Consider the following 57671-nt stretch of genomic DNA (forward strand, 5'->3'; position numbering starts at 1 on the left):
CGCCCAGGTGGCGGAATTGGTAGACGCGCTAGCTTCAGGTGCTAGTGACCGTATGGTCGTGGAGGTTCAAGTCCTCTCCTGGGCACCATCGATAGTGGTCCAGTCCGCATCAAGTACTCAAAATCTTTGTTATTGCCTTCCCGTCAGATTTTTTACTTTACTTGTACACTCAGGTACTGCCCTCTCTTCTGGGCCATACGCTGTTAGGCACCTATCAACACCACCTCCTGCATGCACTGGACGCATACCCTCATTCCCATTCTGCGTTTTATATAACGGCTGAAAAGACGTTACGTTGAATCGTCATGCCATGACGTTTATGCATGACGATAACGACAAAGGGAGAACGGTATGCAGACAAAATCACTTCGGCCACTGGTATTCTGGCCAACCTTTTTGGTTTTACTCGCTGCAGTTATTGCCAGCTATATCAACTTAGAAGCTTTTCTAGCCGTTACCAGCGCATTGAATGACGCAATCCTGACTAATTTTTCATGGCTTTTCAGCCTGGGCAGCCTCTACCTCTTGGTGATGGCCGTCATCGTTTATTTCTCTCCGCTGGGCCAGCTTCGCATTGGAGGGCCGCATGCCAAGCCAATACTGTCACCGATCCGCTGGTTTTCGATCACCTTGTGCACCACCCTCGCAGTGGGCGTTCTGTTCTGGACCACAGCGGAACCGCTTTACCATTTTATGGGCCCTCCCAGCTCAAGTGGTCTAGAGGCTGGCTCAAGTGATGCGATGCTGTTTTCAATGTCGACCATGTTTTTACACTGGACATTCACACCTTATGCCATCTATGCCGTCCCCGCCTTAATCTTCGCCCTGGCTTTTTACAACCTGCGCCTGCGCTTTTCTATTTCCAGCATGCTGGAACCCCTGTTCGGCTCAAGAATCAAACGCTTTTCCGGGCTCATCGATGCTATTTCACTATACGCGCTGGTAGCGGGCATGGCGTCTTCGCTCGGCACTGGCGCACTGACATTGGCGGGGGGAGTAGGCCAGTACCTGGGCGGTGAAAGCGACCCCATACGGCTCGGTATCATTGTTGCCATCATTGTGACCACCTTTGTTCTTTCCGCTGCCAGCGGCTTACAGAAAGGCATTGCACGGCTGTCATCACTCAATGCCGTTTTGCTGCTTATCCTTGGTGTATTCGCCTTTGTCGTCGGCCCAACCATCTTCAGTTTGACCCTTGGCGTGGAGTCGTTTGGGGTATTTATCGACAATTTCTTCACCAAGAGCCTCTTCACAGGCAGTGCAGGTGAAGATCAGTGGCCACAGTGGTGGTCGATATTTTACTGGGCAGTCTGGTTTGCCTGGGCGCCGGTCGCGGCACTGTTTCTCGGCAAAATATCCTGCGGCTACACCGTGCGTCAGTTTCTCCGCGTTAACCTGATTTATCCCGCGCTATTTGCCAGTACCTGGATCACAATATTTTCGGGTGCGGCGCTCTACTATCAAGCACATACCGATGTCGGCCTGCATGCCATCCTTAGTGAACGGGGTGTGGAAAATGTGCTTTACGAACTGTTCCGTCAGTTGCCTCTTTCTGAGGTATTGATCCCGGTCCTGCTTTTCATAGCCTTTATTTCTTATGTCACTGCCGCTGACTCGCAAACAGACGCCATCGGTAATCTCTGCACTCGCGGCCTGACAGCCGATTCTGATTTGAATGCCGGGATCACCATGAAAGTTGTCTGGGGCGTCATCGTCGGCATTGTCGCCTGGGTCATGGTGAGTTTCGTCGGCATTGATGGCATCAAAATGCTGTCTAATCTGGGCGGCCTTCCCGCGCTGCTCATTGTGCTCATGGCTACCGGCTCTCTGTGGGTCTGGCTGAGAAATCCTCAGCAACTTAGCGATCCCCCCACCCCTACCAGCAACAAGCGTGCATCATGAATATCAAGCAGGATTTCCCACACCGCGTTCGCGAGCTAGAGAATGTTCAGATTCCCCTGTCTGACGGCACTTTGCTAGCGGTGCGCATATGGTTGCCGGTAAATGCTGAAGCGCAACCGGTGCCGGCCATTCTGGAGTACCTCCCCTACCGCAAACGGGACGGTACCGCGATCAGAGATGCGTTGACGCATCCCTACTTTGCCGGGCATGGATACGCCTGTATACGAGTCGACATGCGAGGCAATGGCGAATCGGATGGCTTGATGGAGGACGAGTACACACCTCAGGAGCAAGCCGACGCCCTGGAAGTCATCGACTGGATTGCCAACCAACCATGGTGCACGGGTCATCTAGGCATGATGGGCATATCCTGGGGTGGCTTTAATAGTCTGCAAGTGGCCGCATTACGTCCTGAGCCACTCAAAGCGATCATCACGCTGTGCTCTACGGATGATCGGTATGCGGATGATATCCATTACAAGGGCGGCAATATGCTGCTGGAAAACCTTGGGTGGGCAGCCACCATGCTAAGTTTTTCTGCGGCGGTCCCCGACCCTGCCCTGGTAGGAGAAAAATGGCGCGACATGTGGAAGCTGCGCCTTGATAACATGCCGTTGTTGGCCGAGACCTGGTTGGACCATCAATACCGGGATGCTTATTGGCAACATGGCTCTATCTGCGAGAACTATGCCGACATTGAAGCGGCGGTTTACATGATAAGCGGCTGGGCTGACTCCTACATCAATAGCATCCCCAGGATGATGAAAGAACTGCAGAGCCCTAAAAAGGCGCTGATAGGCCCTTGGATGCACAAGTATCCCCACTATGCGACACCAGACCCAGCCATCGGCTTTTTGCAGGAAGCGCTTCGTTGGTGGGATTACTGGCTCAAAGGTATTGAGACAGGCATCATGGATGAACCCGCCTGTACCTTTTACCTTCAAGACGGCCTACCGCCCGCCCCCAAATACGCCGAACGGCCTGGCAAATGGGTACAGACTCATGGCTGGCCAGCGTCTCATGCCGAAGTTGAGCCGATTTCACTCACGCTAGGTGACCAAGGCCTTTCAGTAGGCGCCTACCTGAGTCAGGACAAACTGATTGCATCCCCTCTGACCACTGGCGCCCTGCAAGGGGAATATATTCCCCTCTGGTTTGGGGCTGATTTCCCCACCGACCAGCGGCGTGATGATGGTCTATCGCAGGTATTCGATTCAGAGCCCTACGCAGATGGACTGGATATTCTGGGGCAACCAACGCTAAAGGCAACGCTCAGCAGTCATGAAGATTGTGGTCAGCTTCATGTCCGTCTCTGCGATATCGCCCCTGGCGGCGAAAGCGCCCTGATTACCTACGGTACGCTCAACCTTAACCTGCGCGACGACCCCGCCGTTATTACCCCTCCAACGCCTGGCGAACCTATGGATATTCACCTGGCCCTGGATCTCGTCGGCTATCGACTGCCTCGGGGTCATCGTCTAAGGGTCGCACTTTCCAGCGCCAGTTTCCCACTGGTCTGGTCGCCTCGCAAACGCGCTGATCTTACATTGAAGTCTGGCACACCAACCATAGAGCTGCCGTTAGCCAAAGCTGCTTATATCCCCATGCCCTTCAAGCCTCCTGAAAGCGCTACGCCCTGCCCGGTGGAAACCATCCGCAAGGGCCAACCAAAGCGAACTATCAGCGAGGACGTCGGTAGCGGGGAGGTCAGCGTCATCGTCGAGGATGACATGGGGGACATACAGTTCCTTGATCATGGCTTACGCGTTGAACAGTACGCAAAAGAAGTTTATTCAAGCCATCCTGTCGACGCGACCCGTACCCGCGCCGATATTGAATGGACGTATCGCGCCAGCCGAGCCGGAGAAAAAGATCACTTCGCTGTATCCGTATTCAGTCGTTATCACCTGCATTGTGACGAAACGACTTTTTACCTGAAGGCTGAACAGCATGCCTATGAAGGCGATACATTAGTGAGTGATAAGTCCTGGGAGAGAGAAATCCCTCGCACGGCGATCTAGAGCGTTTACCCTGACACTGCTTGGCGGCAGATACTGCCAGGCAGTGTTATTCTCAGGAATCGTCTTGCCGACTCTAGAGTTTTATTCAATGCGCGATGCCTTACCCCCGCTTACCAGCTTAAGTGCCTTTGAAGCTGCTGCACGATACTGCAGTTTCACTCAGGCAGGCAGCGAACTTAACTTGTCTCAAAGCGCCGTGAGCCGTCAAATCAAGCGTCTCGAAGCTGACCTGGGGCGGCTTCTTTTCGAGCGTCATTATGAAGGATTGCGTCTTACCCCAGCCGGCGAGCAGTACTTCCGGGTTGTACAGGGACTGTTACGCGAACTAAGGGATGAAACGGCTCGCCTTAGGCGAAGGGGAGACGACCGACAGTTGACACTGGCGTCTAGCCCCACCATTGCTTCAATCTGGCTAGCGCGTCAGCTCCCTGACTTTCAGCGCGCGTACCCTGACATTGAAATTCGGATATTGACCGTCGAAGATCCCCGTCGACTTGATCTGGCAGAGTTCGATCTTGGCATCTACTACCGCGTTCCCAATGAGGTTGACCCACCAGGGCTGTTGGCAGATGCGATTTTCGAGCATGAGATGGTATCAGCCGTTTGTAGCCCCATTTATCTGGAGCGCCATGGCAAGGTGATTGATGCGAAGCAGTTGCTCACTAGCCACAATCTCATGGTGGTGGAAGACCATTACCATGATTGGCTAACCTGGGAAACATGGTACCGAGAATTGGACCTGGACTGGCAGGCACCTCTTCATACGCTACGAGCCAACAGTTTCCAGTTGCTGATGAATGCTACGCTGGCGGGTCAGGGGGTGACACTTGGCTGGATGCGTCTTCTAAGTGCTGAGCTTGATCAGGGAAATCTTGTACAAGCACTGCCTTACACTCTGCCGAGTAAAGGCAGTTTATCCCTGCTTACACCTGAGCATCGACACCTGACAGACCCTATGCGTGCTTTTCGCCACTGGGTGCTCAGTACTTCCTAATCGGTCCTTCCTAATCAGTACTACGCAACATGAAATCAGCCTTACCTATTGATAACGCCCCGGCTTTTTCGCCACTTCTTCCAGTGCCCAGCCGCCAGTGCGGATTTCGCTTTCCAGGACACTTTCCACGTTGTCATTCAACTCGTGGAAAAAGTCCAGACCGGTACGTGCTTCGATGTCATCAATGCTGACCAGGTAGTCGTCCAGCGGCTCGTTGCCGCGCACGTCCTGGGGCATGATAAATGCAAGCGCCAGCGGTGCTTCATCGTGGGGTGCCACGATGATCTTGTAGAACGCCTCGGGCACTTCGACCAGGCCCACGCGATTGAAGACGTTATCCATAAAGCGTTCAGGAAAGATGGGGCCGGTAATGATTTGCAGGCGATCAAAACGCGGCGCGAAATGGTCCATGACGGCTTCTTCCAAACGCTGCCAGAGCTGGCGGTTCAGATTGGGCCGTTGCGGGGTCATGTTGCTCATGTAGAAGGTGTCGAGCTGTGCACTGCGCCCGTGAACGGCGGCGATGGCATAGTTGGGGGCCAGGTGGCCGCGGTCGTAGCCGCTGCCGGAATAGCTGTCAGTGCCCACCGGCCATAATGTCCGCCAGTCGGGACGAAAGTCCGGGCGCGACCCGATGCGCGTATCGTCCACGGCGGTGACCTGATAACTGACCCATAGCGGGTTGACGCGAACGTCCGACCAGCCCACCAGAAAACCGTCGTTGCGCAGCACCCGGTGGAAGGACGTAAAGCTCAGCGCTTCCCAGGTCGGCACGCCCTGCCAGGTGTACATATCTTGATGCTGGCGCTCCTGGTACTGCCAGAGCACGCTGCCCAGCACCACAAACAGCACAAGAATACCTATTCGTCTGGCCTGCCGACGCCAACCCAAGCGTAACTTACCCAATCCCACAACTCCCCTGTCCCGCTAGATCCAGCCCTTGATCAAACAGGGCGCGTTACCATCCCAGTGAAAACATGGTTTCCAGATCGTGGCGCGAGTGCACCTGCATGGCGTTGAGCGTTTCCGTGTCGCTGATGCCTTCCACTGCGTTGAGTCGTTCGGTGACCAGGTCGGCCAGGCTTTCGAAGTCGCGAGTGCGAGCGATAGCCACCAGATCGTAGCGGCCGCAGGTCGAATACACCTCGCTGATACCGTCGACATCCGCCAAGCGCTCAGCGACGGCCTTGACCTGACCTTTCTCGGTATTGATTAGGATGACTGCGTTTTGCATCGCGCCCTCATGAACTGTCGGTGTTGGATATGGTCTGATGACGGCAGGAGTATAACAGGGCCCTGGCAGCGGGCGTAGTAATGCTAAAAAGAGTAATGCTAAAAAGAGTAATGCTAAAAACAGTGAGGCTAAAAATAGCCGCTCTCTCAGCGTGACCGATTGTCGCTGCACCGTTCAGGGTATTCGCACTCCACGACGAGTTCCACTAGCATTCAACTATGCGCTGATTACATTCAGCGCTGTATAAATAATAAGCAGTATAATAAACAGCACCGTTAATAACGGACACCGGGACAATACGTCAGTCAATGACGACTAGGAGCAACCATGGCTAATCAAAGCCGACGTGCCTTCATGCGATCCAGCCTGCTCAGCCTTGCTGCCCTGCCGCTGGGTGCGGGGATCCTGTCCAAGACCGCCTTTGCGCAAACACTGCCGCGCCTGGATCCTTCGGCAAGCAATGCCCAGGCATTGAACTACGTGGAAGACGCAGCGGATGCCAGTGATCACCCGGCCTACGAAGAAGGCCAGCGGTGCGACAACTGCATGTTCTACTCCGCCGATAATGAGGGCTGCCAACTTTTCCCGGAAAACAGCGTCGAGCCAGCGGGCTGGTGCCAGTCCTGGGTCGCTCAGGGCTAGCAACCAAGATGGCAGAGACGCCATGCGCCTCTGCCATCTTGAGTTTACGTCACTCCTCGCTCTGAGCGCTTTCTTCCACCGGCCATCGGTAACGACGCGTGACGCGCCCCTCTTCCATTGAGATCAAGTGGACGGGGAAACCCCATAGCTTCTGCAAGTGCCGAATCACCGGGTATACGCTACGTGCCAGTGGGCGACGGCTGTCCTGCACATGGTGCAGCGTGAGTGAACGATCCCCCCTAATGGCCGCTTCCACAACCTGGATATTGGGCTCGCGCACCGATAGCGCGTATTGCGTCGCCAGTGCATCGCGCACCCGCCGGTAGCCCTGTTCATTGTGAATGGCGGCCACCTCCAGCGTTTCCTCCTGGTCATCGTCGACCACCAGAAACAGCTTGTGATCGCGCATGACCTTGGGCGACAAAAACTGCTGGATAAAGGATTCATCCTTGAAGTTGCGCATGGCAAATTCAAGCGTTTCCCGCCAGGGGCTGCCGGCAATATCCGGAAACCACTGGCGATCCTCGTCGGTGGGCGCTTCGCAGATGCGTTTGATATCCATGAAAATGGCAAAGCCCAGGGCATAGGGGTTGATGCCGCTGTAGTAAGGGCTATCAAACGCTGGCTGGTTGATCACCGCTGCATGGGACTGTAAAAACTCGAGCATGAGGCCTTCATCGACATTGCCATCGTCGTAAAGGCGATTCATCAGGGTATAGTGCCAGAAGCACGCCCAGCCCTCGTTCATTACCTGGGTTTGCCGTTGGGGATAAAAATACTGCGCCAGTTTACGCACGATACGCACGATTTCGCGCTGCCATGGGGCCAGTAGCGGCGCGTTCTTCTCGACAAAGTAGAGCAGGTTTTCCTGGGGCTCGGGAGGATAACGGCCGCCACTATGCAGCCCAAGCGGGTCATCTTCTTCCGGCGATAAACTGCCAGGCAACGACTCGCCGCCTTCCGGGCTGTCGGGGATCGTGCGCCAAAGCAGATTCACCTGGGTTTGCAGGTAGGCCTCGCGTTCGTCCTGGCGTTTGGCTTCTTCTTCCGCCGAAATCGGCGACGGCCGCTTGTAACGGTCCACCCCGTAGTTTTGCAGCGCATGGCAGGCATCCAACAGCTGCTCGACCGCCTGAACGCCATGGCGCTCCTCGCACTTTGCGATGTAGTGGCGAGCGAATACCAGATAATCGACGATGGACTCCGCGTCGGTCCAGGTGCGAAACAGGTAATTGCCTTTGAAGAAGGAATTATGCCCGTAACAGGCATGGGCCATGACCAGCACCTGCATCATCAGGGTGTTTTCTTCCATCAGGTAGGCGATGCAGGGGTTGGAGTTGATGACCAGCTCGTAGGCCAGTCCCATCTGGCCGCGCTTGTAGGCCTGCTCGACGGCGAGAAACTGCTTGCCGAACGACCAGTGGTGGTAGCCTACCGGCATGCCGACGCTGGCGTAGGCATCCATCATCTGCTCGGTGGTGATCACTTCAATCTGGTTGGGATAGGTATCCAGCCGGTATTCGTCGGCAAGCCGAGCCAGCTCGGCATCAAAACGCTCAAGGATGCTGAAGTTCCAATCGGAACCGGTCGCAATCGGCTTGTGGGTGGCATTCATGGCGCACTCCTCAACGGGCGGTCAGTGCTGCTGACTCAAGCGACGCTTGAACAATTCACGGAAGACGGGGTAGATATCCCCGGCGTCGATAATCTGGCGCATGGCAAACTGCTCGGGAAAGCGAGCGGCCACGGTCTCGTATTCCTGCCATAGCGACTGATGGTCATGGGGGGTGATTTCCACATAGGCATAGTACTGGAGTTGCGGCATCAGTTGCTTGATCAGCAAGTCGCGGCACACGTTTGAATCATCATCCCAGTTGTCGCCGTCGGAAGCCTGGGCAACATACAGGTTCCACTGCTCCGGCGGGTACCGCTTGTCGATGATCTTCTTGACCAGGGTGAGCGCACTGGACACGATGGTGCCGCCGGTTTCCCGCGAGTAGAAGAACTCCTCTTCGCTGACTTCCCGGGCGGCGGTGTGGTGACGGACAAAGACGAGCTCGACTTTCTCGTAATGCTTTTCCAGAAACAGATACAGCAGCAGGAAAAACCGCTTGGCGATGTCCTTGTGGTTCTGGGTCATCGAACCGGAAACATCCATGACGCAGAACATTACCGCCTGGCTTGAGGGCTGTGGCTGGGCAGCCAGCTGGTGATAACGCAGGTCGTAGGTGTCGATAAACGGCACCGCTTCAATGCGTTTTTCCAGGCGCTCGATCTCGGCCTTCAGTTCAGTGATGCGCGCCGGATTGCGCAGCACCGGGTCTTTACGCTCTTCGGTCTCAAGTGCCTGCTGAGCTTCTCGCAGGGCGCGCTTGATGGGCGCGCGCATGGCGATACGCCGGGCATAGGCTTCACGCATCGAGCGAGTAATGCTGATGCGCGCAGGCACCCCGTCCCGCGCCAGGCCGGCGCGCACCATCTTGATTTCCTGCAGCGACTTGAGCGGCTTGCGCTGAAGGTGAGGAAGCTCCAGTCCATCAAAGACAAATTCCAGAAATTCTTCGCGGCTCAAGGTGAAGGCAAATTCATCGGTGCCCTCTCCCTGATTGGAAGCGCTGCCTTCACCGGCGCCACTGCCGCCTCCCTGCCCGGGTGGGCGTTGAATTTTATCGCCCGCCAGGAACTCCTTGTTGCCGGGGGAGACAATTTCACGCGCCCCGCCCGGTCCGTGCTGAAACACCGGCTCGGAAATATCCTTGGTGGGGATCGACACCTTCTCGCCCCGCTCCATGTCGGTGATTGAGCGACGGTTCACGGCTTCTTCCACGGAACGCTTGATATGCTTGCGATAGCGTTCCAAAAAGCGCTGCCGATTCACCGCGCTCTTGTGCTTGGCATTGGGCCTGCGATCGATGAAGTAGGTCATGTGACCTCCTTTTTAAGCGCATCCGCTACTGGGACTTGCGTACGCGCAGGTACCACTCAGAAAGTAGCCGCACTTGTTTTTCGGTGTAGCCACGATCCACCATCCGCGCAACGAAATCCTCGTGCTTCTTCTGGTCCGACTTGGACGCCTTGGCATTGAAGGAAATCACCGGCAGCAGCTCTTCGGTATTGGCGAACATCTTGTGTTCGATCACGCCTTTGAGCTTTTCATAGGACTGCCAGCTGGGGTTCATGCCGTTGTTTTGCGCCCGCGCGCGCAGCACAAAATTGACCACTTCATGGCGGAAGTCCTTGGGATTGGAGATCCCCGCGGGCTTCTCGATTTTTTCCAGGTCTTCGTTGAGTGCCTGGCGATCGAGCAGCTCACCGGTTTCGGGGTCGCGGTATTCCTGGTCCTGGATCCAGAAGTCCGCGTAGGTAACATAGCGGTCAAAAATGTTCTGCCCGTACTCGCTGTAGGACTCGAGGTAAGCGGTCTGGATTTCCTTGCCGATAAACTCGACGTAGCGCGGGGCCAGAAACTCCTTGATAAAGCCAATGTAGCGTTCGAACACTTCCGACGGTAACTGCTCGCGCTCGAGTGCCTGTTCCAGCACGTAGAGCAAATGCACGGGGTTAGCCGCCGTTTCCGTGCCATCAAAGTTGAACACCTTGGAGAGAATCTTGAAGGCAAAGCGGGTTGATAGCCCCTGCATGCCCTCATCCACTCCGGCGGCGTCGCGGTATTCCTGGATCGACTTGGCACGCGGGTCGGTATCCTTGAGATTCTCGCCGTCGTAGACGCGCATCTTCGAATAGATACTCGAGTTTTCGGGCACTTTCAGCCGCGAAAGCACGGAGAATTGCGCCAGCATGCGCAACGTATCCGGTGCGCAGGGCGCGGCATTAAGCGATGAGTCCTCGAGCAGTTTCTGATAAATCTTGATTTCTTCGGTTACCCGCAGGCAGTAAGGCACCTTGACGATATACACCCGGTCGAGAAACGCCTCGTTGTTGCGGTTATTGCGAAACGCCTGCCACTCGGATTCGTTGGAGTGGGCCAGGATCACGCCGTCAAAGGGAATCGCCCCCATGCCTTCGGTGGGGTTGTAGTTGCCTTCCTGGGTAGCGGTTAACAGCGGGTGCAGCACCTTGATGGGTGCCTTGAACATCTCGACGAACTCCATCAACCCCTGGTTGGCACGGCACAACCCGCCCGAAAAGCTGTAGGCGTCCGGGTCGTCCTGGGAATAGAGCTCCAACTGACGAATATCGACCTTGCCAACCAGGGACGAAATGTCCTGGTTATTCTCATCGCCGGGCTCGGTTTTGGAAATAGCAATCTGGTTAAGCCGTGACGGGTACAAACGCACGACCCGGAACTGGGAGATATCGCCGCCATATTCCTTCAAGCGCTTGGCCGCCCAGGGCGACATGACACTTTTGAGGTAGCGTTGAGGAATCCCGTACTCTTTTTCGAGCAACTCGCCGTCTTCTTCAGGCGAGAACAGGCCAAGGGGTGACTCATAAACCGGCGAGCCTTTAATGGCATAGAAGGGAATCCGTTCCATCAACAGCTTGAGACGCTCCGCCAGCGACGATTTACCGCCACCCACCGGGCCCAGCAGGTACAGAATCTGTTTGCGCTCTTCTAGCCCCTGGGAGGCATGACGGAAGTACGACACGATCTGCTCGATGGCTTCTTCCATGCCGTGGAACTCGGCGAACGCGGGGTAGCGCCGGATGACTTTATTGGAAAAAATTCGCGAGAGACGCGAGTCCTTGGCCGTGTCGATGACCTCAGGCTCGCCAATGGCTTCCAGCATGCGCTCGGCCGCACTGGCATAGGCCTTGGGGTCACGGCGACATAGCGCCAGGTACTCCTCAAGGCTCATGTCTTCTTGCTGAACGCGGGCAAAACGGTCTTGAACGTGATCAAAGATGCTCATGGAACTCTCCTGTAGCCCATCCCCAGGCAATCACCGCCAGACAGTCAACATCGGTGCGATGCGCCAAACGAGGTGTCGCTTATCAGCATAGTCAGCATTAGCAAAATGTGATGACTCAAACTTCAACGCTAACGCTTTCATTCTATGAGCGTAGAGTAGGTAGATTAGTTGCGTTGACAGACCCAACGCAAAACGCCGCCTGGAAGGCGGCGCTAGAGACTACAAAACGGTCCGAATAACCCTCGGCGGGGGCGCTGTGAACCCATCCCTGGGCGCTACATTCGCCATCTGACCGCCATGGATGGCGGAAATGCCGGAAACGTAGGGAATAGTTTTCCGGCCATGGCGAATAACCCCCGCTACGGGTTAGTTCTGACCCAACTCAGCATAAAGCCTCTTAATGTGCATGCTATTCAAGTACTTCCTGAATATCGGCCAGCAACTGGTCGAGTAATTCAACGGTGGTGTTCCAGGCACAGACAAATCGCGCGCCGCCAGCGCCAATGAAGGTATAAAAGGTCCAGTCTCTGGCTTTCAACGCTTCGATGGCCCGGGGCGGCAATTCAACGAAGACGCTGTTGGCCTGCGTCGGAAACATCAGCGACACGCCGGGTAAGGCTTGCAGACCATCGGACAGGTAGCGCGCCATGGCGTTGGCGTGCTGGGCGTTGGTCAACCAGGCACCGCTTTCCAGCAACCCAAGCCAGGGCGCAGAGACAAAGCGCATTTTAGACGCCAACTGGCCTGCCTGCTTGCAGCGGTAGGAGAAATCTTCGGCCAGCTCCCGATTGAAAAACAGAATGGCCTCACCAAACGCCAAGCCGTTTTTGGTACCCGAGAAGCACAGCGCGTCGACGCCTACCTGCCAGGTCAACTCGGCCGGGGTGGCATCCAGGCTGGCACAGGCGTTGGCAAAGCGGGCGCCGTCCATGTGCAGGCGCAGGTCGTACTTGTCTGCCATGGCGCGAATGGCCAGCAGCTCCTCTCTGGAATAGACGGTGCCGACTTCGGTGGCCTGGGTCAACGAGATGACCTTGGGCTTGGGGTAGTGGATATCGCTGCGCTTGGTGACCAGCGCCTCAATACCTTCCGGGGTCAATTTGCCGTTGGCACCCGGCGACGTCAGCAGTTTGGCGCCGTTGGAGAAAAACTCAGGGCCACCGCACTCGTCGGTTTCAATGTGGGCCAGCTCATGGCAGATCACACTGTGGTAGCTACGCCCCATGGCGGAGAGCGCCAGTGAATTGGCAGCGGTGCCGTTGAAGACGAAAAACACGTCGCAATCGAAGTCGAACATATCGCGAAAACGATCGGCGGCACGGGCTGTCCAGCGGTCATTACCGTAAGCGAGATCATCGGCTTGGTTGGCTTGCAGCAGATATTCCATGGCTTCCGGGCAAATACCGGAGGTGTTATCACTGGCCAAAAATCGTGGGGTACACTCCGAGGTCATGGCGATAATCCTTATGGCGAGTCCTTGTGGGCAATCCTTTTCATCTAACGGTCTGGCGGCGTGGGCTGGGTGCCACCCACACCGTTTGCGACTCGTTAGACTTAATAACTAGGTTACACCCAGTCTATCGCCATTTCAGTGCTATAAGGAAGCGGCCAGACGAGTGCCCTGGTCAATGGCGCGCTTGGCATCGAGCTCAGCGGCTTCATCGGCGCCGCCAATCACATGCACGCGGCGGCCTTTCTGCTCCAGCGGCGCGATCAGGTCCCGCACCGATTCCTGACCTGCGCAGACCACGATGGAGGCCACGTCGAGCACCTGGTCCCGCCCTTCTTGGTGGATATGCAGACCGTCGTCGTCGATCTTGAGGTATTCACAGCCGGTGAGGGTTTTGACGCCGCGCTGTTTGAGCGATGCGCGATGCACCCAGCCCGTCGTCTTGCCCAGGTATTTACCCGGCTTGGAGGTTTTACGCTGCAGCATGACGATCTCCCTTGGCGAAGCGGGCGGTGCGGGCGCTTTCAAACCGCCCCGCGCCGCCATCGAAAGGTCCACGCCCCATTCCTCACACCATGCGGCCAGATCCAGCGTCGGGTGCCCCTGATGGGCCAGCAACTCAGAGACATCAAAGCCGATACCCCCCGCGCCTATCACCGCCACCGTGGACCCAACGCGCTCAGGGTGTTCAATCGCTTCAGCATAGCTCAGCACCTTGGGATGATCGGCACCGGGTAGCGTCAGTTCACGGGGCATGACGCCGGTGGCAATCACCACCTCATCGAAGTCCGCCAGGGATTCGACGGTGGCGTCAGTGTTCAGGCGAACCTCCACGGCGTGTTTATCCAGCATCACGCGGTAGTAGCGCAGTGTCTCATTGAACTCTTCTTTACCAGGGATCTTGCGGGCGTAGTTGAACTGCCCGCCGAGCTCGCCACGACGCTCAAACAGTACGACGGTATGGCCGCGGCGAGCCGCTTCCACGGCTGTCGCCAGGCCCGCCGGGCCGCCGCCAACCACCGCGACGCGCTTCACCATCCGGGCAGGCTCAAGCGTCAATTCGGTTTCATGGCAGGCGCGAGGGTTAACCAGGCAGGAGGTGAGCTTGCCCGCAAAGGTGTGATCCAGGCAGGCCTGATTGCAGGCGATACAGGTGTTGATTTCGTCGGCCAGCCCCGCTTCGGCCTTGCGCACCCATTCCGGGTCGGCGAGAAACGGCCGCGCCATCGAGACCATGTCGGCATGCCCCTCGGCGAGCACCCGTTCTGCCACATCCGGCATGTTGATGCGATTGGTGGTGATCAGCGGGATCGACAGGGCCGCCTTCATGCGCTTGGTCACTTCGCTGAACGCCGCGCGGGGGACGCTGGTGACAATGGTCGGCACCCGGGCTTCGTGCCAGCCAATACCGGTATTGATCACATCGGCACCGGCCGCTTCAATGGATTTCCCCAGAGCAACGACTTCTTCCCAGGTGCTGCCCTCCTCCACCAGATCGATCATCGACAGGCGAAAGATGACCAAGAATGAATCGCCGACAGCGGCACGGATGCGTTTGACGATTTCGATGGGAAAGCGAACCCGACGCTCGAAATCACCGCCCCATTCGTCGTCGCGCTGATTGGTCCGCTGACAGATGAACTGGTTGATCAGATAGCCCTCGGAGCCCATCACTTCAACGCCATCGTAGCCTGCCTGCTGGGCAAGATTCGCACATTGCACGTAGTCGGCAATTTGCTGCTCGACCTCATCGCTGGTCAGCTCGCGCGGTGTAAAAGGGTTGATCGGTGCCTGAATGGCCGACGGTGCCACCAGCTCAGGCGAGTAGGCATAGCGGCCAGCATGCAGAATCTGCATGCATAGATGCCCGCCCTCGGCGTGAACGGCGTCGACGACCTGGCGATGTTCTGCCAATTGCGATGCCTCGGTCAGCGCGTTGGCGCCCTGGAAGACCGCCCCCTCCGCATTGGGGGCAATACCGCCTGTTACGATCAGACCAACCCCGGCCCTTGTCCTCTCTGCATAAAACGCAGCCAGCCGCTCAAAGCCGTTGGGCGCTTCTTCCAGATTGGTGTGCATGGAGCCCATCAACACCCGATTTGGCAGCGTTAAATGCCCCAGTGTGATCGGACGGAAAAGATGCGGATAGGCAGGCGCACGAGTCATCACGGTTCTCCAGAGGGTTATTCGATGATTATTCAAACAAGCGTATGACATCCTGCCCGCCACGTACAGTCCCCCGTTCTGATGACAAGCCCTGATGACAAGTCCAAGCGACAGGTTCTTGTGAAAGGGCTTTGCTCACTCAGCACTTGCTCACTCAGGAAAAGGGCGTCACATTACCCGGCTAACGATAAGGGACTGCTTTAAGGGAATGTGCTATGCCATTGATGTATTTTTTAGCCCCGCTGACCACTGTCCTGATCTGGTCGGGGAACATGACCATCAATCAGTTGACCGTCGGGGCCATCGCACCGAGTAGCATCGCGTTCTTGCGCTGGCTGCTGGCGCTGCTGGTAATGACACCTTTTGTGCTGCCCGCTGCCATACGCCACCGCGATGAAATCCGCCGCCACTGGCCCAAACTGGCTTTGCTGGGGCTGCTGGGCATGGGCCTTTGGCAAGGCTTGGCCTATGTCGCCGCGGAAACCACCAGCGCCACCAACATGGGCATACTGGCAGCAATGGTGCCGCTGCTGACCGTGCTGTTGAGTGCGTTGATTCTACGCGAGCCGCCCACCCGTGGTGGTGTGGCGGGTGGGGTCCTGGCGTTTATCGGCGTGACCGTTCTGCTGGGTCGTGGCAACCCGCTTTCCCTGCTACAGCTGGAAGTCGCCTATGGCGACGCACTGATGGTGGTGGCGGCTACCTGCTATGCGCTTTACGGCGTCATGCTCAAGCGCTGGGCGATGAAGCTGCCGCCCTGGGTCATGCTTTACGCCCAGGTATGCTTTGCCGTGCTGCTACTGCTGCCGCCTTATCTGATGGGGCCGATGACGCCGGTGGACAGCCAGAACATAGGGCTCATTCTATATGCAGGCATTCCGGCATCAATCATTACCACCTTTTTATGGATGCGTGCCGTCCGCCAAATTGGCGCCAGCCAGGCGAGTATTTTCATCAACCTGATGCCGCTGTTCAGCGCGCTCATCGCCATGGCGTTTCTGGGCGAACAGGTGGCGGGCTTCCACTTTATCGGTGGGCTTTTGATATTGGCAGGCGTCATCATGGCGCAGACCCTGACCCAGCCCTTGGCCGCTTCGAGGAATAAGCTATCACAGGATAAAACGAGCAGTGCCAAGCAATGATACAATAGGGCAACTTATTTCGACTGCTGGGAATCCTTCAATATGTCCCTAGAAGAACTGCACCTTAACCTCCGCAACCTGACCAGCGATGACTATGAACAGTTGAAGTCGTTGATGGATGCGGTATATCACGATATCGGGGGTGCCTGGCCAAAGCATACGATCGATAAACTGATCCAGGAGTTTCCCGATGGCCAGATCGCTATCGAGGACGATGGGGTCCTGGTTGGTGTCGCGCTGACCGTTCAGGTGGATTACGACGAGTTCTCCAACCCGCACAAGTACGACGACCTGATCGGCCATCGCGAGATCATCCGTAATGATCAGGATGGCGACGCCATGTACGGCCTGGATGTGCTGATTCATCCCGACTACCGGGGTTACCGCCTGGGTCGCCGCCTTTACGAGGCGCGCAAGGAGCTGTGCCGTTCGCATAACCTGCGCGCCATTCTGGCGGGCGGGCGAATTCCCGAATACCACCAGCATTCCGATGAACTGTCTCCGGCCCAGTACATCGATAAAGTATCGCGTAAAGAGATTTACGACCCGATTCTCTCGTTCCAGTTGGCCAACGACTTCCAGGTCAAGCGCCTGCTGCGCAAGTATCTGCCCGAAGACGAGCAGTCCAGGGGCTACGCCACGCTGCTTGAGTGGAACAATATCCTCTTCGAGCCCGCGGAAAGCGTGCTGGATACCCGCCCGACCCAGGTGCGCGTGGGGGCGGTGCAATGGCAGATGCGCGAGTTTTCTTCCGTCGAAGCCGCCCTACAGCAGATCGAGTACTTTGTGGACGCCTTGTCGGATTACCAAAGTGACTTTGCCGTCTTTCCGGAGCTTTTCAACGCGCCGCTGATGGGGCTGCAGGACCGCGAAGCCCAGCAGGACCAGATGGGCGCGATTCGCTTTCTCGCGGGCTTTACCGAGCGCTTTGTCGCCGAGCTGTCGCGGATGGCGGTGTCCTACAACATCAACATTATCGGCGGCTCGATGATCGAGGCCGGCGAGGATGACCGGCTTTATAACGTCACCTACCTGCTGCACCGCGATGGCAGCATCGAGAAGCAGTCGAAGCTGCATATCACCCCCCAGGAGCGCCGCGACTGGGTCATCGAAGGCGGCGACGACCTGCAGGTGTTCGATACCGACGCGGGCCGCGTGGGCATTCTGATCTGCTACGACGTTGAGTTCCCTGAACTGGGCCGCCTGCTTGCCGACCAGGATATGGACATTCTGTTTGTGCCTTTCTGGACCGACACCAAGAACGGTTACCTGCGGGTGCGCCATTGCGCCCAGGCGCGCGCCATCGAAAACGAGTGCTACGTGGTGCTGTGCGGCAGCGTGGGTAACCTGCCGTCGATCGAGAACCTGGACATCCAGTACGCCCAGTCGGCGGTGTTCTCGCCGTCCGACTTCGCCTTCCCCCATGACGCGGTGCTGGCGGAAACCACGCCCAATACCGAGATGATCTTCTTCTCGGACCTGGACCTGACCCGCCTGACCGTGGTGCGCGCCGAAGGCTCGGTAACCAACCTGAAAGACCGCCGCAAGGATCTCTTCGACCTGCGCTGGCGCGACTGGTCCTGGAAGTCAGGCGCCAACCTCGACGACTAGCAACCGCTCCTAAAATAGCCACAAAACCGACAACGCCGCCTTTATCAGGCGGCGTTGTTATTGGCTTTCTAATAAAGCCGTGAGATGACATCTGAACCGGCATGGAACAACCCTACGCGGGGGCGCTGTGAACCCGTCCATGGGCGCTACTTTCGCCATCCATGGCGAAAAACCCCCGCTACGAGTTGTTCCATGCCTCATCACCTATACCAGCTTCTGTCAGTCAGGCCAGACAAGGTGCGCAGGGACGCGCCCCTTGGCATCAAACGCCACGCCTTCATCGCGCAGTTTTTGATGCTGGCGGGCCGCGCCGCCGTGGTCGGCAAGCTTCAACGACGCGGCAATGACCCGGTGCCAGGGCAACTGGTGACCGTCCGGCAAGTGGCGCATTGCAGAACCCACCATGCGCGGGGTCGCCCCTTCGGTCATTGCCGCAATCCGCCCGTAGGTCGTCACCCGCCCCGCCGGTATCTGATCGACAATGGTATAGATCTGTTCGAGTAGTTCGGGCCGGGGCATCGTTTTACCCTCCTTCTAAATCGCGTTTATCAACCACTGCCATACCGTTTCAGCGTCTTCACTTACGATACGACGGCTCGGCCTTACCAGCCAGAAGCGCTCATCGCTTGGCACGCTTAATGAAAACGGGGCCACGAGATCATCGCGCTGCTCGAGCAGGCGACGATGCGTTAGCGCAACACCGCCTCCCTGGCTTGCCAGCGCCAGTGTCATGACCTGATTATCGCAGGTCAACGCATGGCATTGTGCCTCCAGATGCGACACCCCCGCTGTCTGTAACCAGCCGGGCCAGCCGACCCCAAAGCCCACTGCGTGGAGCAAAGTGTGCCCGGCCAAGGCCTCCGGTGAGGTCAGCGTTTTGGCAACCTGCGGAGAGCACACCGGCAATAGCTGCTCATCACCCAGCGGCCACATCTCGACACCACTCCATTCCCCACGCCCGTAGCGAATTTCAATATCCGCCCCTTCCGGGCCAAAGTCATCGGGCCAGATAGCGCTGACCAGGCGCAGGGAGAGGTGGGCGTGCTGGCGATGCAGCTGAATAAGCCGGGGTGCCAGCCACGACTGCTGAATGACCGGCGTCGCGCGCAACGTGACCGGCTGTTCACTGGTCATGCCGAAAACCTCGGACGTCCCTTCGCTGATACGCGCAAAGGCATCGTGAATGCTGGGCAACCAGGCCTGCCCGGCGGGGCTCAGGGTAAGACTGCGGGCATGGCGAACGAAAAGCTTCTGCCCTAGACGGTCTTCCAGCAGCCGGATACGTTGACTGATCGCTGCCTGGGTCACCCCAAGCTCATTGCCTGCAGCGGTAAAGCTGAGCGTTCGAGCAGCGGCTTCAAAGGCTTGTAGCCATAATAGTGGCGGCAACTGAGTCATGAAAAAGCTACCTATAAGCTGAGCGAGGTCTAAGGGGTCAGATTAATCGTTTGTCACTGCCATTGCGACTGCGCATCCTAGATGGGCGTTATTTAGTCAATGCCGGGAGGAAGTGATGAACAGTGCCGTTTTCGCTGAAGAGCAACACCAAGCGCCCCAAATGGGCGAATTAGCCCCCTATCAGGACGGCCCATCACTGACTGAGGCGGTGCCTACCGATGAAGGCATTCACCTCACGTGGCAGGATGGCCAGCACACCACGCTACCGCTGCTGTGGCTGCGCGACCATTGCGCCTGCCCCGCCTGTCGGCACCCGCAAACCCGCGAGCGGTTGTATCTGCCGCTTGAGGATATCAGTGAAACGCCGACCATCGAACTTGCCGGAGGCCATCTTTACCTGACCTGGCAGGATGGCCACGAAAGTGCCTTTCACAGCGGCTGGCTTTACCAGCGCCGTCCGGAAGCCGAGATCCCCACGGCCGTTCCATCGCTGGCCCCCTGGCGGGATCAGTTCACCCCTGAGCGCATTCGTCATGCCGATTTCCTGACGCCCGAGGGCGAAAAAGCCTGGCTGACGGCCATGTTGCGCGATGGCTTGGCGCTGATCACCGAAGGCCCGCTGGTTGAGGAAGAAGTCAGCCGCCTGTCAGAGCGTATCGGCCCCCAGCGTGCCACCAACTTTGGTTCGCGCTTTGATGTTCGCTCAAAGCCCAACCCCAACAATGCTGCCTATACTGCCGTCGGCCTGCCGCTGCACATCGACCTGCCCAACTGGCGTCAGCCGCCGGATATTCAACTGCTCTACTGCCTGCAAAACGAGGCGAGTGGCGGCCAATCGCTGTTTGCCGACGGCGCCCGGGTGGTCGATGCATTACGCCAACAGGACCCGGAAGCCCTGAAGATTCTGAGCGAAACCGCCATCGATTTTCGCTTTCAGGATGACACGCACGATATCGCGGTACGCGAGCCGGTCATCAAGCTCGACGCTGACGGTAACCTCATCGAAATCCGCCTAAACAACTGGATTCGCGACACGCTGCACCTGCCGGCGCCCAAGATGGCCGCCTGGTACCGCGCCTACCGCGTTCTGTGGCAGCTGTTTCACAGCGAAGCGCACCAGATCGAGTTCACCTTATTACCTGGCCAGATGGTGGCGTTCGACAACCGCCGCGTCCTTCATGGACGGCGTGAATTCGACCCCAACAGCGGCGCACGTCACTTGCAGGGCACCTATCTAGACCGTGACATGCTCGCTTCCAAGCTGCGCGTCCTCGCACGTAGTTCATGAGAAGCGCATAACGAGCGCATGCATTGATAATAAACCAAGCAAGGAGATCGATCGTATGACACACCTGAAACCTCTCGCCTCGGGCATTGCCTTTGCCAGCGTAGCGTTGTTTGCCTCGGCATCCCACGCCGACGACGAAACCCTCGACTTTGGCGTACCCGCCTGGCCGGGTATTACCGTCAAGACTGCCATTGCCGAACAGTTGCTCAACCCGCTAGGCTACGAAACCACCACCCAGGAAATCGGCCTGCAGGTGATTTACCAGGGGATTGAAAGCGGCGATATCGATGTCTTCCTGGGTGCCTGGCTGCCGGCTCAGCGTGAGATGTTCAACCCGCGCAAGGAATCGGGCGTACTGGTCGATGTGGCCAACAACGTTGATGGCGCGCAAATGACGCTGGCCGTGCCCGAATACCTCTATGAAGACGGCCTGCAAAGTTTTGCCGATCTTGACGACTACCGCGACCAACTGGATGGCAGGATTCATGGCTTTGGTGCCGGTTCGGCGGCCAGCGAAATCCTCAATAACGCCATCGATAACGACATCTGGGGACTCGGCGACTGGCAACTGGTCGACACCAGCGAAGTCGCGATGCTTTCCGCCGCGAGTGACTCGATTTCTCGCGAAGAACCCATTGTGTGGGTTGGCTGGACGCCTCACTGGATGAACCTTGAGTTGCCGATGCGCTATCTCGACGACGAGAAAGACCTGTTCGGCGAGAACAATGGTGAAAGCGAAGTGCTCACCCTGATGCGTTCCGGCTACGCCGAGGCCAACCCCAATGTCGTGACGTTCTTTGAACAGTTCACCTTCAGCGCCGAAGAACAAAGCTGGATGATTCAGCAGTTCGGCCAGGAAGAGCGCGAGCTGGACGGTGTCGCCGAGCAGTGGATCAACGAAAACACCGAGCGGGTGGAAGCGATGCTTGCCGACGTGACGACTACCGATGGTGACCCCGCCTGGCCGGTTATTGAAGCTCAGCTCAACGAGTAACGCTCACCGATAGCGTTGTCGAGGGGCTATCTTTCCATCAGACTGCCATATGCCAGAATCGCCGGGAGCCTTTCCCGGCCCTGGAAAAAGCCCCTCGCTTCAACCTGCCCTCACACCCCGTCATTGAGTCGTTGTAAAAGGCGACTACGGGTCAGCTTTCCCGGTAAGTGTCGCCATGACACGCCGAGAACCACCTTGCTCACGGTGTTCACCGAGCCAGACCCCCTGCCATGTGCCAAGCACCAGGCGGCTATCACGCACCGCCAAGGTTAATTGCGTACCCAACAGGCTTGCCATGACATGGGCGGGCATGTCATCCGGGCCTTCCAGCGTATGACGGAAATAATCCAACCCCTCCGGCACCAGCCGACGCATGAAGGCGTTCATATCATGGCGAACATCCGGGTCGCTATTTTCATTGAGGGTCAGCGAAGCCGAAGTATGCAGTAACTGCAGGTGCAAAATGCCCATCTCACATTCCGCCAGCCAGGGTAGCGCTCCGACCAGCTCTTGGGTGATAAGATGGAAGCCCCGTGGCCGCTCGGTTAGGTGAATCTCATCCTGGTGCCACATAACCATCGCCTTAACATTATGAGTGTGTCATTCCATTCTATTCATTGTTATTGGCGACGCCCGAATTAGCAAACGCCCGTCACCCCAGGAGCACACAATGTTAAAACCATGGAAGGTGCTAAAACCATGGAAGGTCGTCCTCGGCAGTGCCGCCATTGCCGGTTGCACCGGCATCCCCGACGGCACTCAGCCCGTTACCGGCTTTGAGCTGGACCGCTACCTGGGCCAGTGGTACGAAATCGCCCGGTTGGATCATTCCTTCGAGGAAGGGCTGCAATGCGTGACGGCAACATACAGCCTTCGCGAGGATGGTGGCGTCAGAGTGATCAACCGCGGCTACAACCCGGAGGAGCAGGCCTGGGACGAAGCCGAAGGGCGCGCTTATTTTATCGACGATGACGATATCGGCCGACTCAAAGTCAGCTTCTTTGGCCCCTTCTACGGCGGCTATAACATTCTGGCGCTGGATGACGACTACCAGTGGGCGCTGGTATCAGGCCCCAACCGCGATTATCTCTGGATTCTCTCGCGGACTCCGGACATGGACAGCGAGCTGGAAAACCGGCTGCGCGAGCGGGCGGCCGAGCTGGACTTCCCGACCGACGAACTGATCGATGTCGCCCATGATGATACATGCCCCGAGCGCTAGCAGCCTGTCGGGCTTGACCGATCGTCGCGAGAAGCACGGATTCGCAGTAGATCAGTGTTAATCACGTTTCAAGCGGCATGGCAGGCACGCGCATTGCCATTTCTTGCTGAAGGTAATCGATAAAGGCACTGATGCGCCTGGGTATATGACGACGGTGTTCAAATAGCGCGTAGAAATCCGCACGCACGCCTTGCCAGCCGGGCAACAACGGCACCAGCGCGCCGCTGGCAAGGTGCTCGTTGATATCCCACCAGGAACGCAGCATCACCCCGTGGCCTTCGAGCGCCAGGCGGGTCACCACCTCACCGTCGTTACTGGCCAGTCGACCGCTGACTTTTACCGCTTGAACATCGGCTGGCGAGCCGCAGCGCTCGAATCTCCACAGTGGGAAATCACTGTCGTTTTCACGGATGACCAGACAGCTATGCTGCGCCAGATCGGCAGGCGTGGTTAACGCAGGCATCCGTTCGAGGTAGCTGGGTGATGCGCAAAGCACGCGACGATTGACCAGGATGCGCCGCGCCACCAGGCGGGAGTCCGGCGGTTCACCGATGCGCACCCCCACATCAAAACCGTGGTCGCTGAGGTTCAGCGGAAAATTGGTCAATTCCAGCCAGCTCTCGATTGACGGGTTCTCGACACAAAAGCTGGACAGCAACGGCGCGACATGTCGCCTGCCAAAGCCGAAGGTGGCGTTTACCCGCAAACGCCCGCCGAGTGCCTGGCTGAACGAATCCCCGAGGCCATTTTCCAGCTCGTCGAGCTCTTCAAGAATCAATCCCCCGCGGGCCAGGTAGTGTTCACCCTCAGCGGTCAGCGTCAGACGCCGCGTGGTTCGCGCCGCCAGCATGACGCCCAGCCGGGCTTCCAGCTGTTTTAGCCGCTTGCTGACCGCCGAAAGCGAGAGCCCCAGCTCCCGCGCGGTGGCGGTCAAGCTACCGGCACGCGCCAGCTGCTGAAAAAAGGCCAAATCATCCAGGGGAGTCACTGATTCTTCACCTCAGGGCAACAATAGCTTGCATCATAGACTAATTATCTTCTTTGCTATAGGGGCTACACTCACCTCACCACGACACCTTAATCAACGACACCTTAATCGCATCGTTTGCCCTATCTAACCAGGAGTCACCATGGCCCACCGTATTGCAGTGATTGCCGGCGACGGCATTGGCACCGAAGTCATGCCCGAAGGCATCCGTGCTCTGGAAGCTGCCGCCAAGCGTTTTAACATCCCGCTGGAATTCACCCCCTTTGAGTTCGGCAGCTGCGACTACTATCTGGAACACGGCAGCATGTTGCCGGATGACTGGTTCGAACAGTTGAAAAGCTTTGATGCGCTGTTTTATGGCGCGGTGGGCTGGCCCGACAAGGTGCCCGACCACATTTCCCTGTGGGGCTCGCTTCTGCAGTTCCGTCGCCGCTTTGACCAGTACATCAACCTGCGCCCGTGCAAGCTGATGCCCGGTATCAAAAGCCCGCTGGCAGGCCGTGAGCCCGGCGATATCGATTTTTATGTCGTGCGCGAAAACACCGAGGGCGAGTACTCGAGCATCGGTGGCAAGATGTATGAAGGCACCGAGCGCGAAATCGTCCTTCAGGAAACGGTGATGAGCCGCACCGGCGTTGACCGTGTCCTCAAGTACGCCTTTGACCTGGCTCAGACCCGCCCGCGTAAAAAGCTGACCTCGGCCACCAAGTCCAACGGCATCTCGATCACCATGCCCTACTGGGATGAGCGCGTGGCGGAAATGGCCAAACGCTATCCAGAGATCGCCGTGGATAAATTCCACATCGATATCCTCACCGCCAACTTTGTGCTGCACCCGGACTGGTTCGACGTGGTGGTGGGCAGCAACCTGTTCGGCGATATTCTTTCCGATCTAGGCCCCGCCTGTACCGGCACCATCGGCATTGCGCCCTCGGCCAATATCAACCCGGAAGGTAACTTCCCCAGTCTGTTTGAACCGGTCCACGGCAGCGCACCGGATATTGCCGGCAAGGGCATTGCCAACCCCATCGGCCAGATCTGGTCCGGCGCCATGATGCTCGAACACCTGGGTTATCAAGAAGCCGGGGAAGCAATGGTCACCGCCATTGAAGCCGTGTTGAGTGACGGCGATAGCCAGGTTCTCACCCGGGATGTTGGCGGACAAGGCAGCACAGAAAGCCTTGGCAAGGCCATTGCCGAACGGATTTCCAGATAACGCCCAATAGAAACATGCAATAGAAAGGCCCCATCGCCAGGGTGGCGATGGGGCCTTCATGATTTATGGCTAGCGCTAACTGTCAGTTAGCTCGCCAGCTTGGCCGCAATCCCGGCCACATGCTCGCCCTGGAAGCGGGCAATTTTCAGCTCGCGATCATCCGGCTGGCGAGAGCCGTCACCACCAGCAATGGTGGCGGCACCATAAGGCGTACCGCCGCTTACCTTGGAAATATCGAACTGTTCTTCGATACCGTAGCCAATCGGTACGATGACCATGCCGTGGTGGGCAAGAGTGGTCCAGGTAGAGGTGATGGTCATTTCATCGCCACCACCGGTGCCGGTGGAAGTGAATACGCTGGCCACCTTGCCGCGCAGCGCGCCACTGGCCCAAAGCCCACCGGTCTGGTCGAGGAAGGTGCGCATCTGACCGGCCATGTTGCCAAAGCGCGTTGGCGTGCCGAAGATGATGGCGTCGTAATCGGCAAGCTCTTGCGGCGTTGCTTCAGGGGTCGTGAAATCCTGCTTGCCACCGGCATTCTTGAAGGCGTCTTCCGGCATGGTTTCGGGCACGCGCTTGACGGTGACCTCGACACCCTCGACATTCTTGGCACCCTCGGCGACAGCCGCCGCCAGCGTGTCGATGTGGCCATACATGGAATAGTAAAGCACCAGTACTTTCGTCATTGCTCACTCCTTTGCACTGCAATTGGTGATGTCTGTTTTGATAGCTACAAAAATAACGCAATGGCACCTAGAAAAAAGCGAATGTTTTCGACCGCGGGAATCGATTTCATCGATTCTCGCTTGCGGGTGTTGGCCTTGGTGCTCTTTCACGATCCCACCGCGCTTTTTCATTCGAACGACGCCAGGGGTTGCCGGACAAGCGGAAGAGGGTAAAGGTAGGCCACGTTTATCAGCTTGTTGCACTGCCAATGACACAACACACAATGACACATCACAATGTTACCAAGCGATGTTCTCTCGCTGACGCGATTACCCATTATGGGGGCCTGACATGCTAGGCGAGTGGCTGGACTGGACCCTCGATGAGCAGCGCGATATGCCCAGGCAAGGCAGCTTTGCCAGCGGTCGCTTCGACATCAGCGCCCCTGGTGTTCTTCGCCTGACGCCATATCGTCAGTGCCCGGACGCTCGCGCCTGTATCTTTTCAGCCGCCATTCACGGCAACGAAACCGCCCCCGTCGAACTGATAGGTGCCTGGCTGAGCGAGCTGGAAGCGGGCACGCTAACGCTCGGCGCCCCGTTGCTGGTGATTCTCGGCAATATTCCCGCCCTCAAGGCCCAGCAGCGCTTCATCCAAACCAACCTCAACCGGCTGTTTGAACGCGGGCTTTCTGTCAGCGGCGACGAACCAGACCGGGCGCGCCAGCTGATGACCGCGGTTGATGACTTTTTCAGCGACAACGCTGGATTACCCAAGCTCCACTACGATCTGCACACGGCGATTCGCGCCAGTCTCTACCCGCGTTTTGTCGTGGAGCCCTATAGGGGTAGCGCCACACACAGCGAACAGTGGCAGTGGCTGGCCGCTGCCGATATGCAGGCTGTGTTGCACCAGCACCAACATAGCTGGACATTCTCTCACTACAGCAAGCATTATCACGGCGCTCAATCGTTTACCTTCGAGCTCGGCCAGGTAGCCCCTTTCGGGCAGAACGACATGGCGTCGCTCACGCCGATGCTGGCCCTGCTGGGTCGGCTCAGCGAAGGCACCAAACCGGCAGAAAGCGCCATAGAAGCGGTAACGTTTTTCCGCGTTCAGCATGAGTTGATGCGCCACGGCGACAATTTCATGCTGTGCTTCGACGATGACACCCCCAATTTCACCCGTTTTGCGCCTGGCACCTGCCTGGCCAACGACAGCCAAACCGGTGAATATCGGGTGGGCGATACCCCGCTCCACGTGGTATTTCCCAATGCCAATGTCGAAATTGGCGCACGCGCCGCGCTCCTGGTGGTTCCCTGCGCACCACCCACATGATTAAGGGATGACAACAACAATCCACTGGCGATGATCGCCCGCTTGGCGTTTACTACGACTAACGTCGAGCCATTAAAACATCAGGAGAACGTGCATCGGCCGTCTAGCCTGATAGAATCGCCCCTTTTTTGCGCCAGCCGCCATCAACATTCACTGTTGCCGCGGCAACCCAGTATTGGAGCCAAGTACATGGCCGCTACGCCTATTCCTCTTGAAGTGCGACATATAAAAAAACGCTTCGGCGATACGGAAGTTCTGAAAGGCCTTTCCCTACAGGCCCATAAAGGGGATGTCATCACCCTTATCGGGGCATCAGGGTCGGGCAAGAGTACCTTCCTGCGCTGCATGAACCTGCTTGAACAGCCTGACGAAGGCGACCTGTACGTGCACGGCGAACAAATCCGCTTCAAGAATACCCGCCGTGGCCGCGAGCCCGCCGACTGGAAGCAGGTGGTGCAGATGCGCGCCAAGCTGTCGATGGTGTTTCAAAGCTTTAATTTGTGGGCCCACATGACGCTGCTCGAAAACATCATCGAGGCGCCGATCCATGTACTCGGCAAACCCAAGAAGGAGGCCATCGAGCATGCCCATGCGCTTCTCGAAAGGGTCGGACTAACGGCCCGCGCCAATGCCTACCCGGCGCAGATGTCGGGTGGCCAACAGCAGCGTGGAGCCATTGCCCGTGCGCTGGCCATGGACCCCGAGGTCATGCTGTTCGATGAACCTACCTCGGCCCTGGACCCCGAACTGGTGGGCGATGTCCTCAATGTCATGCACGGCCTGGCCGAAGAAGGCCGTACCATGGTGGTGGTCACCCACGAGATGGGGTTTGCCCGGGACGTCTCCAGCCAGGTGATTTATCTTCATGAAGGAAGGGTGGAAGAAGCGGGGCCGCCTGAAGAGCTGATCGGCAACCCTCAGTCTCCCCGCCTGCAGCAGTTCCTGGCTCCCAAATACTGATTCGCGAGGCTCACTATGCTTGATCTTCATGGTTACGGCCCGCGCTTGCTGGAAGGCGCTGGCGTAACGTTGCAGCTTGCGCTGTTATCGCTGCTTCTCGCTGTGGTACTCGGGCTTATCACTGCCAGCGCGAAGATGTCGCGCAGCTGGCTTGCTCACCGTATCGCGACGCTTTACACCACCGTTATCCGCGGCGTTCCCGACCTGGTGCTGATGATGCTGCTGTTCTTCGGCGGACAAATCGGCGTCAACATGATCACCGACTGGCTCTATTACCAATTCGATATCGATATTTTCATTAACATCAATGAGTTTGTTGCGGGTGTGGTGACCATCGGGCTGATTTTCGGCGCCTACATGGGCGAAACCTTCCGCGGCGCCTTCATGGCAGTGGATCACGGCCAAATCGAAGCCGGCAAAGCCTATGGCATGAGCAATTCACTGGTATTCCGGCGCATTCGCTTCCCGCAAATGATGCGCCACGCCCTGCCCGGTCTGTCCAACAACTGGATGGTATTGCTAAAGACCACCGCACTGGTCTCGGTCATCGGGCTTTCCGACATGGTGCGCGTGGCGTCCGAGGCCTCCAAGGCCACCCGCGAGCCGTTCACCTTCATGATTGTGGTGGCGCTCATTTACCTGTTGATCGCCAGCGTCTCGGAGTGGATATTCGTCCGCCTGCAAAAACGCTATGACATCGGGTACGGGGAGGCAGACTAATGGAATCCCTACTCACCTGGCTGGAAACCCAGCTCGCCGATAACAGCATTTTTACCCTGCAAACGCTGTCGCACTATGGCGAAGGCCTGACGACCACCGTTCAACTCGTCTTCCTATCGCTGATTATCGGGCTGATCGCCGCTGTGCCGCTCGCCATTGGTCGCGGTTCCAGGCATGCCTGGATCAAATGGCCCATCTTTGCCTACACCTACGTGTTTCGCGGTACCCCGCTACTCATCCAGCTCTACTTGATCTACTACGGTGTGGTGTTCGTTGACGGCATTCAGGAAACCTGGCTATGGGTCATTCTGGAAGATCCTTTTGTACCGGCACTGATTGCCTTCACACTTAACACCGCCGCCTATACGACCGAAATCTTTCGCGGTGCCATCAAGTCCACCTCGAAAGGCGAAATCGAAGCCGCGCGGGCTTACGGCATGTCGCCGGGCTTGACCATGCGTCGCATCATCATTCCCAGCGCCTTCCGCCGCGCCCTGCCCGCCTATGGTAATGAAGTGATTTTCATGCTCCACGCCAGCGCGATCGCAAGCGTGGTCACCATCATGGACCTGACCGGCGCGGCGCGCTTTGTCTACGCCCGTTACTACGCGCCCTTCGAGGCCTTTTTATTCGTTGCGGCCATTTATCTGTGCCTGACCTTTGCGATTCTGTATTTCTTCCGCCACCTGGAGAAAAAACTGCTGGCCCACCTACAGCCCCAAACAGGCTAGTGTGAAACAAACGTTGGTTCATACGTCGACAAATCATTGTTGTCGGCGCTAAGCTGGCAAAGGTTGTGTTCCTCACCACTTGGTGAATTTCGTCCATCAGGAGACTCATAATGAAAAAAGTCCTAACACTTTCTCTACTTGGCTTGGCGATTGCTGCGTCCAGTGCCCAGGCACGGGATTACGAAGAAGTTCGCATCGGCGTGGACGTTCCTTACGAGCCAATGGAATACCGCACCCCTGACGGTGAGCTCACGGGTTTCGACATTGACCTGGGCAACGCCCTTTGCGAAGAAATCGGCGTTAGCTGCGAGTGGATTGTGCAAGGATGGGATGGCATCATTCCGGGCCTGCTGTCGCGTAAATACGATGCCATCATGTCATCCATGACCATCAACGATGACCGTCGCGAGCAGGTACTCTTCTCCGACCCCTACATTACACCGCCGTCCGCCTGGTTTGCCCCTGAAGGCGTCGAGTTCGACGTCGTCAACGCGGAAACGCTCACCGACATGACCATCGGCGTTCAGCGCGGCACCCTGCAGGATAACTACGTCACCGACATGTACGGCGATGTAGCGGACATCAACCGCTACGCAACCGCCGATGACATGGTGCTGGACATGGAGTCCCAGCGTCTGGACATCCTGTTCCTCGACTTCCCGGTAGGCAAGTCAACCCTGCTGGACAGCGAAGAAGGTAACTACATCGTTGTCGGCGACATGCTGACCGAACCGAAAGAATACTTCGGCGACGGCTTCGGCATTGCCTTCCGCCAGCGCGATGAAGCCCTCGCCGAGCAGTTCAACGAAGCCCTTGAAACCCTTCGTGACAACGGCACCTACGACGAAATCTACGCGCGTTACTTTGAAACAGAGTAAGCAATTCCCCCTCCCCAGCCTTATGGGGAGGGACTTCTTCTGTCTTATCGACTGCTAACCTAGTTCTATCACCGCCTTACCTATCTAGTCTCCCCGACCAAGATTCATTTAACCTTAAGTGAACCGACGCTCTATCTCTCGGTCTTTGCATTAGTCGCATTATCCATTGTTGATAAGCCCAACTTAGCGTCATTCACAGGGAGGTACCATGGCGGTTTCAGCAAAACCCTCATCACATTGGACGGGCTGGGCGCAGTGGCTCGCCCTGTTCACCATGACGGCGGATCACGTGACGCGCTATATAGTCCCCGAGGCCTGGGGCCTTGACTGGGTGGGTTCGTCTATTGGCCGGATTGCTTTCCCGCTGTTTGCCGCGATGGTCGCCTGGCACGGCCTGTTCAATACCCGTAACCCGATGCGATACGCGCGGCGCATGCTGATTATCGGGGTGATCGCACAGCTGCCTTACATGCTGATGCCGCGTGAATCTGATGCCTTCATCCTCAACATCTGCTTTACCCTGGCTGCAGGCCTGACGCTGGGTTCACTGGTACGACTGGGTTGGCAACACTATCAGCAGGAAAGCATTCACTTTGGCTGGCTGCTGGGGGGTGCCGCGGCAGGGGTTACCCTATGGTATCTGCTCGGCTTTTGGGTCGAGTATAGTCACTCCGGGTTGCTATTGATTCCCCTGCTGATGTTTGCCATGCAGGCGCTGAGCGACGCCGAGGGTGATTTTTCAGCGCGGCTTTGGGCAGGGTTGGCGGCCTTCCCGGCCTTGTGGATAGCAGGCCAGATGAATGCTTCCGATATGGCCAAATCGTTTACGGTGACCACCTGTATTGTCGTACTGATACTGGCAGCAGGCGCCGCACAGCGCATACCTACCCTTCAGTGGGCCATGCCCAGACGCTTATGGCTGGCCTGGTACCCCGGTCATTTTGCCCTGATCGCGCTGTGGCTGCTGTTCAGTGGCCAGTTCAGCTAGTCGAATCGTCAGTGGGCGCACGGAACCGGGCCTGTTTTTTGGCTTCCTCCAACATCCACGGCTGATAGCGTCGACGCTGCGCACGGCCTCCCATCTTGGCTTGGTACATGGCCAGGTCGGCTTCTTTCAATAACTCGTCATGCCGACAATCACAAGCTTGAAAACAGGTGTAACCAATACTTGGCGTCACATCTATCCAATGGTTATCTAGCCTGTAAGCGCCCGAAAGCGCATCCTGTATCTCCTGCATATAAGCTTCAGACCAGTCGTCCAGCGCCTTTGCCGTGGGGGTATTGGTCAACGCCAGCAGTACGAATTCATCACCGCTGAGTCGAGCGGCCATGTCGCCTTCGCGGAGACACCCCTCCAGGCGGCGCGCCACCTGGATCAGCAAGTCGTCACCGGCAGCGTGACCAAGCGTATCGTTGATCAGCTTGAAACGGTCCAGATCCATGAACAGCAGCAGGCCACTGGCGTACTTTTCATCGTCACGAAGCGTCTCGAGCCGTTCGATGAACATGCGTCGGTTTGGCAGGTCGGTCAATGCATCGTAGTAGGCCTGGTGGTAAATCGTCGCTTCCCGGGCAGCCATGCTGACCCGCAGTGAAAGATTGTCGTGAATGATCAGCCCCAGGCGCCGACTGGTGACAATCAGCAGTCCTAAAAACACCGTCATTATGATGCCCATCATGGTATGGGTAGGCACCGCGGACGTCACGAACATCCATTGTAGAGGCAGGGCTATCGGCAATATGAATAAGAGTACTATCCACCAAATAGCCGAAATCATGGTCACGCAACCGGCTGCTACCCCCGATAGGATAATTGCCAGCGCTGCGACATATTCAGGTCGCTCGGGCGCAAACATAAGGACACCTGCGGTTCCCCAAACGCACCCCGCCACAAAGACAGTGAACGCAAACCCGAATATCCATTTTAGTTGCGCTTGTGATGATGCGTCGGACTGCAGAAACAGGGAAGCCAGACGCAAGCGAATCAGGGAGATGGCGATAATGGCCACGAGCCAGCTGATTAAAACGGCGGGGGCGACGACCTCCCACATGATGCTGACCAATAGGACCGACCCTAGAATACCGGCGTAGACGGGCTGCCACAGATTGCTGTAGAGGATGCGCACTTTTTCGATGGTGAGGGCCCAGTCCTTACCGGGATCTTCACCCTCAAACCGGCGCCGCAGACTCGATAGGATCGTCGCACTAAAGGACTGTGGCATTTCAAAATATCCCCTGCATTGCCGACTTGGCTGGCGAGCCTGCTTTATCAATCGGCGACTCTGCTCTTTTTAGGCGATTTGCGAATGCTTGGCGACAAAACCTGGCCTCTGGATTCAACGGGCCCTTCAACTCGTCGATTCGCCAGCAGGCGTTTGGGAATTGGCCAGCCGTTGCGCTTCATCCAGCATCCACGGCTGATAACGTCGACATTGGGCGCGCCCTTCCGTCTTGGACTTGTACATGGCCAGGTCGGCCTCTTTCAGCAATTTACCATGCTCGCAGCCGCTGGACTGAAAGCAGGTGTATCCCATGCTCGGTGTCACCTCTACCGAATGACTTTCCAACCGATAAGGTGCTGACAGGGCTAACTGGACGGTCTGCATATAGTCTTCAGCCCAGTCGTCCAGCGCCTTGGGCGTGGTGGTAGTGGTCAAGGCCAAGAGCACGAACTCATCGCCGCTCAGCCGTGCCGCCATATCGCCTTCATGCAGGCAGCCTGCCAGGCGGCGTGCCACCTGGATCAGCAAGTCGTCACCGGCAGCGTGACCCAGGGTATCGTTGATCAGCTTGAAACGGTCCAGGTCCATGAACAGCAGCAGCCCGCTGGCATACTGATCATCGGTGCATAGCGTTTCCAGGCGCTCTATAAACATGCGCCGATTGGGCAGGTCGGTCAGCGCATCGTAGTAGGCCTGGCGGTAAATAATCGCCTCGTGCTGCTTGCGCTCGGTGAAGTCTTCAATCATGGCCACCCCACCGACCATTTCCTGGCGAGCACTATGCACCCCGTTGAAAAAGGCGCGCAGCGGAGTGCCTGCAGAGGCGTTGGGGAGTTGATAAGTCCCCTCGTAGTAGCCGGTTCCCTGGCGCAGGGCGTCGCTTACCGCTCGGGCAACCGCTTTATCCGCACTTGGCGCCAGCAGGCAGTAACCAATCAGCTGACCACGCTCAACGCCAAGAATCTCCAGTAGCTTGCCGTTACAGTCGGTAATGGTGCCCTGATCGTCAAAGTGCAGCACGCCAAGCGGCGACTGATCAAAAATCGACCGGTAGCGGTCTTCGCTTTCCATCAACTGCGCCTCGCGGGACGCCATGTTGACGCGCAGCGAAATATTATCGTGGATGATGCGGCTCAAACGGCGGCTGGTCACGACGATCAGCCCCAGAAACAGCGCCAGCATCGAGCCAATCAGTAACGACAGCGACGACCCAAGCAGAAAAAACTGCAGCATCAGCGGCAGCATGATAGGCAGAACAAACCCCAGCGCCACCCACCAGATAGCTGAGAGCGTCGTCACCCCACCCGCGGAGATACCGGCGACCACAATCGAAAGCGCCGCCAACTGGCCGGGGTGATCGCCGGTGAACAGCGCAAAGCTACCCAGCCCCCATACGCCACCCGCCGAGATGGCGCCTATGCTAAACCGTCGCAGCCAGCGTTGACGCCGCTGTTCCAGGGCCGGTAAGCGTTGAAAGCGATAGGCCAGGCTCAGGCGCAAGCCCGAGACCACGACTAACAGTGCCAGCCAGCCGATTAATTTCCAGTGCGCCACGACCGGCCAGAGCGCAGCCACCAGCAATATGCCAGCCAGCACGCTGGCAAGTACAGGCGACCACAAGCTGTCATATAACAGGCGTACTTTTTCGCTGCGCAGACTTTTCAGTGTGACATGGTGGTCACGCTTAAAACGACTTCGCAGGCCCGACGCGTTAGCCGTGTTAAAAGGCTGTGGCATACAAAGTCCCTTATAAATTGCCGAGCTGGCTTGTCTGCCAGTCTTATTGGCTAACCAGTCTCACCCTTTTTAGCCGATTTTTTCATGCTTTGCGACTGAAGTTATCAATTAGCCCCTTTGCACTCGATTCGGAGAAGGAGTTACCTTCCCCGTCCTGCCACCTCCAGAGCCGTTTGTTCTTTATCGATTTCACGAGTCAGCAGTTAATCCGTACCCACCGGTGTAAAGTTGCCGCAAGCGGGATCGAAGATATCGTTGGGGTCGCCAAACGGAAACGGATCGGCCTCTTCGCCGCTTTATCCGTCAGTTGTGATTTTCTAAGCACGGCTTTATTCCGCTACCACCTATTGGCCTCTGGAGAGGTAGTTGGCAACCGATAGCGACTTACCTGACCCAGCTGATCTGAGAGGAGTAATGCGCGAAAGTCGCTTGAGGACAGCGGCTGATTGAATAGGAACCCCTGGGCACCGTTGCAACCTTCTGCCTTGAGCTGGTCGAGCTGTAACTGGGTCTCGACTCCCTTGGCAATAACGCGCAAGGCCAGGTTCTGACCAAGGTTGATGAGGGCCTTCATGAAACTGGCGCTTCTTGGGTTGTCGAGCATATCGTGGACAAAACAGGCATCGATATTCAGCGTATCAATGGGAAAGCACCTTAACTGTTTAAGACTGGCGCTGCCTGCCCCAAAGTCATCAATGGCGATACGTATGCCCATTTGCCTCAACGCCTTCAGCGTCAGCTTCGATTCTTCGGAAAAATGATGCATCAGACTACTTTCCGCCACCTCTAGCTCTAGATAATGAGCTTCTATCCGCGTCTCGGCCAAAATAGCGGCAATACGGGCAGGCAGTGTGTTATCGCGCAATTCTACCGCCGAAATATTCACCGCGATGGGCACGATATCGATGCCCTCCTCTCGCCATGCCTTTAACTGACGACAAGTTTCGCTTAGCACCCATTGACCGATCGGCACGATGAGTCCGCAGGCTGTCGCAACGGGAAGAAACGCCGAGGGCGGCATAAGCCCCAGTGACGGGTTGCGCCAACGAACCAGCGCTTCGGCGCTACACAGGTATCCGGTCGCGATATCGATCTTGGGTTGGAAGTCGATGAAAAGAGCGTTGCTTGCTAGCGCCAACTGCAGTTGAGACTCTATATGGCTATATCGGACGATTACAGCGGCCATGTCGGCCCTGAACATACGGTAATGATTAGCACCGCTATTTTTGGCGTGATACATGGCCGTATCAGCATTATTGAGCAATGTAGGGCCATCTATGCCATCATCGGGATAAAGGCTGATGCCAATACTGGTGGTGATATTCAGCCAATGAATATCGATTTTGTAAGGCTGTGCTAGCGCCGCCAGGATTTTTTCGGCGATCCTGGCGGCATCCTGCGGCTTCTCTATCTCGCTCAGCAGCACTACGAACTCATCGCCCCCTTGACGGCACACCGTGTCAGTGGCGCGGGTACAGTCACTGAGACGACTCGCGACCTCCTTCAAGATACAGTCACCAATGGCATGGCCAAGCAAGTCATTAATGGGTTTGAAGGCATCCAGGTCCAAATATATCAAAGCCACCTGATGCTGGTTCCGTTTTGCCAGCCCGATAGCCCGAGAGAGGCGTTCTGAGAGCAGCACACGGTTGGCCAGCCCCGTCAGGTCATCGTGTTGCGCCTGATACGCCAGCTTAGCGCATTGGGTCGGTGAGTGGTCAGCATCATGAAATACGATCACAGCCCCCGTTACATAGCCGTTGCGGTCATGAATCGGTGCCGCTGAATCCTCTATTTCTAGCTGGCTTCCATCATAACGGACCAACACGCAGTCCATGGCGAGCCCAACGGTGCGGTTCTCTTCCATGGCCCGTTGCGCCGGGTTGGGGGCCGCTTTAAGCGTCTGCCCATCGAATAGCTTTAGCACCTCAACCAAGGGTTTACCGAGCGCTTCAAGATGTGGCCAACCGGTCAGTTTTTCAGCAACACGATTCATGTAGGTAACTCGACACTCAAGATCGGTCGTCACTACCGCGTCGCCAATTGAGTTCAATGTCGCCTGAGCCCATTCTGTCGTGGCCTGCAAGGCAGTTTCAGCGTCGCGCAACCGGGTATCTGGATGTTGCTCTTCGACAATATTTTCTAACGCCTGAATACCACCTTTTTGACTGCTGCCGCTCTGCATGATGACTCCCCAACTCATGGACCGGCTCCATATTGGTGAAACCAAGGCCCTTATTTTTAATCACCTACGGATTATTATTTTGGCGATGATCACTGCTTTTTTTGACCATAAGGGAGAAAAATGCCCTAGTTCTGTACGCAACCGAACGCACAGCGCCTTTTTTCCAATACGGCTGAATCAACAGAATCATTATGTCAGGCGCCTATGGATCATTTACTGACCAACGCTTAACGCGAGTGGAGTACCAACAATCGTGCGGAATATGTCAACGACGATATCGGAAAGGGTCGCGCTGCGTCCTGCAGCGCAAAGTGCAACATCCTGTCTAGGCAACTCCGTTGCCACACTGGTGAACATATTAAGCAATACACCCTTGGCAGACCGTGCGCTGGCGAACTTGGGGGATGAATATGTGTGAGGCCAGCGCCTGGCCCACCATTAGCTAACCGCGCCGCGGTTAATAGGCCTGATCCCATCGCCCTATGTGCGCTGGCGTACAGAGTACGCCCTTACGTCAATTATACTGAGGCTATACATGTCGATTAAACAGGACTGTGATCAAGACGCTTTTTTGACAGCTGCCTCAGGGACCGATTGGCGCCATACACTTTGCAACCGCGGGGGTTAGGAGATGTGTCCAATGTTTCAACCGCAGGATTTTAAAAAAAATGCGTTGCTTGGGTTACTGCCAGAAGAGGAGCTGACACGCCTGATGCCGCATCTGGAAAAGGTGACGCTTAAGCTTGGACAATCGCTGTGCGAATCCGGCCAGCAGATGAGCCATGTCTACTTCCCGCTTGATTCTATTGTCTCGCTGCTGTGCGTGATGGAGAACGGCTCCTCGACAGAAATCGCTGTCGTAGGGCATGAAGGTGTCGTAGGTGTTTCGCTGTTCATGGGGGGTGAAACGACCCCTAGCCGCGCGATCGTCCAAAGCGCTGGCGATGCCTATAGACTCAAAGGACAGGTGCTAAAAAATGAGTTCTATCGCGCTGGCCCCATGCAGCGGCTACTGTTGCGCTATACCCAGGCGTTACTAACACAGATGGCGCAAACAGCCGTTTGCAACCGCCATCACAGCGTCGATCAGCAGCTATGTCGCTGGCTGTTGCTGAGCCTCGATCGGCTAACAGGCGACGAACTGGTCATGACTCAAGAATTGATCGCCAACATGCTGGGTGTGCGTCGTGAAGGGGTTACCGAGTCAGCCGGCAAACTCCAAAAGGCGGGCCTCATTTCTTATCACCGTGGGCACATTACCGTTACCGACAGACCTGGTTTGGAGGCGCGTGTTTGCGAGTGCTATGCGGTGGTCAAGCGCGAGTACGACCGTCTGCTCAACCACCATCACGTGGCATGAGCATAAGCGGCTAACAAATAACCATTAATGGGTTATGTACGCTAGCGTGCCGACGCTTGATTTACCGAATGTTAATATGCCGCCATACCGTCAGGTCATCTGATGACGGGGTCTCAATCTGCAGCCGACATCGAAATGATATTTCCCCTCATTGTGCCGCTTGTCAGGTTTTATAACCGGAGAGGCGCATGACGTCTATTTTGCACGCTCCCGATGCTAATCAACTGCTAGCAGAGCTCCCGGAAGTCGAACGAAATGCCTTTATGGCCGACTGTGAGACCGTCGAACTGACGTTTGGCGATGTACTGCTGCAACCCACCGACACAATCGCCCACGTCTACTTCCCTATCGACAGTTTTATTTCGATGATTGTTGTGATCGATAACGACAGCCGACTGGAAGTGGCCATGGCTGGCCGCGAAGGCATGTTGGGGAGCTCCCTGATACTGGGCGTCGCCGAGGCGCCGTTGCTTGCCCTGGTTCAAGGCGCAGGCTCAGCGTTTCGCATCAGTGCCACCAACTTCCAACGTCGGCTACTCGACAGCCCCGTCCTACATCAGCGACTTAACCAATACCTCTACGTCGCCATGAATCAGCTGGCTCAGTCCACTGCCTGTATCCATTTTCATCAAATCGAGGCCCGTCTAGCGCGTTGGTTATTGATGACCCAGGATCGAGCAGGGTCTGATCAACTGCAGCTGACCCATGAGTTTCTCGCCATGATGCTCGGGGTCAGACGGGCAGGCGTCACAATGGCGGCGATCGCCCTGCAGGCGCGTGGCCTGATTGGTTATCACCGTGGCGCCATCACCGTGCTTGACCGGCCAGGCCTGATCGAGGCCGCCTGTGAATGCTATGTCAACGACTGCGCGCTCTATGCCAGGATAATGAGGCCCTGATATGGGGAAGATAGCGGGGCACCCGTTTTAATGGATGTCCTGTTGGGTCCCAGGCCGAGCATAACCTTCATCATATCATTGTGGTCTCGCAGAACGGCTGGACGGTCCTGCTCACTCGTCCCCTTTCACTGAGCATCATCACGCTTCCGACTCTGTTGCTGCTATCATGGCTCTAAAAAGCTCTGCGCATGCGCCAGCCATTGCCTCATCGATGCAGTTGGGTCGGGGCAGTCCCATCAGGATGGGAAATGTGCCGCCATGCGCTCGCATCACGGAAAGTGCCATGAAAGTTCTGATAGTCGAAGACAACAACAACCTGGCCTCATCTATGACGACCTTCCTAACCGAGGCAGGCTTTCAAGTAGAGGCCTGCGACGATGGCCAGGCCGCCGAACAGTGGCTTCGCCACCTCTCCTTCGACCTGGTCCTACTGGATCTCGGGTTGCCCAACTTGGATGGCATCCAGGTGCTGCGCCGACTGCGTGCCCGCCACGACAACACACCGGTGCTGATCATCTCGGCCCGGGGTGACCTTGATCAGCGGGTACTGGGCCTAGAGGAAGGCGCCGATGATTACCTGGGTAAGCCTTTCTCGCTTTTGGAGGTGGTAGCCCGGGCCAAAGCCTTGGTACGCCGCGCTAAGCAGTTCGGCGAGAGCAGCCTGCAGTGCGGCGGCCTGGTGCTGCCTCAGGACAGCCCCAGCGTGCTGGCGAATGGCGAGACGGTGGCACTGCATCGCCGCGAGCGGGAGGTGCTGGAGTACCTGCTGATCAACCAGGGGCGGCTGGTCAGCAAAAACCAAATTATCGACCGCCTCTCCGACCTGGACGATGCGATAACCCACAGCGCCGTTGAAACCTATATCTCACGGCTACGCAAGAAGATCGGCAACGCCGCCCAACTGCGCACCGTACGTGGCCTGGGCTATCTCCTAGATGCCGGTAACCACGGCCCATGACCTCGATTCGCGCCCGCCTGCTGCTGTGGATCGGCCTGCCTTTCACTCTGATAGGCATCCTGACGCTGATATTGAGCCAGGTGGTGCTCTCACGTCAGATCAACGAGACCTTCGATGCCATGTTGCTCAATGCCGCTGAGCGGATAGAGCGGCGCATCCATTCAGTTGATGGCGAGCTGCGCATCAATATGCACTACTTCAGCATCAGCACCCTGGGCAGCCGCGGCGAAGGCAAGATTTTCTACCGCATCCAAGACGATGCCGACACCATGCTGGCCGGCTTCGAGGGACTAGAAGGTCCCCCGACCAACGCCACCAGGCCGGTTTTCTATGATACCGCCTTTGCCGGAAACGAGCTGCGCGCCGTGGCGCTTAGCTTTCCAGTCGTCCGCGCCACCCATATTGGCAGCATCGAGGTGATCGTCGCCGAATCAACTGAAGCCCGCGAGAGCCTCATCAACGAGTTCCTGCTAACCCTCTCGGCGCTCACCGCTGTGGGCGGCCTCCTCGCAGTGACTATTGCCATGCTAGCGATCCATCGCGGCCTGGCACCGTTGCGATCTGTCAGCCGCGCGCTGCGTCAGCGCTCCCCTAATGACCTGGATGCCATCGAGACCCCGGTGCCGCGAGAGGTCAACACCCTGATCACCAGCATCAACGGCTTGATGGCACGGATGCGCCAGAGCATCCGCAACACGCAGCAATTCAATGCCGATGTCTCCCACCAGCTACGAACCCCTGTCTCGGAGATTCGTGCCCTGGCCGAGGTCACCGCGCGCCACTGTTCCGACCCGGCACTTCGCCGCCAGCTTGAAGAAATCGAGCGAATCGCAGAGGAGGCCGGTTATACGGTGCAACAACTGTTAACCCTGGCCAAGACCCGCCACGAGCTGGTAGATACCCAGGTCCTAACACCCGTGGTCCTCGGTGAGGTTTGTCGGGAAGCCTGTGCCGATGCAGCCGCTCGCATCTACCAGCGCGGCCAGGAGCTGGAATTCATCGAGCAAGAAACCGGCGAAGTGCTCGGTGACCCAGTGCGGTTGCGCTGGCTGATGCAGAACCTGATCGAGAATGCCAGCCAGCACGCCGGCGCCGAAGCTTCTTACCGAGGCACCATTCGAGTGCGCGTCTTCCAGCAGGATGGGGCACCGGCGCTGAGCGTCTCCGACGACGGGGTGGGGGTAGCCGTTGAGGATTTGTCACAGCTCACCGTGCGCTTCTACCGCGCCAGCCCAGACACTCCCGGTAGTGGCCTGGGTCTTGCCATCGTCGACGAAGTCGCCCAAGCCCATGGTGCCCGCCTCAACTTTGTTAGCTCTCCGGGCGAGGGGCTAACGGTCATGGTCATCTTTCCCCCGCGGCACGGCGACGACGCGCCCAAGCAATCAGCGGCGGGGTAAGCACGATCAAAAGGAGCAGCCTTAGCACATGGTGGGAGACCACATAGACGGGGTCGATATCCAAAGCGACGGCAATCACCGCCATCTCTCCCACGCCGCCAGGCAACATCGCCAAGAGCACAGCGGCAAAAGGCAGGTCGAATAGAAGTGATACCAACCAGGCAATAGGCAGCGCCATCGCCACGGCGTAGAGGCCGAACAAAGACCCGTAGCGCCCTATTTCGATCAATCGAGACCACTGGGTGCCTGCAAAACGCGAGCCGATCGAGCTGCCCAGCACCAGGAAGGTGAGGATCAGTAGCAAGTCCGGCAGCACGACGCCATAACCCAGGCTCGACATCGCCGTGCCAACGACGATAGGGCCAAGGAACTCCGGTATCGGCAAGTGCAAAAGACGCCCCAGCCACCAGCAAGCCGGCGCCAGAGCCAACAAGGAGAGCCCCGACCAACTCATCGCCTTGCCTTCACCCAGCATCACTCCCCCGACCAAATAGCTGGCCATCATTACCGCCGCTGTCACCACCATCACCAAACGAATGGCATGCGTAATGGCGATCCACCGCACATCAACGTTCATGCGATCGGCCATGATGAGCGCCCCGTTCATGCTGCCGGGAAACGAGCAGAACAGTGCACTGAGCCGGCTCATACCACTCAACGAGAAGAGCCAGCGGCCGCCCACCAGCATCAGGGCCATATACCCGAGCATGGCCAGCACACTCGGGTACCAGGCCGCAAGCTGCGAGAGCTCCGCCAGATCAATACGGTTGCCGATAAAAAGGCCGAGCATGGCGATGGAGCTACGGTGCAGGCGTTTATCGACCCCTGCCTTCATCCCTACCAGGGAGGCTACCAGCACCAGAAAAAGCGGCCCCAGCATCCAGGCCAAAGGCAAGGAAGCCTGAGAGGCGACAACACCTCCCAGGCCACCCACCAGCAGCGTTAGCATGGTGGTGCGAAGCATCACTCCGGGGTAACCGATGGTTTGGAGCGTTTATACAACCCCAGCAAGCGCTTACCGAACAGTGACACCAGCAGCAGGGCCAGAATGATCAGTGTCACAGGACGTTCCAGCATGTAGCTTAGGTCGCCGCCGCTGATCTGGTAGGAGTGCAGCAGGGATTTCTCCGCCATGGCTCCCAGCAGCATGCCGATCACCGCCGCCGGCACCGAATAGCCGTAGTGACGGAACAGCCAGCCGACCACTGCGAACACCAGGACCGTCACCGGCCCCGTCATGTTGCCGGTAAGGCCGAAGGAACCCATCACTGCCAGCACCAGCACCGAGGGTATCAGGTAGCGCATCGGCACCTTGATGATATTCGCCAGCAGTGGGATAAACAGCAAGCCGATGATCAACAGCAGGAACACCTGGGCGAAGTTGGCGAAGATAATGGCATAGACCACATCGGTCTGCTGGCGAATAAACTGTGGGCCGCCGGTGATGTTATGCATGGCGAAGGCCGCCAGCATTACCGCCGTGGCACCGCCGCCAGGAATACCCAGGGCCAGCAGGGTGGCCATGGAGCCCGCCTCTGAGGTGCTGTTGGCCGACTCCGAGGCCACCACGCCCTTGGGGTTACCCTTGCCGAAGGAGTCTGGATCCTTGTCGCGGCGCTGGGTCTCCACGTAAGAGAGCAGGTTGGAAACCGAGGAGCCCACTCCGGGTACTGCCCCCACGAAAACCCCGATCAGGCCGCCGCGAATCATCACCCAGGGATAGCTGAGGGCCAGCTTGAAGCCCTGGAATATCTCTGAAAGCTTGACCTTGCGGGAGGCTTTCGACTCGACGATAAACTCCTTGTTGGCCAGCTTGAACAGTTCCGAGGCCGCGAACATGCCCATCATGGCAGGAATCACCGGCACCCCGTCGAGCAGATAGGTCTGCCCCATGGTGCCCCGCGCCATGCCCAGCTCATTGAAACCGATGGTGCCAATCAACAGCCCCACGAAGCCAGCCATCAGGCCCTTGAGTACCTGCTCGCCCTTTAGGCTGGCGATCAGCGTCATACCCCACAGGATCACCGCGAACATCTCCGCGGGGCCCAGCTTCAGCACCATTAAGGAAAGCGGCTGGATCATCACCAAGAGAATGACGTAGCCCATCAGCGTGCCGATCACCGACGACACCAGTGCCACACCCAGGGCCTGGTTGTGCCGGCCCTGGCGCGCCATGGGATAGCCGTCGAAGGCAGTGGCGATGGCCGAGGAGGTCCCAGGGATATTCATCAATATCGCTGGAATGCCGCTCCCGAAGGAGCCCCCGGTGAAAATGGCGGTCAGGAAGAGCATCGCCTGGACGAAATCCATGTACAGGGTCATCGGTAAAAAGATCGCCATGGCCATGGAGATCTGCAATCCCGGCGTGGCACCGAAGATCAGCCCGATGACGATACCGGGCACCACCACCAACCAGGGGGAAAAATTCGTGAAGAGCAGAGCCAACCCCTGCTCGACGGCGACGAAATCGATCATGGTGTTACCCCCTTAGCCCGGTAGGATCAGCATATGCATGGGATAGGGCAGCATCTGCGCGAAGAAGAAGGCCACGCCGAACCCGAAGGCCAGGCTGTAGCCCCCCAGCAGCGGCCAGTGGCGCTCGCCCTTCATCACCAGAAAGGCAGCGATAAAGAGCACCGTGGCCACGTCGAAGCCCAGGGTCTCCAGGGAGAGCACATAGGCGGCGAACAGACCTACCACCGGCAGGGTGCGATGAAGCGCCTCACCTTCGCTCTCCTCTCGGATCAGCAGGGTGCCCCGCTTGAGGCGCAGCCCAACCTCCAAGGCCGCGATAACCAGCACCACAATGGAAAGCGGCAGTATCAACAGCAGATTCTGAACGGACGAGGAGACGCGGATAGCATCCAGCAGATACCACAGTGTAAAGCCGACCAGAGCCATGAGGACCAGCAGGTCCCCATAGTCGCGTTTATTGACGGACATATGACAACTCCAAGCACCCCGGCAGGCTTGCCAGGGTGCATTCACGCAGGAAGGATCAGTTGAGCAGGTCGGCGTACTTATCGAAGACCTCGAAGTTGGTGCGCATCAGTTCGTTGGAGCGCTCGGGCCCAACCCAAACCCCACCAATGTCACTGGACTCCAGCTCATCCTGGACCTCCTTGCGTGCCAGGGCGTTCTGGATCGCCCCAGAGAGGACCTCGTAACGCTCCGGGTATTGGCGCTCAGTCTCACTGGTAACCGCGAAGCCGCGCATGGAGCCCTGCAATACCGGAACCTCCAGGTTCATCGGCTCCAGGGCTTCATTAATGCTGGGGGCATCCCACTGATCAATGCGCTCCTCATTAACGATGGCCAACGGTGTCAGGAACTCGCGGATCCCCTCGCTGCCCTCGGCACTGATGGAGGTAAAATGTACCTGACCGCCAGCTACCGCAGAACGTGCCTCGCCACCGCTGTTATAGGTCACCAAGTTGAGATTATCCTGAGGGATGCCTGCCTCATCCAGTAGCATACGCACCATCAGGTGGCCCGCAGAACCCTGCACCACCGAGCCACGGACTTCGCCGGGATTATCGCGAATTTCGTCCAGTAACGAAGGCAAGTCTTCGAAGCCACTGTCTTTATTAGCGGCAATCAGGTCCAGATCAAACCACTGGAAGTTGATAAAGGAGAAGTCCTCGATGCCGTATTGAGCGCCCCCGGTAAGGATAGTGTTGGACAGATATGGCGCAAAGGTAGAAGCGTAGACGGTATAGCCGTCGTCTGGACGTGACAGAATGTAGTTCGCCGAGACCTGAGTGCCAGCCCCAGGGCGATTAGTGACGCGCACAGGCACCCCGAGTTCTTCAGCAAGGTGACTGGACATGGCGCGAGTCATGCGATCGGCACTCCCCCCTGTCCCAAAGCCCACCACCAGATCAATGGGACGATCCGGATAGTCATCCGCCACCACCGGGGTAGTCATCGCCAGAGAAGCCAGCATAGCCGCCGCGGCACTCGCTGCCAGCGTTTTTAAAGTGAATCGATCGAACATGGCGTATAAATCCTCATTGTTAGATTGTTTCCGGGGCCGTGCCCGGTAACCAAGAATCTAGAGGGTCAAACTGTCACCAAGCTTGCATAGAGCACATTTTCGACCAATGTCTAAATTGCACTCCGGTCACGGATCCATGGACTCCGTGACGATAGACATCTAAGTATCAGGTATAAGGTTTTTCTTCATTATCGTTATCGATCTTGCCTTGGCTCACCTCATCGCAGCGATTTTACATTGAAGAGGTGTCGCTGTTACTGGGCAGTATCATCGCTGAATTACTAAAGAAGTTAGCCTCTGTTGAACGCCCTTTGATAGCAATGTCCATAGAACTCGAAACAGTCATTTATCGCTTTTTTAATTCAAGCAATTTGATGAATTCGGCGATGCGCAAAGTACAATATTAGTATAACCGACAGTTTATCCCGGCCGGGATTTCGTCGTCGGGGTTGTCGAGTATCAACTGGATGATGAAGGTACCACTGGAAGCATCGATGATGCTGTCGACCTGAAACACCTCAGCGCTATATGACCGATCTACCGGACTTGCCAGCTCTACCTCAAGTACATCGCCGACAGATACTGCACCATAGGCCGCCAAAGGTAGCACCGCTTCGATTTTAAGCGGGTTCAACTGAGCCAGCTCTAGCACTGGGGTAGCATCAATGTATTCACCCTCTTCGGCATGCTGTTGGGTAATCATCCCGCTGAATGGAGCCTGGCTGGTGCGCTGGTCAAGCTGAGCACTGGCCAGCTCGCCTTGTAGTTGCGCCAGGCGTAGATCTGTCGTCAGCTCATCGACTTCGCTATCGCTGAGCATACCCTGTTCGATCATTCGCTGATTACGCTGTAGACGTCGCGAAGCATAGTCCCCCCGCGCTGCCTCGAGTCGACGGCTGGCCTGTTCCACTTCTCGCTTCAGCGTGAACAAAGTATCGCCGCGCTCGACGCTCTCGCCGGGGGCGACCTGAATCGCATCGACTATCCCCGGCAACTGGCTGGATAGCGTCGCCAGGCGGCTCGGCTCAACCAGGCAGCTGACGTCCTCGATACCCAGCGTCTCACCTGTCTCGGCATGGGCAGTGGGTACTCCAGCCAGCGCCGCCAGCGACGCGCACCAGTACAAGAGATGTGTATGCGTTGCTTTCACCTTAGCTCTCCTCGCGTTATTCACCTTTTCCGCTAAACCCAAGCAGATCATCTTCGCGCCAGTCATTGCGCGCCATACGCGCCCGTGATCTAGCATGACGTGCCTCGCGCCTCGACTGGGCGCGCCGCAGCCGCGCTACCGGACTGCCCGAGAAGGGCTGCCAATCATCTTCGAACTCGTCGAGCAGCCCATCCTCGACGCTAACGATAAACTCTACGCTGCCAGGATCTCCCTGCCGCGCACAGCGCCCGGCGATCTGGCGGTCGACCCGAGACGCGTCGTGATGACCGGCAATGATCACGTGTAGGCCGCCCGCGGCAGCGGACGCCGCATCGAGGGCAATATCGGTGCCTCGACCGGCCATGCTGGTGGCCACGGTGATGGCCCCGGCCACACCTGCGCGCGACACCACATCTGCTTCTTCGGCATCCTGGCGGGCATTGAGTGTAGTATGCGCGATCCCCTGTCGGTCGAGCTCGGCACTCAATGCTTCCGACTCGCCGAGGGTGACGGTGGCGATCAGCACAGGCTGGCCCTGGTCGGCGCGCTGTCGAGCATGCACCGCGACGCGCTGCCACTTTTCAATAATGGTGTTGACACAGGTGTGGCCGAGCCACCGCCGCCGACTGCGGCGGTGTGGAGGAATCGGCACCGTTCTCAGGCGGTAGGTGCGCCACAGTTCGTGGCGCACTTCATGGGCGGTGCCGGTCATCCCAGCGAGATGATGATAGCGTCGAAAAAAACGCTGGTAGGTCAGCCGAGCCAGAGTGACGTTGGGATCACTGGGCTCGCACCCCTCGAGACGCTCGATCATTTGCTGCAGCCCCTTCTCCCAACTGCGATCGGCCATCACCCGTCCGGTATGCTCGTCGATGATCTGAACCTTACCGTCACGCACCAAATAGTGATGGTCACGCTGGAAGTGGTAATGCGCCATCAGCGCCTGTTGCAGCAACCACTCGCGTCGCGAGCGTCCCAACCAGCCGCTGCTCTCATTGTTGCTGGCGAACAGCGACTCTGCCTGGTATTCAAGCCGCTCACGGCCGACGTCGGTAAGGTGCAGCCCGGCCTGTTCACGGACAAAGTCGAGCCCTTCGACGAAGTCCCCGGCCAGTGCCAGCAGCTCGTCTATCAGCTGCATATCGAGGGCATCCTGAGGAGCAGGGCCGGAAAGGATCAACGGTGTGCCTGCTTCGTCGAGCATCACGCTGTCAGCCTCATCAATGATCGCGTAATGTAGCCCGCGCAGCAGCAGGCGACGATGATCGAGGCGCTGCTGGAGGCGTGCCGCCTGTGCCATCAGCGGGCGACGGTCGTTGCCCAGTAGCTGGGTATCGCGGAGGTAATCGAACAGCAGTTCCTTGTTGGTGCAGTAGACCACATCGGCAGCATAGACGGCGCGTCGCTGTCGCGGGTTCAAGTCGTGGACGATACCGCCAACGCTGAGTCCCAGCGCAGTGTATATCGGACGCATCGACTCGGCATCGCGACCGGCTAGATAGTCGTTGACGGTGACCAGGTGAACCGGGATGCCTGCCAACGCCGCCGTGGCGGCCGGCAGGGTCGCCGTGAGGGTCTTGCCTTCACCGGTCTGCATCTCCGCCACCTGCCCCGCCAGCAAGGTCAAGCCCCCCAACAGCTGGACGTCGTGATGTGCCATGCCCAGCTCACGCCAGGCTACTTCGCGAATCAGAGCAAAAGCCTCGGCGGTGCGCCAGGGAGATATCCCCTTTGCCAGAAGCCGACAACGTAGGACATCGCGATAGGCATTGAGCCCGGCGGCATCGAGTTCAGCCACGCGACGCGCATGACGATGGATCAGCGGCAGCATGGCGCGTCTGGCCAGCAAACGCAGCCACCCCGGCCAGGATAGCCGTGCGCGTAAACGTTGCCAGGCTGGCTCCAGGCTGCCCGGCGGTTCGAAACGACGTTCCGGCCGATTGATCACATCGGCAGGCAGTTTCAGCAGTGCCATTCAGCGCCCTCGTCAAACATCGAAAAGCCTCAGGAAGGCGCGCCTCAGGCTGCGCCACAAGCGGTAACCGAGCGGCTCGGAGGGGTGCTCGATGCGGACATGGACGCGACTGCCGAGCTGCAGCATCGAGGCGTTATCCACCAGCGCCTCGGCACTGAAGTCGGCCAGATAGTGGCGCCGAAAGGCGGTTAGCGGCTGCTCTGCTTGTGGATTCAGGGCAACCTGACCACCGCCGTCGCGGGTTAGTATCTCACTGGGGATTTCAAACGTGGATCTAGGCGACACCCACTGCAGGTGCGATGCCAAGGTTGCGTCGCTGCCCGGTAGGCGCAACGCCACTGAAGTGGCATCGCTACGCACGGTTTCAGCGCGATGGGTAGGCAGAAGTGCGCGAATGCGCAAATCCTCGGGACGCACCACGGCACCGACCTCGGCGCCGCGCTCTAGATACATCCCCAGCGGCGGCTCGCCCTCGGGCATCAGCAGCAGGCCATCCCGCGGGCTGACCACACGGGTGGCCTCGACCCTCTGCTCGGCATCCTCAAGTTGACGTTCTACTAGTGCCAGGGTCTCGCGCAGGATCGCTAACTCACCGGCATCGCCGACGTTGGCGGTAAGCCGCTCAAGAGTCTCGCGGCGCTGCGCCTTGAGCAGCGCCACCTCGGTGCCCAACTCGGGGGCACTAAGCTCCATCAGAGTCTCGCCGCGGCGCACCTCGATACCGTTGTCGGCGTGACGAACCCTGAGTTCGCCGCTAGCTCCCAACCGCAGCTGGTTAGGGGCGGCCGTATCCACCACCCCATGCACATTAGTGGCGTAAGGTGCTGGCACCATGAACAGAAACAGTGCCAGCCCTGCCAGGGTGATCAGCAGCCAGCTCCAGGCCTTGCCACGCGATCCTTCCAGAGCGTCATCAGCAATCATCGTTTTCAACATCTTGATTAGAGGGAGCAGCAGCGTCATGGAGATCGACCAGATAGCAAGAATGATCCCCACAAACAGGTAGCGAGTAGCAACGAACACCGCAATGAACACCATGATCACCAGGCGGTAGGCGAACGAGGCTAGCGCATAGCTCACCAGCCAGAAGCTCTCGCGGCGCGTCTCCGCCTGGCTGGTGACCTCACGCCGCCCCAGGAGGTATCGCTTGACCAAATAGCTGACCTGCTGGTTGGCGCGGTTGAACAGATTAGGAATCTCGAGATAGTCCGCCATCACGTAATAGGCGTCAAAACGCAACAGCGGATTGCCGTTGAACAACAGCGTTGAGACCCCGGCGATAAGCATCACATTAAAGGTCAGCGCCCTCAATATACCGGGTTCTGCCATGACCCAGACGAACATTGCCAGCGACGCCAGGAACACCTCGACAAGAATGCCTGCGGCCCCCACCAGCATGCGTCGCGACTTGTCAGGGCATGCCGCCGCGGCGCTGGCATCGACGTAGGGCACCGGAAAGAATACCAGCAGCATGATGCCCACTTCATGCACCTCACCACCGGCGTCCTTGGTGGCCCAGGCATGACCGAGCTCGTGAATCACCTTTATCAGCGGGTATATCAGCACTAGCAATAGCAAGTTACCGACACTTAGCACGCGGTCTGCCAAGTTTTCAGTGAGCGCCGACCAATGAATGGCGGCGAGCAGCAGAGCGCTGGCCACCGTCGCCAGCCACAGCAGTCCGCCAATCGGACTGATCAGCGGTCTAACCAGGGGATAGCTGGCGGCCACAAAGCGTTCGGGGTCAACCAACGGGATACGGATGCCCAGCGGAGAGCGCAGCATCTGCAGCCACTTACTGCGCCGCTGACGGGTCTGACGCCGCGCCAGTTCGTCGACATCCACCTCGCCGTCGCCTGCCAGCACATTGGCACTGTGCAAGCGGCCAATCAGTTGCACAAGCTCATGCTGAGTCGGCATGGCGTCGCCTAGAGAATGGCTAACCTGCTCCCATATCTCGTGCAGCGTGCGTTGGCCATCCAGCCTGCCGATGATCTGGTAGGCCTCGGGTGTGAAACGATGTACCTGGCCGGTGATGTTATCGTAAAGCACGTACCAAGGCTCACCACGATACTCGTGGCGGTGCAAGGTAGTGTGTTGGCGCAGGCGCAGGCGTAGCTCGGCGACGCGGTGCCAATGCTGGCTGAACAGCGGACTGGTCATACGTCAGCCCCACCATCGCCACAGCGTCAGCCGCAGCCAGTCGACCAGCTCGCGGGTCCAGATACTGATCAGGCGCGCCTCGCCGACCTCGATCCTGCCTACCCCCTGCATCCCAGGACGCAGCTCACGCCCATTGCTCTCCAGGCTGGCTTCAACCACGAAGCGGCTACTGCCATCAGCACTGCGAGTCTGCGGGGTCAGCCGCTCCACTTCGAAGTTAAAACGCTCTCCGGTCATAGCCGCCAACACTAGCTCCCCCTGCTGCCCCTCAGCAATTGCGTCTATGCGGCCTTCAGGCACCTCAAGCTCGATGCGATAGGCATCCAGCGGCGACAACCTGAACAACTCTTCGCCCTGCTCGACCACTCCGCCCAGGCGCTGGGTGAGATCGCCGCTGACCACCCGTCCCGCGAAGGGGGCCACCAGCGAGGCCCGTGCCAGGCGTGACTCGACCAGTTCGAGACGCGCCTGGGCCTGATCCTGCTGGGCACCAATGACATTGACCGCGGCACGATCACCGGCGGCACGCTGCTGCTGCTCCTGGCGCGCGAGCTTGGCAAGCTCGCTCTGCCACTGCAGTTGCTCGAGCACCAGCTCGCGGGTATCCATCTCGGCCAGGGGCTGCCCAAGCTCCACAGTATCGCCAGGGCGCACCAAGGCATTGTCAATGTAGCCTCTGAAGGGGGCCGCCAGCACCTGCTGCTGGAGACTCTCGAGAGTGGCATCGGCGGCAACTTGTTCGGGGCCCGTTGCCAGGGCGGCAAAGCTTACTGCCCCCACCAGCAACAGACCCGCAAGCTTGTAGCCTAGATACCCCGGTCCAAGCAGCCGCTTGATCTGATTGCCCAGTGCTGCCACCAGCTTGATCGGCAGGGCACGGTCATTGAGGCGCTTCTCTTCCAGCGCCCGGGTGACAAGCGCCATCAGGCTCTCGAGTTCGGTAATCTCACTAGCACTGAACGGCGTGTCGCGCTCCAGCGTCACACCTCCCAGGGTTTTGCCATCATCAAGACACGCCACACTGAGCGACGCTTGAAGACCGCTCATAGTCAACAGCTCCCGATGGGCAAGCACCACGCGGTGGGCATATACCTGATCGACATCGTCATCCGGGGGCGGCATCGCCACACTGGCGCGCTGATCGAGGCATTCGTCCATCGCTGCCTCGGTGGCACGAATGCGGTTCATCTTGCGATTGAACTGGGCACTATGGGAAACCTGTACCACACGGCATCGACTACCGCGCCGCCAGCCCAACGACACCCTTTCGCAGCTGAGCTGCGACGCCAGGCGAGTCACCAACTGCATGCTTGCGGCATTGAAGCGATTTTCGGCGAGCACAGCAGCCAGCAGGTCGAGGTGCCGCGAAAGCGCCTGCTGGCGTTGACGACTGTCACGGTGGTAGCGCTGCAATGTGTCTCGCTGGAGTACCGCGACCCCCTCTTCGAGCCGCTGCATCAGCGGCATCAACGACGACTGCGCCTGCGCGTCGTCGCGCTGAGCCGCGGGCAGACTGACACGAAGCGCAACCGCACCTAGCAGCCCAACCCCAACCGCCGATGACGAGGCCTCATCAGTGAGATCCTCTACCGGATAGCCAATACCCAGCACGCCATCAGCAAGCTGGCTGACCAGGCCGCGGCCAGCTTGGCGCACGTTATCAGCCAGCTCAAGGAGTTCCTGACCGTCACCGCTGCTAGGCCACAGGGCCACTGGTAGCCACGCTTCTTGGCCATGTTGCCACAGCACCACACCCTCGGTGATACGTGCCCCTCCGGGCTGTGGCGCCGTCTCACAGTGGCGCGCTAGCCAGGCTTGAGCGCTCTCGGCGTGGGACTGCCAGGCCGAAATGGCCTGGCTGCCCGGATCACCCAACTGCATTCAGACTCCCGGGGTTACCTCGCTTGCGCATTACGACTCCTCATCACTTTGGCCGGTTGAGAACTTGCTAATGCGCTGCCAATCTTCCGCAGAACGCTCACGGCGAAGTTCGTCGAGGCGCGTCTGATGCTGATACTGAGAGGCATTCGCGGGTCGCTGAGCAACGCCCCAGCCACTGGCCGTCGCCACTGCCGCTGCCAGGCTAACGCCCAATGCCGCACTTGAGACCTCGCCATTATCTTCCGACTCTGCCAGGGCATCGTTCTCGCCCGTCTCCTCGTCGATCCCCTCAAGCGCTTCTTCTTCGGAGGTCTGCTCGGCGTCGTCGGCGACCGACTCATCCTGTTCCGGCGCTACCTCCTCTATTGGGATAATATCTTCCTGTAGTGCCTCCTCAGTCATGTCCTGCGACGGTTCAGCGTCGATTGTCCGCGTGGTGATATCAGCAGCCACTTCCGAGGCGATCGCGGCACGGGTCCCGCTGTCGCCGACACCATGCTGCCGCTCGACCCAGTCGTCGATCAGCGCACGCAGCCCGTCCAGGCCCTGGATCGGCAGCCCAGGACGAGCCAAAGACCCACTGCCGATCTCACGACCACCAAACAAAGCGTCCGGGGTGAGATCCTGCCAGGACCGCATCTCTTCCTCGACGTCGGGCTCGAATTGATTGTCAGTGTAGACCTCCTGCTGCACCTGACGAATCAAGTCGAGCCGCCCCTTGGCCAAGGTCACCACAGCAAGAACCTGCTCGGCCTCGTTAGCACCGCTGACCTCAATGCGCACTCGGCCAAAATCACCGATCATAACGTCACGGCCAAAGTTGCCATCGAAACCATCGTTGCCACCACCGCCGATGGCGACACTGCGCCCCGGCCCCAGACGCAGGGTGTCATTGCCTCCCTCGAAGTGGTTGTTAGTCTCGACCACGATCTCACTGGCCGAGCGGGTCACTAGGCCGAAGTCGCCGAGCAGGATATTGTTGCCCCCCGCTGAAGCGTCGAGTTTGTCATCCCCCGGCCCGCCAATCAGAATATCGCGATCCACACCGCCCATCAGGGTGTTATTGCCGCCCAGGCTTGTCGCTCTGGTTTCGGCCAGCACGTAGCGGCCATCGGCATTGCTGCGGATCTCGCCCAGGTCGCCGATCACCACGGTCTCGCCGCCGACGTTCCTGACTCTATCGTTATCCACCCCGGCGATGATCTGGTCGTCGCCGTGACCGGTGGTGATATGGTCAGTCCCGCCGGTCCCGCTGCTTATGTCGAGGCTCTCGACCCTGGCGCGGGTGCCGTCAGCGTGGGCGAAAATGCGACCGTTGTCGCCAACGATGACGTTATCGCCGCCAGCAGCATCAATTATGTCGCCGCCGAAGCCGCCGAGGATCCAGTCATTACCGGCGCCGGCGGTAATGGTGTCATCACCGCCGTGGCCATGGTGGATAGACGTGAAGCTGACGATAGTGCCCTGGGCGTCGAACAGCGCCTCGGCGTGGTCGCCAGCGACCAGGTTGTCGCCATCGCCCACCTCGATGGTGTTGTCGCCATCGCCACCAATCACCAGATTGTCACCGTCGCCCACGGTGATATCGGCATCGCCGACAGCCCCAGGATCGGTGCTTGTCGCCCAGACCAGATGGCCCGCCGCATTCCACTCCAGTTCACCCGGCTGGCTGACGACCACGCTGGACTGATCGCCAATGGTCACATCGCTGTCGCCTGCTCCAGAGAGCAGGGTCGTCTCACCGGCATTGATGACGACATAGGCTGAACCACCGATTCCCGGGTAGGTGCTGTGCATGTCAAGCAGGGTGCCGGTATCGTCCCAGTGCATTTCACCATTATCCGCCAGGATACGATGCTCACTCTGCTGCGACGCCGCGGTGACCTCGAGGTCGAGATTGCCGCTACCGCCGGCGAACAGCAGGTTTCCACTCTCGAGGATGACGCGGTTATGGGTGGCAAGCGTCGGCGTTAGCGTCACCAGCGAGCGCAGGGTGCCATGGGCATCCCACTGCACTTCGCCCCGGCCGCCCAGCACGGTCTGCTGAGTGTCGTCACCGGCGGCGTTGATCTCGATAAGATCGTTGCCGGCACCGCCCAATACCACATTGTGACCACCGTGCAGGGTGATGGCGCTGTCACCGGTTCGTGCCCTGAGCTCAGCGTCCGTCGGCGGGACATCTCGCTCCGCCGCGAGGCGTGAGGTGGCCTCGACCAGCACGCCCTGCTCCCAACTGAGGGTGCCGTGATTGGCCAGCACCACCGAACTCAGCAGCGCCGGGTCGAGGGTCGGATCGACGCCGCCGGCCGGGCCCGCGGTGATGGTATCGCCGCCCTCTCCACCGACCAGCACATTGCGGCCACCGCCGCCATGCAGCTGACTGGCTTGGCCATGCTCGCTGGGCAGGGTCACCAGCTCGGCCAGCGCCGTCAGCCGGTTAGTCTCGGCCAGGACCACACGGGCATGGTTACCCACCAGGGTATCGTTGCCTTCGGCGCCGAAAAGCTGGTTGGCGCCACTACCACCCAACAACAGGTTATCGCCACCCTGCACCTCGAGGTGGTTATTGCCATAACTGGCAGGGTCGGTAGTTCGCACCTCGACCACCCGCTGGCTGTTGAGCAGGCGCAGGTCGTTCGGTCCCTCGGCGGCGTCGAGCAGGATCTCACCGTGGTCGCCGATCAGGATATCGTCGCCGCGGCCACCGATCAGGGTGCTGTCACCGGCCGCCAGGCGGTCACCGGTGGCATGCTCGACATCCGCTTCGGCGCTGTAGAGCGTCATCACTTGCTCGGCCATGCTCAGCCGCACCGAGAGATCGACATCGATGCTGCCGTTGCCATAGAGATGATTGTTGCCACCGGCGCTGGCATCCAATGTATTGCTGCCACCGCCGCCGAACAGCTGGTCGTTGCCGCTGCCGCCGATCAGGGTATCGTTGCCGCTGCCCCCCACCAGTACCACGCCCCCAGTGGCACCGCTGGCATCCAGCAGGTTGTTGCCAACGCGGGTGAAGGGCTGCGCCAGCTCGCTGGGATCCCCACCCTCGGCGCTGTAGCGTTCGCCGCTGCGCTCGGTATTGCCGAATACGATTAACGGCAGCTGCGCATCATAGCCACCTTTGACGATAATATGGTCGCCGCCCATGCTGCCATCGGCGAGCAGCGAATTGCCGCCGCCGTGCACCGCGGTGAGCGGCATCTCGCGGATCACCCGAGCGGCCTGGGGCATGTCTGCCATGGGACGGTCCAGCACCAGATTGCCGTTGATATCGATATCCAGGATATCGACGCGCTGGTCATCCAGCAGCAGGGTGTCGCCGCGGCGGAAGCCGTCGTCGTACCAGTCGCCACCATCGTCGCGCACGAGCAGCGCCGCACCGGCACTGTTCTCGCCGATCGAGTAGTCGCCCTCGTACACCACGGCGTCGACATCGAGATCGATCTCCAGGGTGTTGTTGCCGCTGCCCAGCAGCAGCTCCACGACGCTGAAGCCGTGGTACTCGATACCACGCTCGGTGGTAATGGTCACCTCGTCGCCCTGGGCATTGGTATAGCGCTGCTCCAGGGCATCGCCAGCTCCCATCCCCAGGCCACTGAGGAAGGTGCTGGTCAGCACGCCGTCGAGATCGGCGGCGCTAGCATCAGCGTGCAAGGTTAGGGTATTGGTATCCTCGTTCTCCGGAGCGACCTCGCCGAGATCTTCGTCATCGCTCTCAAGGTACTCGGCACGCTCGTAGGGCAGCATGATGGCGTCATTCAGCGAACGATCGGTATCGCTGGTGCCGCCTTCGAGAATCAGCGGGCCCTGAATACGATCCAACACGTTAGGCTGAAGCCGGAAGTTCATGTCATTAAGGGTATTCTCCGCTGGCACGTAGTAGGTGTCGGCGCTAACGCCGATCTCGACCCGTTCGCTCCAGTTGTCGGCATCGAACACCACCGCCGGGGCCTCGACCCTGGTCAGGGTCAGCGATCTGTTCTGCTGACCACCGAAGTCGATCTGCGCCTCGTTGGTGAGGTGCAGGGTACCGTCTTCGACGTTATTGACCTTGAAGGTACCGTCCAGCATCTCGCCCTCGGCGTCGGCCAGCGACAGGTACATGCCGACGTTGAGCCCCAGATCCTGCCAAGTCCCCTGCTCGAGTACCAGGCGCGGCCCGGCGTGGGCACCGGGATACACGGCCACCCCAATCTCCTCGTCGAGCACGCTATCCATGATGATGCGCGCATTGTCCTGCCAGTCGAAGCGGGTCAGACCGTCGCTGTTGAGACGCACCTTGACCTCATCCTCGGGCTGCTGGGAGAGCCGCAGGAAGTAGCTGTCGGTGCCGCCTTCAGTGGTCACGCGGGTGCTGCCGTCGCTCTGCTGAACCACCAGCGAGGGACTATCGTTGTCGTAGACGCTGACTCGCACAGTGCCGAACTCAACGTCGTGGAAGGTGGAGTCTTCGCCCGCGGTCGAATCAACCGAGAAGCCAACCCGGGTATCCAGGCGATTCTGCACCTCATTGTCGTCAATGGCCTTGATCTGGATGGTGCGGGTCTCGTCCCAATTGTCGGCGGTAAACTCGATGCCGTCAGCGATCGACGTGCCATCCGGCAGTTGCGCTTCCAGTCGCTCGTCCATCTCCAGGTGCACGGTCACGGTCTCGCCCGCTTCAGGTGCCGACGAGAGGCGCAGCTCGAAACTGCTGCCCGGCTCACCGAAGTCATCCCCTTCGATCACCTGCAAGCGATCGTCGTTGGGCACGCCGAACACCAGGTCCCCCTGACTGCTGTCGTAGACGGTCACCATGGTGTTGTTGATGGCCTGCTGCTCCAGCGCCTGCAGCGCTTCGGGCAGTGCGCTGTCGTCGCTCATCTGCGCCCGTGCCAGATAACTCACCGTCACCTCACGGGTACCGCTGACCAAGCTGTCTTCGGGCGCCTTGACGTAGAGGCTCTGGCGGTTTCCGTCACCGTCCACGGCAACCCAGCCGTCATCTTCGTCGTAGACAAAGTCGACGGTGAGCGCCTGCCGATAGTCGCCGTCCTCTTCCAACGCTAGCTTGACGGTCTCGGCATCGGCGCTCTTGTTGCGCAGATTGGTCGAGGCCATCGCCGCGGATACGGTCAGCGTTACGACGGCGCCGTTGAACTGGTCACCCTTGGGTAGTGCCAGCGACAAGTCGAAGAAATCCGCCGGGCCGCCCTGCACCACGCGGGTGCCGCCATCTGGCTCGTCGACGACTACCGCGCCGCGGGAAGGGTCAGACACTGTAACCGGAAGACCATCCGCCAGCAGGCTGTTGTACTCGTCATCCTCGG

At 58.4% G+C, this 57671-nt stretch carries 44 protein-coding genes and 1 tRNA gene (1 of these 45 cut by a window edge); 21 read left to right on the top strand and 24 right to left on the bottom strand.

Translation table 11 applies throughout. From position 1 onward, the window contains the following. Position 1 precedes the first annotated feature (1 nt). From BMX75_RS14190 to BMX75_RS14205, 4 genes are all read left to right on the top strand, one after another. Positions 2-88, top strand: a tRNA-Leu gene (locus BMX75_RS14190). 263 nt (positions 89-351) lie between these two features. After that, complete coding sequence (locus tag BMX75_RS14195; RefSeq protein ID WP_092829000.1) at positions 352-1902, top strand: BCCT family transporter; 1551 nt, start codon at positions 352-354, stop codon at positions 1900-1902. Then, a complete protein-coding gene (locus BMX75_RS14200) occupies positions 1899-3923 on the top strand; it encodes a CocE/NonD family hydrolase (protein WP_092829002.1) in 2025 nt (674 codons plus the stop codon). The genes BMX75_RS14195 and BMX75_RS14200 overlap by 4 nt, the downstream gene beginning before the upstream one ends. Positions 3924-4011: 88 nt before the next feature. Next, positions 4012-4917, top strand: coding sequence for a LysR substrate-binding domain-containing protein (locus BMX75_RS14205; RefSeq protein WP_092829004.1), 906 nt, complete (start codon positions 4012-4014; stop codon positions 4915-4917). Positions 4918-4962: 45 nt separating this feature from the next. On the opposite strand, the gene BMX75_RS14210 is transcribed toward BMX75_RS14205, so the two are convergent. Further along, positions 4963-5808 carry a DNA/RNA non-specific endonuclease gene (locus BMX75_RS14210; RefSeq protein ID WP_092829177.1) on the bottom strand — a complete coding sequence of 282 codons (846 nt, stop codon included), beginning with the start codon at positions 5806-5808 and terminating at the stop codon, positions 4963-4965. Positions 5809-5875: 67 nt separating this feature from the next. Further along, a complete protein-coding gene (locus BMX75_RS14215; RefSeq protein WP_027338179.1) occupies positions 5876-6151 on the bottom strand; it encodes an Lrp/AsnC family transcriptional regulator in 276 nt (91 codons plus the stop codon). A gap of 327 nt (positions 6152-6478) precedes the next feature. Between BMX75_RS14215 and BMX75_RS14220 the strand changes: the two genes are divergently transcribed. Beyond that, on the top strand, positions 6479-6793 hold the full coding sequence (locus BMX75_RS14220) for a high-potential iron-sulfur protein (RefSeq protein ID WP_092829006.1): 315 nt from the start codon (positions 6479-6481) through the stop codon (positions 6791-6793). A 49-nt stretch (positions 6794-6842) separates the two neighbouring features. Here BMX75_RS14220 and BMX75_RS14225 read toward each other — a convergent pair whose 3' ends face one another. The 5 genes from BMX75_RS14225 to BMX75_RS14245 all read right to left on the bottom strand — a co-directional run bounded on the left by BMX75_RS14225 (position 6843) and on the right by BMX75_RS14245 (position 15283). Beyond that, entirely contained in the window at positions 6843-8408 is a 1566-nt protein-coding gene (locus BMX75_RS14225; protein ID WP_092829008.1) for a SpoVR family protein, read from the bottom strand. 21 nt (positions 8409-8429) lie between these two features. Beyond that, complete coding sequence (locus tag BMX75_RS14230; RefSeq protein ID WP_092829010.1) at positions 8430-9719, bottom strand: YeaH/YhbH family protein; 1290 nt, start codon at positions 9717-9719, stop codon at positions 8430-8432. 25 nt (positions 9720-9744) lie between these two features. Beyond that, positions 9745-11667: a PrkA family serine protein kinase gene (locus BMX75_RS14235; protein ID WP_066321701.1), complete on the bottom strand. Its 1923-nt coding sequence runs from the start codon at positions 11665-11667 to the stop codon at positions 9745-9747. A 409-nt stretch (positions 11668-12076) separates the two neighbouring features. Next, positions 12077-13120, bottom strand: a complete 1044-nt coding sequence (locus BMX75_RS14240; RefSeq protein ID WP_092829012.1) for a threonine aldolase family protein — start codon at positions 13118-13120, stop codon at positions 12077-12079. 141 nt (positions 13121-13261) lie between these two features. Then, positions 13262-15283, bottom strand: coding sequence for an NADPH-dependent 2,4-dienoyl-CoA reductase (locus tag BMX75_RS14245; protein ID WP_092829014.1), 2022 nt, complete (start codon positions 15281-15283; stop codon positions 13262-13264). Positions 15284-15498: 215 nt separating this feature from the next. On the opposite strand from BMX75_RS14245, the gene BMX75_RS14250 reads away from it, so the two are divergent. Continuing rightward, a complete protein-coding gene (locus BMX75_RS14250; protein ID WP_092829016.1) occupies positions 15499-16425 on the top strand; it encodes a DMT family transporter in 927 nt (308 codons plus the stop codon). Between the two features lie 42 nt (positions 16426-16467). Beyond that, positions 16468-18036, top strand: a complete 1569-nt coding sequence (locus tag BMX75_RS14255; RefSeq protein WP_092829018.1) for a bifunctional GNAT family N-acetyltransferase/carbon-nitrogen hydrolase family protein — start codon at positions 16468-16470, stop codon at positions 18034-18036. Positions 18037-18255: 219 nt separating this feature from the next. Here the strand turns inward: BMX75_RS14255 and BMX75_RS14260 are convergent, their stop codons facing one another. Further along, positions 18256-18555, bottom strand: a complete 300-nt coding sequence (locus BMX75_RS14260) for an MGMT family protein (protein WP_085919828.1) — start codon at positions 18553-18555, stop codon at positions 18256-18258. Between the two features lie 15 nt (positions 18556-18570). Then, entirely contained in the window at positions 18571-19434 is an 864-nt protein-coding gene (locus tag BMX75_RS14265; protein ID WP_092829020.1) for a LysR substrate-binding domain-containing protein, read from the bottom strand. 115 nt (positions 19435-19549) lie between these two features. Here BMX75_RS14265 and BMX75_RS14270 point away from each other — a divergent pair, with 115 nt between their 5' ends. Next, a complete protein-coding gene (locus BMX75_RS14270; RefSeq protein WP_245748567.1) occupies positions 19550-20722 on the top strand; it encodes a TauD/TfdA family dioxygenase in 1173 nt (390 codons plus the stop codon). A 55-nt stretch (positions 20723-20777) separates the two neighbouring features. Next, positions 20778-21716 (top strand): ABC transporter substrate-binding protein, encoded by a 939-nt coding sequence (locus tag BMX75_RS14275; RefSeq protein ID WP_092829022.1) that lies wholly within the window; start codon positions 20778-20780, stop codon positions 21714-21716. Positions 21717-21860: 144 nt separating this feature from the next. Here BMX75_RS14275 and BMX75_RS14280 read toward each other — a convergent pair whose 3' ends face one another. Then, positions 21861-22289 carry a secondary thiamine-phosphate synthase enzyme YjbQ gene (locus BMX75_RS14280; protein WP_092829024.1) on the bottom strand — a complete coding sequence of 143 codons (429 nt, stop codon included), beginning with the start codon at positions 22287-22289 and terminating at the stop codon, positions 21861-21863. A gap of 97 nt (positions 22290-22386) precedes the next feature. On the opposite strand from BMX75_RS14280, the gene BMX75_RS14285 reads away from it, so the two are divergent. Continuing rightward, the gene (locus BMX75_RS14285; protein WP_092829026.1) at positions 22387-22938 is read left to right on the top strand and encodes a lipocalin family protein; all 552 of its coding nucleotides are present in this window, start codon (positions 22387-22389) and stop codon (positions 22936-22938) included. Positions 22939-22999: 61 nt separating this feature from the next. Here the strand turns inward: BMX75_RS14285 and BMX75_RS14290 are convergent, their stop codons facing one another. After that, the gene (locus BMX75_RS14290; RefSeq protein ID WP_092829028.1) at positions 23000-23926 is read right to left on the bottom strand and encodes a LysR family transcriptional regulator; all 927 of its coding nucleotides are present in this window, start codon (positions 23924-23926) and stop codon (positions 23000-23002) included. Between the two features lie 142 nt (positions 23927-24068). Here BMX75_RS14290 and BMX75_RS14295 point away from each other — a divergent pair, with 142 nt between their 5' ends. Beyond that, the gene (locus BMX75_RS14295; RefSeq protein WP_092829030.1) at positions 24069-25142 is read left to right on the top strand and encodes a tartrate dehydrogenase; all 1074 of its coding nucleotides are present in this window, start codon (positions 24069-24071) and stop codon (positions 25140-25142) included. A gap of 86 nt (positions 25143-25228) precedes the next feature. On the opposite strand, the gene wrbA is transcribed toward BMX75_RS14295, so the two are convergent. Continuing rightward, entirely contained in the window at positions 25229-25828 is a 600-nt protein-coding gene (wrbA, locus tag BMX75_RS14300; RefSeq protein WP_092829032.1) for an NAD(P)H:quinone oxidoreductase, read from the bottom strand. A 331-nt stretch (positions 25829-26159) separates the two neighbouring features. On the opposite strand from wrbA, the gene BMX75_RS14305 reads away from it, so the two are divergent. The 6 genes from BMX75_RS14305 to BMX75_RS14330 all read left to right on the top strand — a co-directional run bounded on the left by BMX75_RS14305 (position 26160) and on the right by BMX75_RS14330 (position 31423). Further along, positions 26160-27146, top strand: coding sequence for a succinylglutamate desuccinylase (locus BMX75_RS14305; RefSeq protein WP_092829034.1), 987 nt, complete (start codon positions 26160-26162; stop codon positions 27144-27146). A 189-nt stretch (positions 27147-27335) separates the two neighbouring features. Continuing rightward, complete coding sequence (locus BMX75_RS14310) at positions 27336-28106, top strand: ABC transporter ATP-binding protein (RefSeq protein WP_092829036.1); 771 nt, start codon at positions 27336-27338, stop codon at positions 28104-28106. Positions 28107-28121: 15 nt separating this feature from the next. Beyond that, positions 28122-28826 (top strand): ABC transporter permease, encoded by a 705-nt coding sequence (locus BMX75_RS14315; protein ID WP_066321679.1) that lies wholly within the window; start codon positions 28122-28124, stop codon positions 28824-28826. Next, on the top strand, positions 28826-29557 hold the full coding sequence (locus BMX75_RS14320; protein WP_092829038.1) for an ABC transporter permease: 732 nt from the start codon (positions 28826-28828) through the stop codon (positions 29555-29557). Before BMX75_RS14315 ends, BMX75_RS14320 begins: the two co-directional genes overlap by 1 nt. 110 nt (positions 29558-29667) lie before the next feature. After that, positions 29668-30435, top strand: a complete 768-nt coding sequence (locus BMX75_RS14325) for a transporter substrate-binding domain-containing protein (RefSeq protein ID WP_092829040.1) — start codon at positions 29668-29670, stop codon at positions 30433-30435. Positions 30436-30643: 208 nt separating this feature from the next. After that, entirely contained in the window at positions 30644-31423 is a 780-nt protein-coding gene (locus BMX75_RS14330; RefSeq protein WP_092829042.1) for a TraX family protein, read from the top strand. On the opposite strand, the gene BMX75_RS14335 is transcribed toward BMX75_RS14330, so the two are convergent. The 3 genes from BMX75_RS14335 to BMX75_RS14345 all read right to left on the bottom strand — a co-directional run bounded on the left by BMX75_RS14335 (position 31416) and on the right by BMX75_RS14345 (position 36597). After that, positions 31416-32657, bottom strand: coding sequence for a GGDEF domain-containing protein (locus BMX75_RS14335; protein WP_092829044.1), 1242 nt, complete (start codon positions 32655-32657; stop codon positions 31416-31418). The two genes, BMX75_RS14330 and BMX75_RS14335, sit on opposite strands and share 8 nt — an antisense overlap. Before the next feature lie 126 nt (positions 32658-32783). Then, positions 32784-34394 (bottom strand): sensor domain-containing diguanylate cyclase, encoded by a 1611-nt coding sequence (locus BMX75_RS14340; RefSeq protein ID WP_092829046.1) that lies wholly within the window; start codon positions 34392-34394, stop codon positions 32784-32786. A 337-nt stretch (positions 34395-34731) separates the two neighbouring features. Further along, positions 34732-36597: a putative bifunctional diguanylate cyclase/phosphodiesterase gene (locus tag BMX75_RS14345; protein WP_092829048.1), complete on the bottom strand. Its 1866-nt coding sequence runs from the start codon at positions 36595-36597 to the stop codon at positions 34732-34734. Positions 36598-37219: 622 nt separating this feature from the next. Here BMX75_RS14345 and BMX75_RS14355 point away from each other — a divergent pair. From BMX75_RS14355 to BMX75_RS14370, 4 genes are all read left to right on the top strand, one after another. Continuing rightward, positions 37220-37939 (top strand): Crp/Fnr family transcriptional regulator, encoded by a 720-nt coding sequence (locus BMX75_RS14355; RefSeq protein WP_092829052.1) that lies wholly within the window; start codon positions 37220-37222, stop codon positions 37937-37939. Between the two features lie 188 nt (positions 37940-38127). Beyond that, positions 38128-38838, top strand: a complete 711-nt coding sequence (locus BMX75_RS14360) for a Crp/Fnr family transcriptional regulator (RefSeq protein WP_092829054.1) — start codon at positions 38128-38130, stop codon at positions 38836-38838. A gap of 283 nt (positions 38839-39121) precedes the next feature. Continuing rightward, the gene (locus BMX75_RS14365; protein ID WP_092829056.1) at positions 39122-39796 is read left to right on the top strand and encodes a response regulator transcription factor; all 675 of its coding nucleotides are present in this window, start codon (positions 39122-39124) and stop codon (positions 39794-39796) included. Further along, on the top strand, positions 39793-41196 hold the full coding sequence (locus BMX75_RS14370) for a sensor histidine kinase (protein ID WP_092829058.1): 1404 nt from the start codon (positions 39793-39795) through the stop codon (positions 41194-41196). Before BMX75_RS14365 ends, BMX75_RS14370 begins: the two co-directional genes overlap by 4 nt. Here BMX75_RS14370 and BMX75_RS14375 read toward each other — a convergent pair. The 9 genes from BMX75_RS14375 to BMX75_RS14415 all read right to left on the bottom strand — a co-directional run. After that, the gene (locus BMX75_RS14375) at positions 41141-42160 is read right to left on the bottom strand and encodes an AbrB family transcriptional regulator (RefSeq protein ID WP_092829060.1); all 1020 of its coding nucleotides are present in this window, start codon (positions 42158-42160) and stop codon (positions 41141-41143) included. The two genes, BMX75_RS14370 and BMX75_RS14375, sit on opposite strands and share 56 nt — an antisense overlap. Continuing rightward, positions 42160-43671, bottom strand: a complete 1512-nt coding sequence (locus BMX75_RS14380; RefSeq protein ID WP_092829062.1) for a tripartite tricarboxylate transporter permease — start codon at positions 43669-43671, stop codon at positions 42160-42162. Before BMX75_RS14380 ends, BMX75_RS14375 begins: the two co-directional genes overlap by 1 nt. A 12-nt stretch (positions 43672-43683) precedes the next feature. Next, on the bottom strand, positions 43684-44139 hold the full coding sequence (locus tag BMX75_RS14385) for a tripartite tricarboxylate transporter TctB family protein (protein ID WP_092829064.1): 456 nt from the start codon (positions 44137-44139) through the stop codon (positions 43684-43686). Positions 44140-44194: 55 nt separating this feature from the next. Continuing rightward, positions 44195-45193 (bottom strand): Bug family tripartite tricarboxylate transporter substrate binding protein, encoded by a 999-nt coding sequence (locus BMX75_RS14390; protein ID WP_092829066.1) that lies wholly within the window; start codon positions 45191-45193, stop codon positions 44195-44197. 403 nt (positions 45194-45596) lie between these two features. Further along, a complete protein-coding gene (locus BMX75_RS14395; protein WP_245748570.1) occupies positions 45597-46343 on the bottom strand; it encodes an efflux RND transporter periplasmic adaptor subunit in 747 nt (248 codons plus the stop codon). Positions 46344-46359: 16 nt separating this feature from the next. Then, positions 46360-48318, bottom strand: coding sequence for a preprotein translocase subunit SecA (locus tag BMX75_RS14400; protein WP_092829070.1), 1959 nt, complete (start codon positions 48316-48318; stop codon positions 46360-46362). A 12-nt stretch (positions 48319-48330) separates the two neighbouring features. Continuing rightward, positions 48331-50481: a site-2 protease family protein gene (locus BMX75_RS14405; RefSeq protein WP_092829072.1), complete on the bottom strand. Its 2151-nt coding sequence runs from the start codon at positions 50479-50481 to the stop codon at positions 48331-48333. Positions 50482-50484: 3 nt separating this feature from the next. Then, complete coding sequence (locus BMX75_RS14410; protein ID WP_092829074.1) at positions 50485-52362, bottom strand: efflux RND transporter periplasmic adaptor subunit; 1878 nt, start codon at positions 52360-52362, stop codon at positions 50485-50487. Positions 52363-52392: 30 nt separating this feature from the next. Next, positions 52393-57671, bottom strand: partial view of an LEPR-XLL domain-containing protein gene (locus BMX75_RS14415; RefSeq protein WP_092829076.1) — the final stretch only. It continues 21628 nt past the right edge of the window; the window shows 5279 of its 26907 coding nt (coding positions 21629-26907); its start codon lies off the right edge, out of view; it ends in the stop codon at positions 52393-52395.

The organism is Vreelandella subterranea, from assembly GCF_900111305.1.
Taxonomy (GTDB): domain Bacteria; phylum Pseudomonadota; class Gammaproteobacteria; order Pseudomonadales; family Halomonadaceae; genus Vreelandella; species Vreelandella subterranea.

What these genes read in the sequence shown, in the direction of transcription:
- BMX75_RS14195 (WP_092829000.1), top strand. Translation starts at nt 352, where the DNA reads ATGCAGACAAAATCACTTCGGCCACTGGTATTCTGGCCAACCTTTTTG.
- BMX75_RS14200 (WP_092829002.1), top strand. Translation starts at nt 1,899, where the DNA reads ATGAATATCAAGCAGGATTTCCCACACCGCGTTCGCGAGCTAGAGAAT.
- BMX75_RS14205 (WP_092829004.1), top strand. Translation starts at nt 4,012, where the DNA reads ATGCGCGATGCCTTACCCCCGCTTACCAGCTTAAGTGCCTTTGAAGCT.
- BMX75_RS14215 (WP_027338179.1), bottom strand. Translation starts at nt 6,151, where the DNA reads ATGCAAAACGCAGTCATCCTAATCAATACCGAGAAAGGTCAGGTCAAG.
- BMX75_RS14220 (WP_092829006.1), top strand. Translation starts at nt 6,479, where the DNA reads ATGGCTAATCAAAGCCGACGTGCCTTCATGCGATCCAGCCTGCTCAGC.
- BMX75_RS14225 (WP_092829008.1), bottom strand. Translation starts at nt 8,408, where the DNA reads ATGAATGCCACCCACAAGCCGATTGCGACCGGTTCCGATTGGAACTTC.
- BMX75_RS14230 (WP_092829010.1), bottom strand. Translation starts at nt 9,719, where the DNA reads ATGACCTACTTCATCGATCGCAGGCCCAATGCCAAGCACAAGAGCGCG.
- BMX75_RS14235 (WP_066321701.1), bottom strand. Translation starts at nt 11,667, where the DNA reads ATGAGCATCTTTGATCACGTTCAAGACCGTTTTGCCCGCGTTCAGCAA.
- BMX75_RS14240 (WP_092829012.1), bottom strand. Translation starts at nt 13,120, where the DNA reads ATGACCTCGGAGTGTACCCCACGATTTTTGGCCAGTGATAACACCTCC.
- BMX75_RS14245 (WP_092829014.1), bottom strand. Translation starts at nt 15,283, where the DNA reads ATGACTCGTGCGCCTGCCTATCCGCATCTTTTCCGTCCGATCACACTG.
- BMX75_RS14250 (WP_092829016.1), top strand. Translation starts at nt 15,499, where the DNA reads ATGCCATTGATGTATTTTTTAGCCCCGCTGACCACTGTCCTGATCTGG.
- BMX75_RS14255 (WP_092829018.1), top strand. Translation starts at nt 16,468, where the DNA reads ATGTCCCTAGAAGAACTGCACCTTAACCTCCGCAACCTGACCAGCGAT.
- BMX75_RS14260 (WP_085919828.1), bottom strand. Translation starts at nt 18,555, where the DNA reads ATGCCCCGGCCCGAACTACTCGAACAGATCTATACCATTGTCGATCAG.
- BMX75_RS14265 (WP_092829020.1), bottom strand. Translation starts at nt 19,434, where the DNA reads ATGACTCAGTTGCCGCCACTATTATGGCTACAAGCCTTTGAAGCCGCT.
- BMX75_RS14270 (WP_245748567.1), top strand. Translation starts at nt 19,550, where the DNA reads ATGAACAGTGCCGTTTTCGCTGAAGAGCAACACCAAGCGCCCCAAATG.
- BMX75_RS14275 (WP_092829022.1), top strand. Translation starts at nt 20,778, where the DNA reads ATGACACACCTGAAACCTCTCGCCTCGGGCATTGCCTTTGCCAGCGTA.
- BMX75_RS14280 (WP_092829024.1), bottom strand. Translation starts at nt 22,289, where the DNA reads ATGTGGCACCAGGATGAGATTCACCTAACCGAGCGGCCACGGGGCTTC.
- BMX75_RS14285 (WP_092829026.1), top strand. Translation starts at nt 22,387, where the DNA reads ATGTTAAAACCATGGAAGGTGCTAAAACCATGGAAGGTCGTCCTCGGC.
- BMX75_RS14295 (WP_092829030.1), top strand. Translation starts at nt 24,069, where the DNA reads ATGGCCCACCGTATTGCAGTGATTGCCGGCGACGGCATTGGCACCGAA.
- wrbA (WP_092829032.1), bottom strand. Translation starts at nt 25,828, where the DNA reads ATGACGAAAGTACTGGTGCTTTACTATTCCATGTATGGCCACATCGAC.
- BMX75_RS14305 (WP_092829034.1), top strand. Translation starts at nt 26,160, where the DNA reads ATGCTAGGCGAGTGGCTGGACTGGACCCTCGATGAGCAGCGCGATATG.
- BMX75_RS14310 (WP_092829036.1), top strand. Translation starts at nt 27,336, where the DNA reads ATGGCCGCTACGCCTATTCCTCTTGAAGTGCGACATATAAAAAAACGC.
- BMX75_RS14315 (WP_066321679.1), top strand. Translation starts at nt 28,122, where the DNA reads ATGCTTGATCTTCATGGTTACGGCCCGCGCTTGCTGGAAGGCGCTGGC.
- BMX75_RS14320 (WP_092829038.1), top strand. Translation starts at nt 28,826, where the DNA reads ATGGAATCCCTACTCACCTGGCTGGAAACCCAGCTCGCCGATAACAGC.
- BMX75_RS14325 (WP_092829040.1), top strand. Translation starts at nt 29,668, where the DNA reads ATGAAAAAAGTCCTAACACTTTCTCTACTTGGCTTGGCGATTGCTGCG.
- BMX75_RS14330 (WP_092829042.1), top strand. Translation starts at nt 30,644, where the DNA reads ATGGCGGTTTCAGCAAAACCCTCATCACATTGGACGGGCTGGGCGCAG.
- BMX75_RS14335 (WP_092829044.1), bottom strand. Translation starts at nt 32,657, where the DNA reads ATGCCACAGTCCTTTAGTGCGACGATCCTATCGAGTCTGCGGCGCCGG.
- BMX75_RS14340 (WP_092829046.1), bottom strand. Translation starts at nt 34,394, where the DNA reads ATGCCACAGCCTTTTAACACGGCTAACGCGTCGGGCCTGCGAAGTCGT.
- BMX75_RS14345 (WP_092829048.1), bottom strand. Translation starts at nt 36,597, where the DNA reads ATGAGTTGGGGAGTCATCATGCAGAGCGGCAGCAGTCAAAAAGGTGGT.
- BMX75_RS14355 (WP_092829052.1), top strand. Translation starts at nt 37,220, where the DNA reads ATGTTTCAACCGCAGGATTTTAAAAAAAATGCGTTGCTTGGGTTACTG.
- BMX75_RS14360 (WP_092829054.1), top strand. Translation starts at nt 38,128, where the DNA reads ATGACGTCTATTTTGCACGCTCCCGATGCTAATCAACTGCTAGCAGAG.
- BMX75_RS14365 (WP_092829056.1), top strand. Translation starts at nt 39,122, where the DNA reads ATGAAAGTTCTGATAGTCGAAGACAACAACAACCTGGCCTCATCTATG.
- BMX75_RS14370 (WP_092829058.1), top strand. Translation starts at nt 39,793, where the DNA reads ATGACCTCGATTCGCGCCCGCCTGCTGCTGTGGATCGGCCTGCCTTTC.
- BMX75_RS14375 (WP_092829060.1), bottom strand. Translation starts at nt 42,160, where the DNA reads ATGCTTCGCACCACCATGCTAACGCTGCTGGTGGGTGGCCTGGGAGGT.
- BMX75_RS14380 (WP_092829062.1), bottom strand. Translation starts at nt 43,671, where the DNA reads ATGATCGATTTCGTCGCCGTCGAGCAGGGGTTGGCTCTGCTCTTCACG.
- BMX75_RS14385 (WP_092829064.1), bottom strand. Translation starts at nt 44,139, where the DNA reads ATGTCCGTCAATAAACGCGACTATGGGGACCTGCTGGTCCTCATGGCT.
- BMX75_RS14390 (WP_092829066.1), bottom strand. Translation starts at nt 45,193, where the DNA reads ATGTTCGATCGATTCACTTTAAAAACGCTGGCAGCGAGTGCCGCGGCG.
- BMX75_RS14400 (WP_092829070.1), bottom strand. Translation starts at nt 48,318, where the DNA reads ATGGCACTGCTGAAACTGCCTGCCGATGTGATCAATCGGCCGGAACGT.
- BMX75_RS14405 (WP_092829072.1), bottom strand. Translation starts at nt 50,481, where the DNA reads ATGACCAGTCCGCTGTTCAGCCAGCATTGGCACCGCGTCGCCGAGCTA.
- BMX75_RS14410 (WP_092829074.1), bottom strand. Translation starts at nt 52,362, where the DNA reads ATGCAGTTGGGTGATCCGGGCAGCCAGGCCATTTCGGCCTGGCAGTCC.